Source organism: Buttiauxella massiliensis, assembly GCF_902500225.1.
Taxonomy (GTDB): Bacteria; Pseudomonadota; Gammaproteobacteria; order Enterobacterales; family Enterobacteriaceae; genus Buttiauxella; species Buttiauxella massiliensis.
Genome location: NZ_LR722649.1, coordinates 230,686 through 288,356 on the forward strand (window position 1 = coordinate 230,686; position 57,671 = coordinate 288,356).

At 51.0% G+C, this 57,671-nt stretch carries 51 protein-coding genes and 1 pseudogene (2 of these 52 only partly in view); 27 read left to right on the forward strand and 25 right to left on the reverse strand.

What is annotated here, in order from left to right:
• Positions 1 to 332 carry the 5' end (the start) of a GlxA family transcriptional regulator gene (locus GC128_RS03380; RefSeq protein WP_151993095.1) on the reverse strand. 649 nt of this gene lie to the left of the window's left edge, so 332 of the gene's 981 nt are visible here — the first part of the coding sequence; its start codon is at positions 330 to 332; its stop codon lies off the left edge, out of view.
• Positions 333 to 548: 216 nt separating this feature from the next.
• Here GC128_RS03380 and GC128_RS03385 point away from each other — a divergent pair, with 216 nt between their 5' ends.
• Entirely contained in the window at positions 549 to 839 is a 291-nt protein-coding gene (locus tag GC128_RS03385) for a DUF2502 domain-containing protein (protein ID WP_151993096.1), read from the forward strand.
• 32 nt (positions 840 to 871) lie between these two features.
• On the opposite strand, the gene yaaA is transcribed toward GC128_RS03385, so the two are convergent.
• Together yaaA and GC128_RS03395 are read right to left on the reverse strand one after the other, a co-directional pair.
• A complete protein-coding gene (yaaA, locus tag GC128_RS03390) occupies positions 872 to 1,645 on the reverse strand; it encodes a peroxide stress protein YaaA (RefSeq protein WP_151993097.1) in 774 nt (257 codons plus the stop codon).
• A 69-nt stretch (positions 1,646 to 1,714) separates the two neighbouring features.
• Positions 1,715 to 3,160 (reverse strand): alanine/glycine:cation symporter family protein, encoded by a 1,446-nt coding sequence (locus GC128_RS03395; protein ID WP_151993098.1) that lies wholly within the window; start codon positions 3,158 to 3,160, stop codon positions 1,715 to 1,717.
• 216 nt (positions 3,161 to 3,376) lie between these two features.
• Here GC128_RS03395 and tal point away from each other — a divergent pair, with 216 nt between their 5' ends.
• The 3 genes from tal to GC128_RS03410 all read left to right on the forward strand — a co-directional run bounded on the left by tal (position 3,377) and on the right by GC128_RS03410 (position 6,478).
• On the forward strand, positions 3,377 to 4,330 hold the full coding sequence (gene tal / locus GC128_RS03400; protein ID WP_151993099.1) for a transaldolase: 954 nt from the start codon (positions 3,377 to 3,379) through the stop codon (positions 4,328 to 4,330).
• Between the two features lie 110 nt (positions 4,331 to 4,440).
• Positions 4,441 to 5,028, forward strand: a complete 588-nt coding sequence (mog, locus tag GC128_RS03405; protein ID WP_151993100.1) for a molybdopterin adenylyltransferase — start codon at positions 4,441 to 4,443, stop codon at positions 5,026 to 5,028.
• 124 nt (positions 5,029 to 5,152) lie between these two features.
• Entirely contained in the window at positions 5,153 to 6,478 is a 1,326-nt protein-coding gene (locus tag GC128_RS03410; protein ID WP_064513813.1) for an MFS transporter, read from the forward strand.
• A gap of 55 nt (positions 6,479 to 6,533) precedes the next feature.
• On the opposite strand, the gene satP is transcribed toward GC128_RS03410, so the two are convergent.
• Complete coding sequence (satP, locus tag GC128_RS03415) at positions 6,534 to 7,103, reverse strand: acetate uptake transporter (protein ID WP_151993101.1); 570 nt, start codon at positions 7,101 to 7,103, stop codon at positions 6,534 to 6,536.
• A 123-nt stretch (positions 7,104 to 7,226) separates the two neighbouring features.
• Between satP and GC128_RS22950 the strand changes: the two genes are divergently transcribed.
• The 5 genes from GC128_RS22950 to nhaR all read left to right on the forward strand — a co-directional run bounded on the left by GC128_RS22950 (position 7,227) and on the right by nhaR (position 12,920).
• Positions 7,227 to 7,400, forward strand: coding sequence for a hypothetical protein (locus tag GC128_RS22950; protein ID WP_154150710.1), 174 nt, complete (start codon positions 7,227 to 7,229; stop codon positions 7,398 to 7,400).
• Positions 7,401 to 9,320, forward strand: a complete 1,920-nt coding sequence (dnaK, locus tag GC128_RS03420; protein WP_151993102.1) for a molecular chaperone DnaK — start codon at positions 7,401 to 7,403, stop codon at positions 9,318 to 9,320.
• Positions 9,321 to 9,417: 97 nt separating this feature from the next.
• Entirely contained in the window at positions 9,418 to 10,557 is a 1,140-nt protein-coding gene (gene dnaJ / locus GC128_RS03425; RefSeq protein ID WP_151993103.1) for a molecular chaperone DnaJ, read from the forward strand.
• Between the two features lie 222 nt (positions 10,558 to 10,779).
• Positions 10,780 to 11,958 carry a Na+/H+ antiporter NhaA gene (nhaA, locus tag GC128_RS03430; protein ID WP_151993104.1) on the forward strand — a complete coding sequence of 393 codons (1,179 nt, stop codon included), beginning with the start codon at positions 10,780 to 10,782 and terminating at the stop codon, positions 11,956 to 11,958.
• Positions 11,959 to 12,026: 68 nt separating this feature from the next.
• Positions 12,027 to 12,920 (forward strand): transcriptional activator NhaR, encoded by an 894-nt coding sequence (gene nhaR, locus GC128_RS03435; RefSeq protein WP_151993285.1) that lies wholly within the window; start codon positions 12,027 to 12,029, stop codon positions 12,918 to 12,920.
• A 74-nt stretch (positions 12,921 to 12,994) separates the two neighbouring features.
• On the opposite strand, the gene rpsT is transcribed toward nhaR, so the two are convergent.
• A complete protein-coding gene (rpsT, locus tag GC128_RS03440; protein ID WP_064513803.1) occupies positions 12,995 to 13,258 on the reverse strand; it encodes a 30S ribosomal protein S20 in 264 nt (87 codons plus the stop codon).
• 326 nt (positions 13,259 to 13,584) lie between these two features.
• Here rpsT and ribF point away from each other — a divergent pair, with 326 nt between their 5' ends.
• The 8 genes from ribF to GC128_RS03480 all read left to right on the forward strand — a co-directional run bounded on the left by ribF (position 13,585) and on the right by GC128_RS03480 (position 21,706).
• Complete coding sequence (gene ribF, locus GC128_RS03445) at positions 13,585 to 14,517, forward strand: bifunctional riboflavin kinase/FAD synthetase (protein WP_151993105.1); 933 nt, start codon at positions 13,585 to 13,587, stop codon at positions 14,515 to 14,517.
• Between the two features lie 28 nt (positions 14,518 to 14,545).
• Positions 14,546 to 17,362, forward strand: a complete 2,817-nt coding sequence (ileS, locus tag GC128_RS03450) for an isoleucine--tRNA ligase (protein WP_151993106.1) — start codon at positions 14,546 to 14,548, stop codon at positions 17,360 to 17,362.
• The gene (gene lspA, locus GC128_RS03455; RefSeq protein ID WP_151993107.1) at positions 17,362 to 17,868 is read left to right on the forward strand and encodes a signal peptidase II; all 507 of its coding nucleotides are present in this window, start codon (positions 17,362 to 17,364) and stop codon (positions 17,866 to 17,868) included. The genes ileS and lspA overlap by 1 nt, the downstream gene beginning before the upstream one ends.
• A gap of 3 nt (positions 17,869 to 17,871) precedes the next feature.
• A complete protein-coding gene (gene fkpB / locus GC128_RS03460) occupies positions 17,872 to 18,342 on the forward strand; it encodes an FKBP-type peptidyl-prolyl cis-trans isomerase (RefSeq protein WP_034459386.1) in 471 nt (156 codons plus the stop codon).
• Positions 18,323 to 19,273 carry a 4-hydroxy-3-methylbut-2-enyl diphosphate reductase gene (ispH, locus tag GC128_RS03465; protein WP_151993108.1) on the forward strand — a complete coding sequence of 317 codons (951 nt, stop codon included), beginning with the start codon at positions 18,323 to 18,325 and terminating at the stop codon, positions 19,271 to 19,273. Before fkpB ends, ispH begins: the two co-directional genes overlap by 20 nt.
• A 72-nt stretch (positions 19,274 to 19,345) precedes the next feature.
• Positions 19,346 to 20,263 (forward strand): ribonucleoside hydrolase RihC, encoded by a 918-nt coding sequence (gene rihC, locus GC128_RS03470; RefSeq protein ID WP_151993109.1) that lies wholly within the window; start codon positions 19,346 to 19,348, stop codon positions 20,261 to 20,263.
• Positions 20,264 to 20,367: 104 nt separating this feature from the next.
• Entirely contained in the window at positions 20,368 to 20,931 is a 564-nt protein-coding gene (locus tag GC128_RS03475; protein WP_151993110.1) for a glucose-6-phosphate isomerase family protein, read from the forward strand.
• The gene (locus GC128_RS03480) at positions 20,924 to 21,706 is read left to right on the forward strand and encodes a glucose-6-phosphate isomerase family protein (RefSeq protein WP_151993111.1); all 783 of its coding nucleotides are present in this window, start codon (positions 20,924 to 20,926) and stop codon (positions 21,704 to 21,706) included. Before GC128_RS03475 ends, GC128_RS03480 begins: the two co-directional genes overlap by 8 nt.
• An 84-nt stretch (positions 21,707 to 21,790) precedes the next feature.
• Here GC128_RS03480 and GC128_RS03485 read toward each other — a convergent pair whose 3' ends face one another.
• From GC128_RS03485 to GC128_RS03505, 5 genes are read right to left on the reverse strand one after another with little or no spacing between them, the layout of a single operon-like run.
• Entirely contained in the window at positions 21,791 to 22,606 is an 816-nt protein-coding gene (locus GC128_RS03485) for a PTS system mannose/fructose/sorbose family transporter subunit IID (protein WP_151993112.1), read from the reverse strand.
• Positions 22,606 to 23,403 carry a PTS mannose/fructose/sorbose/N-acetylgalactosamine transporter subunit IIC gene (locus GC128_RS03490; protein ID WP_151993113.1) on the reverse strand — a complete coding sequence of 266 codons (798 nt, stop codon included), beginning with the start codon at positions 23,401 to 23,403 and terminating at the stop codon, positions 22,606 to 22,608. Before GC128_RS03490 ends, GC128_RS03485 begins: the two co-directional genes overlap by 1 nt.
• An 11-nt stretch (positions 23,404 to 23,414) precedes the next feature.
• Positions 23,415 to 23,909 carry a PTS system mannose/fructose/N-acetylgalactosamine-transporter subunit IIB gene (locus GC128_RS03495; protein ID WP_151993114.1) on the reverse strand — a complete coding sequence of 165 codons (495 nt, stop codon included), beginning with the start codon at positions 23,907 to 23,909 and terminating at the stop codon, positions 23,415 to 23,417.
• A gap of 9 nt (positions 23,910 to 23,918) precedes the next feature.
• Positions 23,919 to 24,347, reverse strand: coding sequence for a PTS sugar transporter subunit IIA (locus GC128_RS03500; RefSeq protein ID WP_151993115.1), 429 nt, complete (start codon positions 24,345 to 24,347; stop codon positions 23,919 to 23,921).
• 4 nt (positions 24,348 to 24,351) lie between these two features.
• Positions 24,352 to 26,100, reverse strand: a complete 1,749-nt coding sequence (locus GC128_RS03505) for a class I mannose-6-phosphate isomerase (protein ID WP_151993116.1) — start codon at positions 26,098 to 26,100, stop codon at positions 24,352 to 24,354.
• A 198-nt stretch (positions 26,101 to 26,298) separates the two neighbouring features.
• On the opposite strand from GC128_RS03505, the gene GC128_RS03510 reads away from it, so the two are divergent.
• Positions 26,299 to 27,315 carry a LacI family DNA-binding transcriptional regulator gene (locus tag GC128_RS03510; RefSeq protein WP_151993117.1) on the forward strand — a complete coding sequence of 339 codons (1,017 nt, stop codon included), beginning with the start codon at positions 26,299 to 26,301 and terminating at the stop codon, positions 27,313 to 27,315.
• Here GC128_RS03510 and GC128_RS03515 read toward each other — a convergent pair.
• The 4 genes and pseudogenes from GC128_RS03515 to GC128_RS03530 all read right to left on the reverse strand — a co-directional run bounded on the left by GC128_RS03515 (position 27,307) and on the right by GC128_RS03530 (position 32,131).
• A pseudogene (locus GC128_RS03515) lies at positions 27,307 to 28,849 on the reverse strand (MFS transporter). The gene GC128_RS03510 and the pseudogene GC128_RS03515 overlap by 9 nt on opposite strands.
• A 47-nt stretch (positions 28,850 to 28,896) precedes the next feature.
• Positions 28,897 to 29,913: a Gfo/Idh/MocA family protein gene (locus GC128_RS03520; RefSeq protein WP_151993118.1), complete on the reverse strand. Its 1,017-nt coding sequence runs from the start codon at positions 29,911 to 29,913 to the stop codon at positions 28,897 to 28,899.
• A gap of 2 nt (positions 29,914 to 29,915) precedes the next feature.
• Positions 29,916 to 30,983 (reverse strand): Gfo/Idh/MocA family protein, encoded by a 1,068-nt coding sequence (locus GC128_RS03525; RefSeq protein ID WP_151993119.1) that lies wholly within the window; start codon positions 30,981 to 30,983, stop codon positions 29,916 to 29,918.
• 2 nt (positions 30,984 to 30,985) lie between these two features.
• On the reverse strand, positions 30,986 to 32,131 hold the full coding sequence (locus GC128_RS03530) for a Gfo/Idh/MocA family protein (RefSeq protein WP_151993120.1): 1,146 nt from the start codon (positions 32,129 to 32,131) through the stop codon (positions 30,986 to 30,988).
• Between the two features lie 202 nt (positions 32,132 to 32,333).
• Between GC128_RS03530 and GC128_RS03535 the strand changes: the two genes are divergently transcribed.
• From GC128_RS03535 to kefC, 7 genes are all read left to right on the forward strand, one after another.
• Complete coding sequence (locus GC128_RS03535; protein ID WP_151993121.1) at positions 32,334 to 33,401, forward strand: LacI family DNA-binding transcriptional regulator; 1,068 nt, start codon at positions 32,334 to 32,336, stop codon at positions 33,399 to 33,401.
• A 149-nt stretch (positions 33,402 to 33,550) separates the two neighbouring features.
• On the forward strand, positions 33,551 to 34,372 hold the full coding sequence (gene dapB, locus GC128_RS03540; protein WP_151993122.1) for a 4-hydroxy-tetrahydrodipicolinate reductase: 822 nt from the start codon (positions 33,551 to 33,553) through the stop codon (positions 34,370 to 34,372).
• A gap of 466 nt (positions 34,373 to 34,838) precedes the next feature.
• On the forward strand, positions 34,839 to 35,999 hold the full coding sequence (gene carA / locus GC128_RS03545; RefSeq protein WP_151993123.1) for a glutamine-hydrolyzing carbamoyl-phosphate synthase small subunit: 1,161 nt from the start codon (positions 34,839 to 34,841) through the stop codon (positions 35,997 to 35,999).
• 18 nt (positions 36,000 to 36,017) lie between these two features.
• Positions 36,018 to 39,242 carry a carbamoyl-phosphate synthase large subunit gene (gene carB / locus GC128_RS03550; protein WP_151993124.1) on the forward strand — a complete coding sequence of 1,075 codons (3,225 nt, stop codon included), beginning with the start codon at positions 36,018 to 36,020 and terminating at the stop codon, positions 39,240 to 39,242.
• A gap of 163 nt (positions 39,243 to 39,405) precedes the next feature.
• On the forward strand, positions 39,406 to 39,639 hold the full coding sequence (locus GC128_RS03555; protein WP_120064827.1) for a YgdI/YgdR family lipoprotein: 234 nt from the start codon (positions 39,406 to 39,408) through the stop codon (positions 39,637 to 39,639).
• Positions 39,640 to 39,743: 104 nt separating this feature from the next.
• Entirely contained in the window at positions 39,744 to 40,274 is a 531-nt protein-coding gene (gene kefF / locus GC128_RS03560) for a glutathione-regulated potassium-efflux system oxidoreductase KefF (RefSeq protein ID WP_151993125.1), read from the forward strand.
• On the forward strand, positions 40,267 to 42,123 hold the full coding sequence (kefC, locus tag GC128_RS03565) for a glutathione-regulated potassium-efflux system protein KefC (protein ID WP_151993126.1): 1,857 nt from the start codon (positions 40,267 to 40,269) through the stop codon (positions 42,121 to 42,123). Before kefF ends, kefC begins: the two co-directional genes overlap by 8 nt.
• A 54-nt stretch (positions 42,124 to 42,177) precedes the next feature.
• Here the strand turns inward: kefC and GC128_RS03570 are convergent, their stop codons facing one another.
• Entirely contained in the window at positions 42,178 to 42,792 is a 615-nt protein-coding gene (locus GC128_RS03570; RefSeq protein WP_151993127.1) for a LysE family transporter, read from the reverse strand.
• A gap of 283 nt (positions 42,793 to 43,075) precedes the next feature.
• On the opposite strand from GC128_RS03570, the gene folA reads away from it, so the two are divergent.
• Positions 43,076 to 43,555, forward strand: a complete 480-nt coding sequence (gene folA, locus GC128_RS03575) for a type 3 dihydrofolate reductase (protein WP_120064831.1) — start codon at positions 43,076 to 43,078, stop codon at positions 43,553 to 43,555.
• Between the two features lie 44 nt (positions 43,556 to 43,599).
• On the opposite strand, the gene apaH is transcribed toward folA, so the two are convergent.
• Genes apaH through lptD form a run of 6 tightly spaced genes read right to left on the reverse strand, consistent with a single transcriptional unit; the run spans position 43,600 to position 50,351 of the window.
• Complete coding sequence (gene apaH / locus GC128_RS03580; protein WP_151993128.1) at positions 43,600 to 44,451, reverse strand: bis(5'-nucleosyl)-tetraphosphatase (symmetrical) ApaH; 852 nt, start codon at positions 44,449 to 44,451, stop codon at positions 43,600 to 43,602.
• Between the two features lie 4 nt (positions 44,452 to 44,455).
• Entirely contained in the window at positions 44,456 to 44,833 is a 378-nt protein-coding gene (gene apaG, locus GC128_RS03585) for a Co2+/Mg2+ efflux protein ApaG (protein ID WP_034459334.1), read from the reverse strand.
• A gap of 2 nt (positions 44,834 to 44,835) precedes the next feature.
• Positions 44,836 to 45,663, reverse strand: a complete 828-nt coding sequence (gene rsmA, locus GC128_RS03590; protein ID WP_034498450.1) for a 16S rRNA (adenine(1518)-N(6)/adenine(1519)-N(6))-dimethyltransferase RsmA — start codon at positions 45,661 to 45,663, stop codon at positions 44,836 to 44,838.
• A complete protein-coding gene (pdxA, locus tag GC128_RS03595; RefSeq protein WP_151993129.1) occupies positions 45,660 to 46,649 on the reverse strand; it encodes a 4-hydroxythreonine-4-phosphate dehydrogenase PdxA in 990 nt (329 codons plus the stop codon). The genes rsmA and pdxA overlap by 4 nt, the downstream gene beginning before the upstream one ends.
• A complete protein-coding gene (surA, locus tag GC128_RS03600) occupies positions 46,642 to 47,934 on the reverse strand; it encodes a peptidylprolyl isomerase SurA (protein ID WP_064513744.1) in 1,293 nt (430 codons plus the stop codon). The genes pdxA and surA overlap by 8 nt, the downstream gene beginning before the upstream one ends.
• A 53-nt stretch (positions 47,935 to 47,987) precedes the next feature.
• Positions 47,988 to 50,351, reverse strand: a complete 2,364-nt coding sequence (gene lptD / locus GC128_RS03605; protein ID WP_151993130.1) for an LPS assembly protein LptD — start codon at positions 50,349 to 50,351, stop codon at positions 47,988 to 47,990.
• A gap of 183 nt (positions 50,352 to 50,534) precedes the next feature.
• Between lptD and djlA the strand changes: the two genes are divergently transcribed.
• Positions 50,535 to 51,344, forward strand: coding sequence for a co-chaperone DjlA (djlA, locus tag GC128_RS03610; RefSeq protein WP_151993131.1), 810 nt, complete (start codon positions 50,535 to 50,537; stop codon positions 51,342 to 51,344).
• Between the two features lie 32 nt (positions 51,345 to 51,376).
• On the opposite strand, the gene rluA is transcribed toward djlA, so the two are convergent.
• The 4 genes from rluA to araD all read right to left on the reverse strand — a co-directional run.
• Positions 51,377 to 52,036, reverse strand: coding sequence for a bifunctional tRNA pseudouridine(32) synthase/23S rRNA pseudouridine(746) synthase RluA (rluA, locus tag GC128_RS03615; RefSeq protein ID WP_151993132.1), 660 nt, complete (start codon positions 52,034 to 52,036; stop codon positions 51,377 to 51,379).
• Complete coding sequence (rapA, locus tag GC128_RS03620) at positions 52,036 to 54,942, reverse strand: RNA polymerase-associated protein RapA (protein ID WP_151993133.1); 2,907 nt, start codon at positions 54,940 to 54,942, stop codon at positions 52,036 to 52,038. Before rapA ends, rluA begins: the two co-directional genes overlap by 1 nt.
• 266 nt (positions 54,943 to 55,208) lie before the next feature.
• Positions 55,209 to 57,569 (reverse strand): DNA polymerase II, encoded by a 2,361-nt coding sequence (gene polB / locus GC128_RS03625; protein WP_151993134.1) that lies wholly within the window; start codon positions 57,567 to 57,569, stop codon positions 55,209 to 55,211.
• Between the two features lie 76 nt (positions 57,570 to 57,645).
• On the reverse strand, positions 57,646 to 57,671 hold the 3' portion of the coding sequence (gene araD / locus GC128_RS03630; protein WP_151993135.1) for an L-ribulose-5-phosphate 4-epimerase. The gene runs 670 nt beyond the window's last position; the window shows 26 of its 696 coding nt (coding positions 671–696); its start codon lies off the right edge, out of view; the stop codon is at positions 57,646 to 57,648.

Below are 57,671 nucleotides of genomic sequence, written 5' to 3' on the forward strand. Positions count from 1 at the left end.
ATAGAAACAATGCGCTGAGCGTGAGGTGCGGCAAGCTTTAACCAATCGACCACCGCGGTACCTTCTAACTCATCTGATCCTCTCCCCGTGATCATAATGGTATCCCGAGGTTCATAAGGATCAAGTTCGTGCAGGCGATAGTCGGCCAGCAAGTTCAGCCCGGATTGACCGTGGATCACCTGATGAGGCTGAGTGGTCGCAAGTCTTATTTGGTAGCAAGGTTGGGACAAGCCTTCCGTCCGTAAGCGAGTGGCTTGCATCAGTATGTCGGCAATCCCGGCGGCTTCGAACAGTACCCCGCCATCAGGAACAATAATCAGAAAGGTTTTCATGTCCTAAAAAGTACGCTTTTGACAAAATAAGTCAATGTGGGGTTTACGTCTGAATCATGGAGGAAATGTGCAGGAAACAAGGAGGGAAAATGTAGGAATTCCCATTAAATGCGGGCAATCTGAGATTAGGATTGCGGAGAATAACAACCACATGCTGTCAGGCATATGCTCTCTTCAACGACCTATAATGGGCATGAATGCAGTAAGGAGTAGCTTATGTTGAAATCAATTGTTCTCGCATTATCGATTCTGGTAGTCGCTCCGCTGGCTGCGCAGGCTTCAGAAATTACGCTAATTCCAGCGGTGAAACTGCAAATTGGCGACCAGGATCGGGGCGGTAATTACTGGGACGGTGGCCACTGGCGGGACCGTGGCTGGTGGAACGACCACTATGAATGGCGTGATAACAGATGGCATCCGCATGACCATCATGACGAGCGCCATGACCACCATGATAAGGACCACCATGATAACGGCAATCACTATGGCCAATACAAACATCACTAAGCAAAACGCCAGCATTGTGCTGGCGTTTTGTTTTACTGTTCGTGACGCTTGAATACCAATTCATGTTTACCGGAAGCAGCTGCATCAAAGAAGTAGCCATCAGTGTTAAAGCCCGTTAACTGCTCAGGTTTAGTCAGGCGATTTTGAATGATGTAGCGGCTCATCAGGCCACGGGCTTTCTTGGCATAGAAACTAATGACTTTAAATTTGCCATTTTTCTCATCAAGGAACACCGGCTTGAAGATTTCTGCGTTGAGCTTTTTCGGTTTAACCGATTTGTAGTATTCATCTGAAGCCAGGTTAATCACAACATTGTCACCCTGAGCTTCCAGCGCCTGGTTCAGTTTTTCGGTGATGGTGTCACCCCAGAAATGATACAGATCTTTACCCTGCGGGTTCTCAAGCTTAATGCCCATCTCCAGGCGATATGGCTGCATTAGATCAAGTGGGCGCAATACGCCGTACAACCCGGAAAGCATCCGTAAATGCTGCTGGGCGAAATCGAAATCTGCATCGCTAAACTCTTCAGCCTGCAACCCTGTATACACATCACCTTTAAACGCCAGAATCGCCTGACGCGCATTTTGTGGGGTGAATTCCGGGTGCCATTCGTGAAAACGGGTTTCGTTTAGCGAAGCCAGTTTGTCGCTGATATGCATCAGGGATGAGATTTGCGGGGCGCTAAGTTTACGCGCCACGGCAATCAGCTGTTGGGAATAGTCCAGCAGCTCGGGCTGTGTAAAGCGATCGGTAGGAAGATCGCTTTGATAATCCAGTGTTTTTGCAGGTGAAATTAGAATTAGCATATCTGTTCCTTGCCGATTAATGCCCACTACTGTAGCAAATTTACTGAAAGTATTAGCCGATGGTTGCGATTAGCGCCTGGTTTCAGGTGGTTCCGGATTGTCCCAGATGCCCGGTGCCAGCTGGCTTTTAATTTCCGGAAAGCGATTCGGGTCGAATACGGGGGTTTCACCTAACTTTAACTGCCGCAGGTAATCGATACTCAGATCGCGGGCGATAGGCGAAAGCAGCAGAATTGCCGTGAGGTTAGTGACAGCCATAAACGCCATTGCTACGTCTGCCATTTGCCAGACTAATGGCAATGGGGAAAGGGTGCCAAACATCACCATTACCAGTGCCAGGCAACGGAATAACACAGTAGCAAAAGGGCTCTTTTGTTGTAAAAACAGAAGGTTGTTTTCTGCGTAAGCGTAGTTGGCGACAATCGATGTAAATGCAAATAGCATAACAATGAGAGCGATGAATCCCGTTCCCCACGACCCCACTACACTACTAAGTGCTTGTTGTACCAGCGTTATGCCGTTCATGTCAGGGCTTGCCGTATCCAGAATGCCCGAAAAAAGGATAATCCCGGCGGTGGCTGAGCAGATGATTATTGTATCAATCAACACACCAAACATTTGCACCAACCCTTGTGATGCGGGATGTGGTGGCCATGTCGCGGCAGCCGCTGCAGCGTTAGGTGAAGAACCCATGCCAGCTTCGTTAGAAAACATGCCGCGCTGAAAACCGGTGGTGATTGCCTGACTAATTGTGAATCCCAGGGCTCCTGATGCCGCTTCTTGCCAGCCGAACGCGCTTTTGAACACCAGCGAAACCACTTCAGGTAAACGCTCGATATTCATTGCCATGACGACCAGGCTCATCAACACCCAGATAAGCGCCATAAACGGAACCAACCATTGGGCAATGCGCGCGGTGCCACGCATTCCACCCCAAATAACACCGGCTGTTAAGACAACAAGCCCGATGCCAACCCAGGTTTTGGGAATTCCGAAAGCGTTATTCACGGCATTGGCGATGGAGTTCGCTTGCACCGCATTGAAGATCAAACCAAAGGCTATCATCAGGAAGATGGAGAACATCACCCCCATCCAGCGCATTCCCAGCCCACGTTCCATATACCACGCCGGACCACCGCGATAATTGCCTTCGCTATCACGTGTTTTATAAAGCTGGGCGAGGGTGCATTCGGCAAAAGAAGTCGCCATTCCGAGCATGGCTACGACCCACATCCAGAAAATAGCACCAGGTCCACCGAGTGTAAGAGCAAGCGCCACGCCAGAAAGATTACCGCTACCTACACGTGCAGCGAGACTAGTGCAGAGCGCCTGAAATGAGGATATTCCGGAAGGATCTTTATTTTTATTCGCCAGAATTATGCTTCGAAGCTGGGTCAAATAGCGGAATTGTACAAAACCACAGCGCCAGGTGAACCAAAGGCCTGCGCCGACTAACAAATAAATGAGGATGGAACCCCATAGTATCTCATTGATAAACAGAAAAAAATCTGCCATTAACATCCCTCTTTTGCATGCGTTGCGAGCACAGCTAATGCGCGGTGGTCGCGCATGATCCTTTAGATTGCAGGCAAATAATACACGGTATTTATCAGTTTCGCGTTCAGTTCCTGCCGATGTGTTGCTGCGGTTGCACCTGAATTGCGTCGTGATATCATCAAGCCAGACCGGTTACATCCCCCTAACAAGTTACATCTAATGAGAAACACTATCATGACGGATAAATTGACCTCCCTGCGTCAGCTAACCACAGTAGTTGCGGACACCGGGGATATTGCGGCAATGAAGCTGTATCAACCGCAAGATGCCACCACTAACCCATCTCTGATCCTGAACGCTGCGCAAATTCCTGAATATCGCAAACTGATTGATGATGCGATTGCATGGGCGCGTGAGCAGAGCAGTGATCATGCACAACAGGTTGTGGATGCGACTGACAAGCTGGCGGTGAATATTGGTCTGGAAATCCTGAAACTGATCCCAGGTCGTATTTCTACTGAAGTTGATGCGCGTCTGTCTTATGACACTGATGCCAGCATCACTAAAGCAAAACGTCTGATCAAAATGTACAACGATGCGGGTATCAGCAACGACCGTATCCTGATCAAACTGGCTTCTACCTGGCAGGGCATCCGTGCTGCTGAGCAGCTGGAAAAAGAAGGCATCAACTGTAACCTGACTCTGCTGTTCTCCTTCGCTCAGGCTCGCGCTTGTGCTGAAGCAGGCGTGTTCCTGATTTCTCCATTCGTAGGTCGTATCCTCGACTGGTACAAAACAAACACCGATAAGAAAGAGTACGCACCGCATGAAGATCCAGGTGTGGTTTCTGTTTCTGAAATCTACCAGTACTACAAACAGCACGGTTACGAGACCGTCGTTATGGGCGCAAGCTTCCGTAACCTGGGCGAAATCATCGAGCTGGCTGGTTGTGACCGCCTGACCATCGCACCTGCTCTGCTGAAAGAGCTGGCTGAGAGCGAAGGCGCGGTTGAGCGTAAGCTGTCTTACACGGGTGACGTGAAAGCACGCCCAGAGCGTATGACTGAATCCCAGTTCCTGTGGAGCCACAACCAGGATCCAATGGCAGTTGATAAACTGGCTGACGGCATCCGTAAGTTTGCTATCGACCAGGAAAAACTGGAAAAAATGATCGGCGACCTGCTGTAATCATGACGTGTGGCAGGCTCTGCCCTGCCACACTTTTTAGTGTTTCACCTCTGTCTGCTACTCCCTCCACCGTGTATCATTCCGTTAAGTTTTGACTGTCCGGGAATGATATGAATACCTTACGCATTGGCTTAGTTTCCATCTCCGACCGCGCTTCGAGCGGCGTATATCAAGATAAAGGCATTCCGGCGCTTGTTGACTGGCTGGAGCGCACCATAACGACTCCTTTCCAAATTGAAACGCGCTTAATCCCTGATGAACAACCGCTTATTGAACAGGCGCTGTGTGAGCTGGTGGATGAAATGGCGTGTCATTTGGTGTTAACCACCGGTGGCACTGGCCCCGCGCGTCGTGATGTGACCCCTGATGCTACGCTTGCGATTGCTGACCGCGTGATGCCTGGCTTTGGCGAGCAGATGCGCCAGATAAGTCTACAGTTTGTGCCGACGGCGATTCTTTCGCGCCAGGTGGGCGTCATTCGCAAGCAGGCACTCATTCTGAATTTACCTGGGCAGCCGAAGTCCATCCAGGAAACCCTGGAAGGCGTAAAAGACGCGGACAACAAGGTGGTAGTGCCGGGGATTTTCGCAAGTGTACCGTATTGTATACAGTTATTAGATGGTCCTTACATTGAGACGGATAGCTCTGTGGTAGCAGCTTTTCGCCCTAAAAGTGCCATTCGCGATACAAACTCCTAAAACCAAGTTGTTTGCGGTATAAGATGTAGTCACTCTGGCATGTGGAGTGTGGTTCGTTATAGTGAATTTGCTTTACAGCAAAATGGAAGCTAATAACCACACTCTACTCTGGAAGCAGGCTCTTATGGCACAACAACTCAATTCAACACATCGCACCAGACCCCTGAATCGTCAGGATTACAAAACCCTGACCCTTGCCGCTTTGGGCGGTGCGCTCGAATTCTACGACTTCATCATTTTCGTCTTTTTTGCCACCGTTGTTGGGGCGCTTTTCTTCCCGGCCGATATTCCCGAGTGGCTTCGTCAGCTACAAACATTTGGTATCTTTGCCGCAGGCTATCTGGCTCGTCCGCTGGGTGGGATCATCATGGCGCACTTCGGCGACTTGGTTGGTCGTAAAAAAATGTTCACCTTGAGCATTTTACTGATGGCGCTGCCAACGCTTGCGATCGGGATGTTGCCAACCTATGAAACGTTGGGTATCGCGGCACCTGTATTATTGCTGCTGATGCGCGTTCTTCAGGGGGCGGCAATCGGTGGTGAAGTGCCCGGAGCATGGGTATTTGTCGCAGAACACGTTCCCTATAAACGTATTGGTATTGCATGTGGCACCTTAACTGCTGGTTTAACTGCCGGTATTTTGTTGGGTTCCGTGGTTGCTACCATCATTAATACCTCTATGACCCAGCAAGCGATTCACGATGGCGGCTGGCGTATACCGTTCTTCCTCGGTGGGATTTTCGGCCTGGTGGCGATGTATTTGCGCCGCTGGTTGCAAGAAACCCCAATCTTCCTTGAGATGCAGCAACGCAAAGCGCTGGCAGAAGAGTTGCCGTTGAAATCGGTCATCGCAAACCATAAAAAAGCGGTCGTGATTTCGATGCTGCTAACCTGGTTGTTGTCGGCGGGGATTGTAGTGGTCATTTTGATGGCGCCAACCTGGCTGCAAAAGCAGTTGGGTATTGCGCCCGCACTGACGCTTCAGGCGAACAGTATCGCCATCGTCATGTTGTGCATTGGTTGTATTCTAGCTGGGCTGATTATTGACCGTATCGGTGCCAGCAAAACCTTTACTTTCGGCAGCTTGTTATTGGCCGTGTGCAGTTGGATGTTCTATCACCTGACGGCAATTTATCCTGAATATCTTTTCTTATTCTATGGGCTTGCTGGTTTGAGCGTTGGTGTTGTGGGGGCAGTGCCGTTTGTGATGGTGCGTGCGTTCCCGGCGGAAGTGCGTTTTAGCGGCATCTCTTTCTCTTACAATATGTCGTATGCCATTTTTGGTGGCCTGACGCCAATCTTTGTCACTATGTTGTCTGCCATATCACCAATGGGACCTGCCTGGTATGTACTGGCGCTGGCAATGGTTGGGCTGGGATTGGGGATTTGGTTGCGCAAAGATTTAACGCATGAAGATAAGGTGGTTGAAAGGCCGCTGCAACATTCATAAAAAAACGCGGAGGCTAGCCTCCGCGTTTTTGTTTTCTTACACGTGAGTGCAGGAATTAGTGTTTTTCACCAATTGGCAGCACGGTACGGCCAAACTGCTCATTGAGCACTTCGCCCATTGCCAGATAAATGGCGCTTGCACCACAAACTAGGCCAATCCAACCCGCAACGCGAACGATGCTTTCGTTATCTACCAGGTGGCCAATAGCCAGCAGGGCAAACAGGACGGTCAGGCTACCAAACACGAACTGCAGCATACGTGGCGCTGAAGCCAGGGTGCCGAAGAACATGAACAGTGTGAATACGCCCCACAGACCGAGGTATGCACCGAGGAAGTGTGCGTTCGCAGCATCTGCAAGACCCATCTTAGGCATGATCAGAATGGCGACCAGAGTCAGCCAGAAAGAGCCATAAGAAGTGAAAGCTGTCAGGCCGAAAGTATTACCTTTCTTAAATTCCAACAGGCCGGCAAAAATTTGTGCGATACCACCGTAGAAAATGCCCATTGCAAGGATGTTGACATCAAAAGGGAAGATGCCGGTGTTATGCAGGTTGAGCAGAATGGTGGTCATGCCGAAGCCCATCAAGCCCAGGGGAGCTGGATTAGCCAACTTAGTGTTGCCCATAGTTCCTCTAAAATTCGTCTGAAAATGATTGTATGTAGTCGCCACACAACTGCCAAAGGGCAGCGGGGCGCGGCATCATAATCAGGTCGAGAGCCTGAGTCCATGATCTAAACAGGTGTGAAGATGAAAATTTTTTTTGCCTTGCCCCTTGATGGCGAGCCGAGTGACCCCATCTTGTATGCAACCGCAGTTGATGGACCTGTAAAAAATCATGTTTGGGCAGTTGAAAGACTCTTGTTTGCCCGCATAACAGGTTCACGACCATATGACGAACAAATTTTAAGTGGAGACGTTTAGATGGGTAAAATAATTGGCATCGACCTGGGTACTACCAACTCTTGTGTAGCGATTATGGATGGTACTACTGCTCGCGTTCTGGAAAACGCTGAGGGCGACCGCACCACTCCTTCTATCATTGCTTATACGCAAGATGGTGAAATTCTGGTTGGTCAGCCGGCTAAACGTCAGGCAGTGACTAACCCGCAGAACACATTGTTCGCGATCAAACGCCTGATTGGCCGTCGCTTCCAGGATGAAGAAGTGCAGCGTGATGAAGCTATCATGCCGTACAAAATTATTGGCGCTGATAACGGTGATGCATGGATCGACGTTAAAGGCCAAAAAATGGCACCTCCGCAGATCTCTGCTGAAGTGCTGAAGAAAATGAAGAAAACTGCTGAAGATTACCTGGGCGAACCAGTAACTGAAGCTGTTATCACCGTTCCTGCATACTTCAACGATGCTCAGCGTCAGGCAACTAAAGATGCTGGCCGTATCGCAGGTCTGGAAGTAAAACGTATCATCAACGAACCAACCGCAGCGGCTCTGGCCTACGGTCTGGATAAAGAAGTTGGCAACCGTACTATCGCGGTATACGACTTGGGTGGTGGTACTTTCGATATCTCTATTATCGAAATCGACGAAGTTGATGGCGAGAAAACCTTCGAAGTTCTGGCAACCAATGGTGATACCCACCTGGGTGGTGAAGACTTCGATAGCCGTCTGATCAACTACTTAGTGGAAGAGTTCAAGAAAGATCAAGGTATCGATCTGCGTAACGATCCACTGGCTATGCAGCGTCTGAAAGAAGCTGCTGAAAAAGCGAAAATTGAGCTGTCTTCTGCTCAACAGACCGACGTGAACCTGCCGTACATCACAGCAGACGCGACTGGTCCAAAACACATGAACATCAAAGTGACTCGTGCGAAACTGGAATCCCTGGTCGAAGACCTGGTAAACCGTTCTATCGAGCCGCTGAAAGTTGCACTGCAAGATGCTGGCCTGTCTGTATCCGATATCCAGGACGTAATCCTGGTTGGTGGTCAGACTCGTATGCCAATGGTGCAGAAGAAAGTTACTGAGTTCTTTGGTAAAGAACCACGTAAAGACGTTAACCCGGACGAAGCTGTTGCAATCGGTGCAGCTGTTCAGGGTGGTGTGCTTGCTGGTGACGTGACTGACGTACTGCTGCTGGACGTTACCCCGCTGTCTCTGGGTATCGAAACCATGGGCGGTGTGATGACTTCACTGATCAACAAAAACACCACTATCCCGACTAAGCACAGCCAGGTGTTCTCCACAGCTGAAGATAACCAGTCTGCGGTGACCATCCATGTGATTCAGGGTGAACGTAAACGTGCTGCTGATAACAAATCTCTGGGTCAGTTCAACCTGGATGGTATCAGCCCAGCACCACGTGGCATGCCACAAATCGAAGTAACTTTCGATATCGATGCTGATGGTATCCTGCACGTTTCCGCTAAAGACAAAAACAGCGGTAAAGAGCAGAAGATCACCATCAAGGCTTCTTCTGGTCTGAATGAAGAAGAAATCCAGAAAATGGTGCGCGATGCGGAAGCTAACGCCGAGGCTGACCGTAAGTTCGAAGAACTGGTACAGACTCGCAACCAGGGTGATCACCTGATGCACAGCACTCGTAAGCAGGTTGAAGAAGCCGGCGATAAACTGCCAGCTGACGACAAAACTGCAATCGAGTCTGCATTGAGTGCGCTGGAAACTTCTCTGAAAGGCGAAGATAAAGCTGACATCGAAGCGAAAATGCAGGCGCTGGCAGAAGTTTCTCAGAAACTGATGGAGCTGGCTCAGGCACAGCATGCAGAACAGCAAGCAGGTAACGCTACCGACGCTGGTAACTCTGCAAGCAAAGACGACGATGTTGTTGATGCTGAGTTCGAAGAAGTTAAAGACAAAAAATAATCGCCCTTTTGTAAGTTAAAGTGTGATGTGAATAGAAGCACGGGCGTTGAGGTTTTCCTCTGCGCCCGTGCCCGCATGTTAGGGGCAGACAAAAAAGATGGCGAAGAGAGACTATTACGAGGTTTTAGGCGTTCCGAAAAACGCGGAAGAGCGTGAAATCAAGAAAGCCTATAAACGCCTGGCAATGAAGTTCCACCCGGATCGTAATCAGGGTGACAAAGAGTCCGAAGGCAAATTTAAAGAAATCAAAGAAGCCTACGAAATCCTGACCGATGAGCAAAAACGTGCAGCCTATGACCAGTATGGTCATGCGGCGTTTGAGCAAGGCGGTATGGGCGGTGGTGGTCACGGCGGGTTTGGCGGTGGCGGTGCTGACTTTGGCGATATCTTTGGCGACGTATTCGGTGACATCTTCGGTGGTGGCCGCCGTCAGCGTGCTTCCCGCGGGTCCGATTTGCGTTACAACATGGACTTAACGCTGGAAGAAGCGGTTCGTGGCGTCACCAAAGAGATCCGTATCCCAACACTTGAAGAGTGTGGTGTTTGTCACGGTAGCGGCGCGAAAGCAGGCTCCAAGCCACAAACTTGCCCGACTTGTCATGGACAGGGCCAGGTGCAAATGCGTCAGGGCTTCTTTACCGTGCAGCAAAGCTGTCCGCACTGTCAGGGTCGCGGTTCAATTATTAAAGATCCGTGCAATACCTGTCATGGGCATGGCCGTGTAGAGAAAACTAAGACTCTGTCGGTGAAAATCCCGGCAGGCGTTGATACCGGTGACCGTATTCGTCTGGCAGGTGAAGGCGAAGCGGGCGAGCATGGTGCGCCGTCAGGTGATCTGTACGTCCAGGTTCAGGTTAAACAGCACCCAATCTTTGAGCGTGAAGGTAACAACCTGTATTGCGAAGTGCCAATTAACTTTGCAATGGCCGCATTGGGTGGCGAGATTGAAGTCCCAACACTGGATGGTCGTGTAAACCTGAAAGTGCCTGGTGAAACGCAAACTGGCAAATTGTTCAGAATGCGTGGTAAAGGGGTGAAATCCGTACGTGGCGGGGCTCAGGGTGACCTGTTATGCCGCGTTGTTGTAGAAACCCCGGTTAGCCTGAATGAAAAGCAGAAACAATTGCTGCGCGATTTGGCGGAAAGTTTTGGTGGGCCAAGTGGTGAAAAGAACAGTCCGCGTTCAAAGAGCTTCTTTGATGGCGTGAAGAAGTTCTTTGACGATCTAACCCGCTAAACCTAACTTCCTTATTGGTAGTGAAAAAGCCTGAATCGAATATTTTTGATTCAGGCTTTTTTTATGCGCCAGGTATTCATTAGTTTTTTATGTAGTTTCATTCGTTTTTTTCGAGTCTTTAATGCAATATAATCTACTTTTCTCGAAGTGTTAGACAGGCTATGCTTAATACATATTAATGCCCTAAATGATTTAAGGCAGTCTGAAAACCGGGATGAAAAGATGACAAAAAAACTAAAATACTTTTTCAATAATGATGCCTCCAGCGGCATCTTTTTAATCCTTGCCGCTGTGCTGGCAATGGTTCTTGCCAACTTGAGTTCCACTAGTGACCTGTACCAGTCGTTTTTAAATACGCCGGTAGAGGTGCGTATTGGTTCGCTGGATATCAGTAAAAATCTACTGTTGTGGGTCAATGATGCATTGATGGCAATCTTCTTCCTGATGATTGGCCTAGAAGTAAAACGCGAAATGGTGAGTGGCTCGCTTGCCAGCATGCGCCAGGCATCGTTCCCGGTTATCGCGGCATTGGGCGGTATGGTCGTCCCAGCAGCAATCTATTTGCTGTTCAACTTCCAGGACCCGATTACCCGTGAAGGGTGGGCGATTCCGGCGGCAACTGATATCGCTTTCGCACTGGGTATTCTGGCATTGCTGGGCAATCGTGTACCGGTCGCACTTAAAGTGTTCCTGATGGCTTTGGCCATTATTGATGACCTGGGCGCGATCGTGATTATCGCTCTGTTCTACACCAGCGATCTTTCAATCCTTTCACTGGCCGTTGCTGCAGGTGCTATCGCTGTGCTGGCACTGCTGAATATCTGTAATGTGCGCCGTACTGGTTTGTATATTCTGGTTGGTGTGGTGTTGTGGACCGCAGTATTGAAATCGGGCGTTCACGCAACGCTTGCTGGGGTAATCATTGGTTTCCTTATCCCACTTAAAGAAAAAGATGGGCGCTCTCCGGCGAAAGAGCTGGAGCATGTGCTGCATCCTTGGGTCGCATTCTTGATTCTGCCGTTGTTTGCTTTTGCCAATGCGGGCGTTTCATTAAGCGGTGTGACTTTTGCCGGGTTAACCTCGTTGTTACCGATGGGGATTATGGCGGGTCTGTTTATCGGCAAGCCACTGGGTATTAGCCTGTTCTGCTGGGCAGCACTGAAGCTGAAGCTGGCAACGTTGCCTGAAGGGACGACCTGCAAGGAAATCATGGCGGTCGGTGTGCTTTGCGGGATTGGCTTCACAATGTCTATCTTCATTGCATCGCTGGCATTTGACGGTGCAGACCCGGCACTGATAACCTGGGCCAAACTGGGTATTCTGTTGGGATCACTGTTCTCAGCCGTCGTCGGTTACTGCATGTTGAGAAGCCGCTTTAGCTCGCAGTTACAGCATAATTAATGTTACTACTAACGGCTCCTCTCAGGAGCCGTTAGCTCATGGACTGTTTATCAGGGAGTGAAAAACGTATGTCACACATCAATTACAACCATCTCTACTACTTCTGGCAAGTCTGCAAAGAAGGGTCGGTTGTGGGTGCCGCAGAAGCGCTTTATTTAACGCCGCAAACCATCACCGGTCAGATCAAAGCGTTGGAAGAACGCCTGCAGGGTAAACTGTTCCGTCGCCAGGGACGCGGTCTGGTGCCTTCTGAATTGGGCCAGCTTGTTTTCCGCTATGCGGACCGTATGTTTACTTTAAGCCAGGAAATGTTGGATATCGTGAACTACCGCAAAGAGTCGAGCCTGTTGTTTGATGTCGGTATTGCGGATGCGCTGTCAAAACGCCTGGTGAGCGGCGTGCTTGATGCGGCTGTCGTTGAAGATGAGCAAATCCACCTGCGCTGTTTCGAATCGACCCACGAAATGCTGCTTGAGCAACTCAGCCAGCATAAACTCGATATGATCATCTCTGACTGCCCGATTGATTCAACTCAGCAGGAAGGGCTGTTTTCGGTGAAAATCGGCGAATGTGGCATTAGCTTCTGGAGCCAGAACCCGGTGCCTGATTTGCCTTTCCCTGCCTGTCTTGAAACCCGGCGTTTATTGATTCCAGGCCGTCGCTCGATGTTAGGGCGTAAGATTTTGAACTGGATTAACACTCAAGGGTTGAAGGTTGAAATTCTCGGTGAGTTTGATGATGCGGCGCTGATGAAAGCCTTTGGTGCGGCACACAATGCGATTTTTGTCGCGCCGACCCTGTACGGGCAGGACATCTATAACGACGAGAACATTGTTGAGATTGGGCGAATCGAGAATGTGATGGAAGAGTATCACGCCATATTTGCTGAACGAATGATTCAACACCCGGCGGTGCAGCGTGTGTGCAATCGGGATTACTCGGCTTTGTTTAAAGAGATTTAAATCAGGACTCAAATTTCAGATATAAAAAAACCGGCATAAGCCGGTTTTTTTTCAAGCTAACAACAAGTTGGCGATTAAGCCAGTTTGTTGATGTGCGCTACAAGGTTAGCCTTATGACGCGCAGCTTTGTTTTTGTGGATCAGACCTTTGCTAGCCTGACGATCCACGATTGGTTGCATTTCGTTAAATGCTTTCTGTGCAGCAGCTTTGTCGCCAGTTTCAATCGCTGCGTATACTTTCTTGATGAAAGTACGCATCATAGAGCGACGGCTTGCGTTGTGCTTACGAGCCTTTTCAGACTGTACAGCACGTTTCTTAGCTGATTTGATATTAGCCAAGGTCCAACTCCCAAATATGATCTATGTAGACAATTCAAAGGCCGAGGAATATGCCCTCTTAGCCTTCTTTTGTCAATGGATTTGTGCAAATAAGCGCCGTTAAATTTCCGGAGCCTCTTACGTTGTGATGGCGCGGATTCTACCAGCATAACGGTCATGAATACAGCTTTAAGCAACAAAAATCGTCCAGTGATGCGCATCCATGTAGAAACCAGGCGCCAGTTCGATGAAAACCTTAATGCTTTATGCCAAAGGGGACAATCGCCGGTTAACCTTCACCGTGGTAATTGATATAATCCGCCGATTTCCACTGTTTTGAGCCAGCCATGAAGCTGATACGCGGCATACATAATTTACGCCAGAACCACCACGGGTGTGTCCTCACCATTGGGAATTTCGATGGCGTGCATCGAGGCCACAAGTCCCTGCTAAAAGGGCTGTGCGCGGAAGGGCGTGCGCGAAATCTGCCGGTGATGGTCATGATCTTTGAACCGCAACCGCTTGAGCTGTTCGCAGGCGATAAAGCCCCAGCGCGTCTCACACGCCTGCGCGAAAAGCTGCGTTATCTGGCTGAGTGTGGTGTGGATTACGTGCTGTGTGTGCGATTCGATCGCCGCTTTGCTGCGCTGACTGCGCAAAACTTTGTCAGCGATCTTCTGGTTGACCGCCTCGGGGTAAAATTCCTCGCGGTAGGTGATGATTTCCGCTTTGGTGCTGGTCGCCAGGGGGATTTCTTGTTATTACAGAAGGCTGGCCTCGAGTATGGTTTTGACGTCACCAGTACGCAAACTTTCTGTGAAGGTAGAGTGCGAATCAGTAGCACGGCTGTTCGCCAGGCACTGGCTGATGACGACTTAACGCTTGCCGAAAGTCTATTGGGTCATCCGTTTATTATCTCCGGACGTGTCGTCCATGGTGATGAACTGGGAAGAACCATTGGTTTCCCCACGGCGAATTTACTGCTGCGTCGTCAGGTTTCCCCTGTTAAAGGGGTGTTTGCGGTAGAAGTCGCAGGCCTTGGCGATAAACTGCTGCCGGGCGTTGCCAACATTGGCACACGGCCAACGGTGGCGGGTCTGCGCCAACAGCTAGAAGTCCATTTGCTGGACGTTGCAATGGACTTATATGGGCACCATATTGATGTGGTGCTACGAAAAAAAATACGCAATGAACAACGGTTTGCTTCGCTTGATGAACTGAAAGCGCAAATCGCCAAAGATGTGGTAACCGCCCGCGAATTTTTTGGGCCTAATACCTGAGCAAGCTAACTACGGAACCGAGAATCTAATGAGTGACTTTAAATCTACCCTGAATTTACCGGAAACAGGGTTCCCGATGCGTGGCGACCTCGCCAAACGCGAACCGGGCATGCTGGCTCGCTGGAATGATGATGACCTGTACGGCATCATCCGTAATGCAAAGAAAGGCAAAAAATCCTTCATTCTGCATGATGGCCCTCCATACGCGAACGGCAGCATTCACATTGGTCACTCAGTTAACAAGATTCTGAAAGACATTATCGTGAAGTCCAAAGGTCTTTCCGGTTTTGACTCTCCGTATGTTCCAGGTTGGGACTGCCACGGTTTGCCAATCGAACTGAAAGTAGAACAGCTGATCGGCAAGCCTGGCGAGAAAGTTTCTGCGGCTGAATTCCGTGCTGCATGCCGTAAATATGCGGCAGAGCAGGTTGACGGGCAGCGTGCCGACTTCATCCGTCTGGGTGTGTTGGGCGACTGGTCACGTCCGTACCTGACTATGGATTTCAACACCGAAGCGAATATCATTCGTGCGCTGGGTAAAATCGTCGGTAACGGCCACCTGCTTAAAGGGGCTAAACCTGTGCACTGGTGCGTTGACTGCCGTTCAGCCCTGGCTGAAGCGGAAGTTGAGTATTATGACAAAACCTCTCCATCTATCTTCGTTAGCTTCCAGGCTGTTGATGCTGACGCGGTAAAAGAGAAATTTGGCGCAACTCAGGTTGATGGCCCGGTTTCCATGGTTATCTGGACTACCACTCCGTGGACTCTGCCAGCTAACCGTGCGGTTTCTCTGAATGCAGAATTCGAATATGCGCTGGTGCAGGTTGATGGCCAGGCGTTGATCGTTGCTAAAGATTTGCTCGAAAGTGTAATGAAGAGCGCGGCTATCACCGAGTGGACTGTTCTGGGCACCGCTAAAGGCGCCGATCTGGAACTGACTCGCTACAAGCACCCGTTCTTAGATTTCGATGTGCCGGCGATTCTTGGCGAGCACGTTACGCTGGAAGCCGGTACCGGCGCAGTGCATACCGCTGGCGGCCACGGCCCTGACGACTATGTGATCAGCCAGAAATACAATCTGGAAATCGCTAACCCGGTTGGCCCGGATGGTTGCTACCTGCCAGGTACTTATGAAGGTCTGGATGGCGTTCAAGTGTTCAAAGCTAACGACCTGATCGTTAACATCCTGCGTGATAAAGGAGCTCTGCTGCACGTTGAGAAACTGCTGCACAGCTACCCGCACTGCTGGCGTCACAAAACGCCAATCATCTTCCGTGCCACTCCTCAGTGGTTCATCAGCATGGATCAAAAAGGTCTGCGCGAGCAGTCTCTGAAAGAGATCAAAGGTGTGCAGTGGATCCCAGATTGGGGCCAGGCACGTATTGAGTCCATGGTTGCGAACCGCCCGGACTGGTGTATTTCCCGCCAGCGCACCTGGGGCGTGCCAATGTCGATGTTCGTACACAAAGACACTGAAGAGCTGCACCCGCGTACTCTGGAATTGATGGAAGAAGTTGCTAAGCGTGTTGAGCAAGACGGCATCCAGGCGTGGTGGGATCTCGACCCGCGCGACATTCTGGGTGACGACGCTGACAACTACACCAAAGTGCCAGACACCCTGGACGTGTGGTTCGACTCCGGTTCAACGCATTCATCTGTTGTTGATGTGCGCCCTGAATTCAACGGCCACGCGGCAGATATGTACCTGGAAGGTTCGGATCAGCATCGCGGTTGGTTCATGTCTTCACTGATGATTTCGACGGCGATGAAAGGCAAAGCGCCTTACCGTCAGGTACTGACTCACGGCTTCACCGTTGATGGTCAGGGCCGCAAAATGTCCAAATCTATCGGTAATACCGTTTCTCCGCAGGATGTGATGAATAAACTGGGCGCGGATATTCTGCGTCTGTGGGTGGCATCAACGGATTACACCGGTGAAATTGCGGTGTCCGATGAGATCCTGAAACGCGCTGCTGACTCTTATCGTCGTATCCGTAACACCGCTCGTTTCCTGTTGGCGAACCTTAACGGCTTCAATCCAGAAACCGATATGGTGAAACCGGAAGAGATGGTTGTTCTGGATCGTTGGGCTGTCAGCTGTGCGCAGGATGCACAAACCGATATCCTGGCCGCTTATGAAAACTACGATTTCCACGAAGTGGTGCAACGCCTGATGCGTTTCTGCTCCATCGAAATGGGCTCGTTCTATCTCGACATCATCAAAGACCGTCAGTACACCGCGAAGCCTGACAGCATAGCGCGTCGTAGCTGCCAGACCGCGCTGTTCCACATTGCAGAAGCGCTGGTTCGCTGGATGGCACCAATCATGTCCTTCACCTCTGACGAAATCTGGGCGTTCCTGCCTGGCAATCGTGAGAAATACGTCTTCACCGGCGAGTGGTACGAAGGTCTGTTCGGTCTGGCTGACAGCGAAACGATGAACAATGAATACTGGGACACCCTGTTAACCGTGCGTGGCGAAGTGAACAAAGTCATCGAACAAGCGCGTGCTGACAAGCGTGTGGGCGGTTCACTGGAAGCGGCAGTCACTCTGTACGCCGACAGCGATCTGGCTTCTAAGCTCAATAGCCTGGGCGAGGAATTACGATTTGTCCTGTTGACCTCCGGTGCTGAAGTTGCCGATTATGCGCAGGCTGGCGAAGACGCTCAACAGAGCGAAATCCTGAAAGGATTGAAAGTCGCCTTGCGTAAAGCCGACGGTGAGAAGTGCCCGCGTTGCTGGCATTACACAACCGACGTCGGTCAGGTAGCGGAACACGCAGAAATCTGCGGCCGCTGTGTCACCAACGTAGCCGGTGACGGCGAAAAGCGTAAATTTGCCTGATGAGTAAATCGATAAGTTCGACCGGCTTGCGCTGGCTGTGGCTTGTAGTGGTGGTTCTGATTGTCGATCTGGGCAGCAAATACCTGATCCTCCAGCATTTCATGCTGGGGGACACCGTATCGCTGTTCCCGTCGCTGAATCTGCACTATGCCCGCAATTACGGTGCCGCGTTTAGTTTCCTGGCGGATAAAGGGGGCTGGCAGCGCTGGTTCTTCGCGGGTATCGCTATCGGTATCTGCGTGATTTTGGCTGTGTTGATGTATCGCGCCAAAGCAAGCCAGAAGCTGCATAACATCGCCTATGCTTTAATCATTGGCGGTGCACTCGGCAACCTGTTTGACCGTTTATGGCACGGCTTTGTGGTCGACATGATTGATTTCTATGTCGGCGACTGGCACTTCGCCACGTTTAACTTGGCTGATACGGCAATCTGTATCGGCGCGGCGCTGATTGTGCTGGAGGGGTTCTTTGTCTCCTCCGACAAGCCCGCAAAAGAAAAAGGGTAACCCATGGCTGAGTCTATCCAGGCCAATAGCAGAGTTTTGGTGCATTTCACGCTGAAACTTGAAGATGGCTCCACTGCCGAGTCGACCCGCAATAACGGCAAACCGGCACTCTTCACGCTGGGTGACGAAACACTGTCGCCAGGCATGGAAGACCAGCTAGTCGGCTTAAAAGCAGGGGACAAAAAAGCGTTCTCTCTGGCACCGGAATCCGCGTTTGGTATTCCAAGCCCGGACATGATCCAGTATTTCTCGCGTCGTGAATTTATCGACGCGGGCGAGCCGGTTCCGGGTGCCATTATGCTGTTCACTGCAATGGATGGCAGCGAGATGCCAGGCGTTGTGCGTGAAGTCAACGGTGATTCCATCACCGTTGACTTTAACCACCCACTCGCCGGGCAAACCATTCATTTTGATATCGAAGTACTGGAAATTGACCCGGTACTGGAGGCGTTGAATGCAGATCCTGTTGGCTAACCCACGCGGCTTTTGTGCCGGGGTCGACCGCGCTATCAGCATTGTTGAAAACGCGCTGGCGATTTACGGCGCACCGATTTACGTCCGTCACGAAGTGGTGCATAACCGCTACGTGGTCGATAGCCTGCGCGAACGCGGGGCGATTTTCATCGAGCAAATCAGCGAAGTGCCAGACGGCGCAATCCTGATTTTCTCCGCACACGGGGTTTCCCAGGCGGTGCGTAACGAAGCCAAAGGGCGTGATTTAACGGTGTTTGACGCAACGTGCCCGCTGGTTACCAAAGTGCATATGGAAGTGGCTCGCGCCAGCCGCCGTGGTGAAGAATCCATTCTGATTGGCCACGCAGGCCACCCGGAAGTGGAAGGCACCATGGGCCAGTACAGCAACCCGAAAGGCGGCATGTATCTGGTTGAATCACCGGAAGATGTCAGCAAGCTGGATGTGAAAAACGAAGCCAAACTGTCGTTTATGACGCAGACCACGCTCTCTGTTGATGACACTTCTGACGTGATAGATGCGCTGCGTAAACGCTTCCCGAAAATCATTGGCCCGCGTAAAGACGACATTTGCTACGCCACTACCAACCGTCAGGAAGCCGTGCGAGCACTGGCTGACGAAGCGGATGTGGTGCTGGTCGTTGGCTCGAAAAACTCGTCTAACTCCAACCGCCTGGCAGAACTCGCACAGCGCATGGGCAAATCCGCATATCTAATTGATGATGCGGCGGATATTCAGGAATCCTGGGTTAAAGATGCGGTTTGTGTTGGCGTTACGGCAGGGGCGTCCGCACCAGATATTCTGGTGCAAAACGTTCTGGCTCGCCTGCGTGAACTCGGCGGCAGCGAAGCCCGCGAGCTAGTCGGGCGCGAAGAAAACATTGTTTTCGAAGTGCCGCGTGAGCTGCGAGTGGATGTTCGTGAAGTAGAGTAACGTAAGCCATTCTCGAAAATGAGAAAATGCCAGCTGGATTAAACCACCTGGCATTTTTTTATGGAGGAAAATATGAGTAGCACTCCAATCATTCTCGACACCGATCCTGGCATCGACGACGCCGTGGCGATTGCCGCTGCACTTTTTGCCCCACAGCTTGATTTAAAACTGGTGACGACGGTCGCCGGAAACGTCAGCGTGGAGAAAACCACGCGCAACGCATTGCAGCTCATGCACTTCTGGCAGCGGGATATTCCGGTAGCGCAAGGTGCCGCCACACCGCTGGTACGCAAACTGCGCGATGCCGCGTATGTTCACGGTGAATCGGGCATGGAAGGTTATGCCTTTGTTGAACACCAACGCCAGCCGCTGGATAAACCCGCGTTTCAGGCGATTTATGAATGTTTAAATGCCAGCGCAGAACCCGTCACGCTGGTGGCTATCGGCCCCCTGACTAACATCGCGCTGCTGCTTACCCAATACCCGGATTGCAAAGCGAAGATCAAACGCCTGGTGATCATGGGCGGATCGGCAGGGCGGGGTAACTTCACGCCAAATGCGGAATTTAATCTCGCCATCGATCCGGAAGCGGGCGCTCGCGTATTTGAAAGCGGGCTGGAGATCGTGATGTGCGGCCTTGATGTGACTAACCAGGCGGTACTTAGCCCGGAATATCTGGCAACGCTTTCTGAGCTCAACCAAACCGGGAAAATGCTGCATGCGTTGTTCAGCCACTACCGCAGCGGCAGCATGGCGACGGGCTTGAGAATGCACGATCTGTGCGCCATCGCGTGGCTGGTGAAACCTGAATTATTCCAGACTAAACACTGTTTTGTGGCGGTAGAAACCCACGGTGAATTTACCGCAGGCACTACGGTTGTTGACATCGAAGGGCGTTATCAGCGCGAGCCAAACGCGCATGTGGCGCTGGATCTCGACGTTGCGGGTTTCCAGAAATGGGTGGCGGAAGTCCTGGAGTTAGCCCCTTAAATATTAAACGCGACGCAGATCGACTTTCTTCGGCCTGATAATGAGGTTAATCGATTAACCTTGCTATGCTGATTAGGCAGTTCTCCTTGGGCCGGAGAAATAAAATGAATGTACCTGTCATCGTGCCACCGGGTATGGCATTCCTTAACGGCCATTTCACGGCTGAAAATATCATTACCAAAACTACACGCAGCGGCGATCTGGTCGGCGTGTTCCAGGACGACGCCGCATGGCGAGCATTACCCGCCGACACGCCAATTTATCAGGTTGAAATGCTGCAATCTCCACAGGGAGAAGGCGAGCTTTTTGTCGGCACTACGCATCTCAATCCGGGGCGCGTGGGTGATGAGTTTTATATGACTCGCGGCCATTTCCATCAGCGGCGCGAGCAGGGAGAAGTCTATTTTGGCCTGCGCGGCAGCGGATTGTTGCTGCTGCAAAGCGAACAGGGCGAAGCGCGGCTTGAGCAAGTGTCGCCAGGTTCAGTGCATATTATTCCCGGCAATACCGCGCACCGCTTGATCAACACCGGTTCGGAGGTGCTTTCAGCACTTGCCGTCTGGCCGACGATCGCCGGGCATGATTACGCTTCTCTGGCGCAAGGTTTTAAACGACGCGTCTTTTTGCTGGAAGGGAAAATTCAGGCGAAGGAGGTGCAAAATGGCTGAGCCACTCCTCAATTATGGGTTGGATATGCAGGTCCATCACCAGCCAATGGGCTTTAGCTACGGCGAAGAGGTAATTGGGCCGGTGCCGGAGATCCGTAAACTCGAACAGATCCGTGCTTCATTGCGTGATCCTTTGTGCCAGGGGCCGGAAGATGTTTACGCGATCGTCATGGATGTTGCTCGATTGCAGGACAGGGAAGAACTTAAAAAACGGATGTTACTGTTTGGCGTGGTGACTTACGCTTCCGGGCGGTTGGGCGATGAACCTGTCCGCAGCCAGGGGCATATTCATCGAATTAGTGCGCATAGTGGCTGGTCGCCGCCAGAGCTATATGAAATCTGGCAGGGCAAAGCGATTATTTACATGCAGGAATATGTTGCCGACGATCCCGGCCACTGCTTTGCAATCGTGGCCGGGCCTGGCGAAAAAGTGCTGGTGCCGCCGGGTTGGGCGCATGCCACTATCTCTGCATCACCTGATGAACCACTGACGTTTGGTGCCTGGTGCGACCGGGAATATGGATTTGAATACGAAGCTGTGCGGGCATACAAAGGGCTGGCGTGGTATCCACTATTGCAGGATGAGCATATTGCCTGGCAGCATAACCGTCGCTATATGCCGGGGCGTTTGCAGGTGACTTCACCGCGCAGCTATACCGAATTTGGAATTACCGATGAGCCGCTATATCAACAATTTATTGATGATCCCGCGCGTTTTCAGTTTATTTCAAAACCAGGAATGGTGGGGCCGAAGTGGGTGGGTTTCCACCCTTAAAAGGGTCGGATGACGCTCACGTTAATCCGACCTACGGGCTTGGTGTTGTACGGTGGATAAGCGTTAGCGTCATCCACCGTTTTTTTAAGAGAACAACCCCACCGCTACGCCTACTGCCGCTAACACTAATAACAGCAACATCGCTTTCACCGGTGACACGCCGCGTTTTGCCATCAAATACCAGGTACCAATCACCACTAACAGCGGCAACAGGTTCGGGAAAATTCCATCCAACATTTGTTGCACATGGATATTCACACCATCTTTGGTGACAAACTCCAGTCCGGTGCCAAGCTTCACGTAACTTGCCGCCACGCCGCCCATCACAAATACGCCGAGCAACGATAGCGCTTCACGCAGGCGAGTCGATTTGCTGCTCACCAGCATCTCAACGGACGTCGACCCCATGCGGTAGCCTTTCAGGAACAGGAACCACGAGCCAGGAATGATAATTGCCAGCCATGCTACACAGTAAAATAGCGGCCCTAGAACATTCCCTCCCGCCGCCAGCGCCATACCGATACTCAGCAGAATCGGGATTAACATCCCCGGAATCATTGAATCGCCAATCCCAGCCACCGGCCCCATCAGTCCCACTTTCAGCGTGTTGATAGTTTCGCCGTCGATGGGCTCACCGTTGGCGCGTTTCTCCTCAAGACCCAGCACCATGCCATTGACTATCGCACCCAACTGCGGCTCGGTGTTATAGAATGACGCGTGGCGTTTGAGCATCTCTTTGCGTTGTTCATCATCGGGATAGAGCTTTTTCGCCACCGGCAACATACTCAAACAAAAGCCGAATGACTCCAGGCGCTCAAAGCTCATTGAGGAGAGGTTGTACATCATCCAACTACGCCAGCAACGGCGCAGATCCTGGCGAGTGAGTTTACGTTCTTCCATCAGAATTCATCCTCATCATCAGCGGGCGTGGAGGCTGCACGTTCAGCCTGTGGCTCAGGTTTGTAGTTGTAGTGAATCAGTGCCAGTAACGCGCCGACAATCACCAGCGCCACCATATTTAGCTTCAGGAAAACAATGCAGATAAACCCCACCAGGAAGTAAATCAACATGCTGTAATTCTTGATGATTTGTTTAAGCAGAATGGCGATACCGACAGCTGGCAGAATCCCGCCCAGCACGTTCATGGTGGAAAGAACGATGTGTGGCAGGCTGTCCATAAAGGCATTGATGTACTGCGCGCCGAAATAGACTGCGATAAACGTCGGAATAAAACGCATCAGGAAGTTGGTGGCTTGCGGCCAGATTGCGCTGTTGAGATACACGCCGCGCTCGTCGCCCTTTTCCAGCGCGATATCCGCACGGTGGTTCCACCAGGAATTGAGCACCATCATGGCGTTGAATAACACGGTGCCGGCAATGCCGATAGTGGCAGCTAACGCTACAGCCACTTCCGGGCCTTTATTGGAAAGAATGCCCAATGCAATGGCCGGGAAGGCCACAAAGTTGAGATCCGCAGGCATAGAACCACCGGGGGTTACCATGGCGATATACACGGCTTGAACCGCCACGCCGATGATAATCCCGGTTTGCACATCGCCGAGAATAAAACCTACCAGCATCCCTGAAACCAGTGGGCGGGTAATCAGATACCAGCCGCCGGTCAACCCCAGCAGCCATGGGCTACTAAGCGCACCGAGGTAACAGAGAATGCCGATTAGAGCTGCTTCGAAAGCCATAATGCACTCCTTTATTTGAGTTTTTGTCGAGCATCTTGCCAGCTGTAACTGCTGGCATCGGGTACCAGTCGAAATTCAATCTGGTGCCCGCGCAGCGAGAGATAGTCGAACGCCGCTATCTCTTCCGGATTCACAGACTGATTCGGGCCAATGGTGGTGGTAGTGGCTCGTGCGCTCATCGGGCCAACGTTGATTTTCTTATTGCTGTTTTGCAGGCTGATTCCCGCTTCTTCAATGCGTTTTAGCGTCACCGGAGATTTACCAATCACGAAATAATGCTTCTCACTGGCGATGATCTTCGGCAGTTTTTCAATCGCGGTGGCGGTATCAAATAACCAGACTTTGGTATCCTGCACCGCACCTTTCATCACCGAAGACAACAACGGATCGGCGGCGACAGCGTCATCAATGGCGATGATCCCATCGCACGGCAACTCTTTTGCCCAGCGGGTGATCAACTGGCCGTGGATCACCCGATCGTCAATGCGTACAAAAGAAATACTCATCGTTGCCCCTTAGAAATCATCAGATTGTGTGGTTTCAGCCAGTTGGGCCTGAACCAGTGAGTCACGCGATTCTTCCAGTAAAACCGCTGCCGCTTGGGCTACATCGGTCAGATCTTTTATTTCATCGCTCAGCAATAGCATCGGGAAATTAACACCTCCCAACACTGCCATTGGCGGCTGCGTTTGCGGATCGAACGCATGGTGGCAGGCAATATTCCAAGGCGTGCCGCTTTGCAAATCGCACAGCACCAGCACGCCATCAGCATCTTTGGCGGCCTGTTTCAGCACCGCAGCAAACTCATCACCAAAACTATTGATGCCCTTGTTCTCCGTTAGCATCACCGGGAATACATGCGGTAATTCGCCATAAACCATTTTGCTACCGGCCAGTAGTGCTTCGGCAAGCAAGCCATGTGTTGCCAGAATTACGTTGATCATCTTGTTATCCTCTTACCCAGGCTTTCATGGTGGCGAGCTGTTGACCTACACCGCTACCGTATGGGGAAATGCGATATTCGCCGACCGCCGCCGGAACAATGAAGGTTTCGGCGTAATGCACCACAAAGGGTTCGAATGCGCCGCTCGGGCTTTCAACCAGCGCTTCACTGCCTTCCACCAGATTCAGTACGTTTACGCCACCATGAGTGTGGTGCGTGACAGGTTGCGTAAACCAATGGCGGCGGGTTTCGATAAACTCACGTTCATGTAGACCCGTACGTTCTTCGCACCAGCCATCACCTTCCGCGATAGGCTCGAAATGATTCACCAGATGCTCGGTGACCCATTGCGTATCACGTTTCCAGTCAATCACTTGTGCACCGTGTTCAAGATGCACCGGACGTGGCAGACCATCCAGACCGAGGCGGCCCCAGTCCCACAATTTGAAGGTGAAAATAAACGGCGTGGCGCTGATCTCCAGTACCATTGCACCGGATCCAGAGCAGTGAACAGTGCCTGCCGGGATCAGGAAGTGATCGTGTTTACGTGCCGGGAAACGGTTAACGAATTTCTCATCATCAAACGCTTTTTCGCCCCGCTGCGCACACGCAAGATCGTCGAGCATTTCCTGTGGATTGATGCCTGTTTTGGTCCCCAGATACACTTGCGCACCAGGCTCGGCTTCCAGCATGTAATAGCTCTCATCCTGGGTGTAATGCATGCCGAAATGCTGCTGGATGTATTCGGTAATCGGGTGAACCTGGAAGCTTAAATTCTGCCCGCCGATGGTATCGAGGAAGTCGAAGCGGATCGGGAATTCCGCACCAAAACGGGCATGAACACGCTCGCCAAGCAGCGGGCGAGGGTAGAGCAACACCAGATCCTGAGAGGGGATCTCGATCCGCTCATCACCAAAACGCAGTAACAGGCTGTTCTCCTCGGGCACACAGTCAAAACACCATGCGTAATTTGGCTTTGAGGGATCGAGATCGAATTTGTCTTTCATCCATTGCCCGCCCCAGACTCCTGGGTCGAAGAATGGCACTACGCGGAACGGTTGTTGCGTGGTTTGTTGGAGCGCATGGCGCAGCGCATCGCCGCTCACCATCGCCGGTTGTTCAGGGTTATTGGTGTCGAGCAAGAAATCCGCACGCTTGAGAAGCGGCGTTTTATGGCGGTCAAACACGCGCCATTCAATGAAGAAAGCGCGTTTGTAGCGGCGCAGAATATCTTCGCTCTCGTTGTTCGCACCCCAGTTACCCAGTTCGCCACGGCGAAAACGCTGCTGGATTTCCCAACGGGCGAGGTCGGCATAAACCAGCACATCACCTTCGTGAACCAGCGCCGCGCCTGGGCCGTAAACCACCACCAGGCCGTGCGTGGTTTCAGCGACTTCTTGTTGCAACGCCGCCAGTTTTACCGCGCAGAAGAACTCGTTTAACTCATGACAGGAAAGCACGCCAAACACGCGGTCGTCCGTCAGGTTGTGGGCCAGCAAATCATGCAGATGTTGCTCGCTCAACCGCGCAGATTCGGCGTTAATCACCCGTGCGGGATTGAGATGGCTAATGAGTTGCGAATGCAGTTCGTCGAGCTGAACGCCGGGGTAGCAATCAATCACCAGCACGGTTTTACCCGCGTGCGATAGCTTCTCGCTGACAGCCTGTTTTATGGCAGGCCATCCACGCCATGCCTGATGGTCAAACCCCGCGACTTTGACTTCGGGATACTTGTCGTAAGATGCCGGATGCATAGTATTCTCCCTGTTTTCGATAAATTAAGATTAATCGATTAACCCATTTTGAACAGAGTGGTAAACGCGATTAACCCGCAATTTTTGGCAAGGAGTTGCCATAAGTTGAGTTATCTGTGATGGGTTTCACATGGGAGTATGCAATTTTTTGGTTATTCGATTAATCTGTATGAAATCGCTAAATTTTGAGGAGTGCCAATGAGCACTGTTACCCTGGCCCAGGTTGCAAAACAGGCCGAAGTTTCAACGGCTACCGTTTCCATGGTATTGCGCAATCGAGGGCGAATTTCTGATGCCACCCGCCAGCGAGTGCTGAAAGCGCTGGACGATCTCGGCTACGTTTATAATCAGACGGCGGCCAATTTACGCAACCGCACCAGCAACCAGGTGGGCTTGTTGCTTCACGATATTACCAACCCGTTTTACGGTGAAATGACCGCCGGATTGAGCCAGGAAATGGAGCGCCACGACTTGCTGTTGTTCCTGGCAAACAGTGAAGAATCCGGCGAGCGTCAGCAAAAATTCGTTGATTCGCTGATGCGCAATAACGCCTGCGGCATGGTGCTGTGCGCGGCGCGGGAAACGCCGCCGCTGTTTTTTGAAACCCTCAAGCGGCGCAATATCCCGGCGATTATGGTGGTGCGCCCGATGGACGATGTGGATTTTGATTTCGTCGGCACCGATAACTTCCTCGGTACGCAACTGGCGACGCAACACTTGCTGCGCCTGGGCCATAAGCACATCGCATTTATTGGCGGCAGTGAAAATTCGATCAGCCGCGCCCAGCGCATCGGCGGCTACAGCAGTAAATTGCTTGAGCATCGTATTCAGCCGAACAGCGAATGGGTGGTTTCCTCCCTCGCCAGCCAGAGTGATGGCGCGCGCGTGGCGGAAGAGTTGTTCAGGCAGTATCCGGAAATCACCGCTGCGGTTTGTTATCAGGATATTGTGGCGTTGGGCGTGATGCAGACGCTGCGTAAAATGGGACGCCAGCCGGGCGTGGATTTTGCGCTGGTGGGGTTTGACGATATTACTGAAGCGTCGTTGGTGCAGCCCGCGCTGACCACCGTTTCGGTGGCCGCGAAAGAGATTGGCCGCAAGGCCGGGGAGTTATTGTTTAGCCGCATTCAGGGCAATGACGAACCGCCAAAACGCATTATTCTCCCGCCAACTTTAGTCGTGCGGGAGTCATGCGGTTTTGGTTTGTTACGGTGATTCTGGCGTTAGGCTAGCCGGGGTTTTGCGCCCTGGCGTGTTGCCCCAGACTTTGTCGTATTCGTAGCCTGTCAGGTCTTTAATCACTTTGCGGGTTTCCATATCGCAGTCTGCGAGATCCCCGCCCAGTTTCAGACGTGCCACTTCTTTAATCAGCGTTTTGTGGGATTCGCGGGTCAGTTTGAATTTGAACGTCATCCAGAAGCTGATGGACAGCAAAGCCGCAGTGGCAAAGACCATCAGCCCAACAATGGCGTGTAACGCTTCGATAGGTTGCTCGCCCTGGCCTTTAACAAAGCCGCTTTCTTCCAGCACCACGCCAATCAACATAATCGCCAGTGCCACGGTGCTTTTCCGGGTTAATACCATCACGCCAGCAAAGATTCCTTCACGACGTTTTTTGGTGACGATTTCGTCAACATCAGGAATAAAGCTGTAAATATTCCATGGGATAAAATAGAGCCCGGCACGTGAAAAACCCAATACCACAAAGACGGCGGAGAATAATACGACCGAGACATTGATATTGTTGATATAAGCATAAAACAAGAAAGCTAATACGGCGAAAATACAACTATAAGATAACCGCAGCGCCCCCGATGGCGTGAAGTTTAATTTGCTCAGTAACATCATGAATACGAATGTTCCCGGAACAGAAACAAAAGCCGCCACGATTAAATAACCTGAAACGGCAGCTGCATCCTGATGTAAACCGTAAACCACATAATAGGTAAATACCGAGCCGAAAACGTCCATCGCGGTAAACGACGCAATATAGATAATAATATGCTGACGGAACATTTTAATTTTAAATGAGGACAGCAGATCTAATACCAGGCTTTTTAAGTGGTGCCAAAGATTGCCACTATTGGCACCTTCCGGTTCGGGTTCAAACTCTTCGCGCACATCTTTCGCCTCCCAGGTACACATCCAGGTGGTGAACACCGCAATGCAAAAAATAGCCGAGAACAACAGGCCGGTGTAGGTGTACGTCATCGGGTTATCTTTGCCGGTGAACTGCATAATCACGCCCGGCACCGACACCGCAAGAAAGCCGCCAAGCTGCGAACAAATCATGCGCACGCCAGATAATTTGGCGCGTTCGCTGTAGCGGTTGGTCATTTCGGCGGCCAGTGTTTCCCAGGGAACCAGCACCATTGCCGAGAGCAATTCGATAGAAAGATAGGTGCCGAGATAATACCAGTAGCCCATATCCGTGACCCACAACATGGCGTACAAAAACATCAGTGGGGCGCTGAGTAATAAGAAGAAACGACGGCGGCCGAAACGTCTGCCCAGCCAGGTGTTGGCGAAGTTATCGGTGATATAACCCATAATCGGGCTTAATACCGCATCAATAACTCGTGCAATAGCAAATATCGAACCGGCTTCTAATACCGATAATCCGCAAGAAGTGGTGTAGAAAAATAACAGCCAGGTGCCAATAATGGCAAATTCCCCACCGCCAAATAAATCGGTGACACCATAATCCTATGGCTGTTCCGTAGCCAACTCTGCGTTCAGTAGGTTTCATATTATTCCTTTCTTTTTATATGTAGGATGAAAAGGAAATCGATTATTTTAAATATCTATCCAGTCTCTGGTAATAGAAGATTGATAAATGGCCTCAACCATACGCAATGAAATTTCAGCCTGATGAATATCGACGTAATGACGGTTATTGGGGCTTTCTAAAGAATGATAAAAATTATGAATCGCCTGCTGGTGGCTGCTTCCCCAATAACACTTTTGAGCTGCGTCCGGTAATTCGTCACTGGCGAGTAACTCTTTATGTTCTCCGGCAATTACCCACAAATGATTGTGATGCAGTTGTAGCAGGCCACGTTCACAATGGATTTCCAGCAGTAGCGGTGAGTCCGTGGTATTGCAGTTGGTGGCGTAGAAAATCCCCCGCGCGCCGTTGGCTAATTCCATATTGGCGATAGCGGTGTCTTCAGCTTCCGTTGCAGCACTTAAAAAGCTGCTTTCCACTACGCCTTTGAGCGCGTTCACGCCACCGGCAAACCACTGCATTAAATCCAGCGTATGAATCGCCTGATTGATTAACAGGCTGCCGCCTTCGGTGGCAAAACGCCCGCGCCACGGGCTTTGCGCGTAATAGTCGTGAGGGCGGTTCCAGGTTAGTACCGCTTTGATGCTCAACACTTTTCCGTATGCGTTCGACTCCAGCAGAGCTTTAATCTTCTGGCTGCTCGGGTTCAGGCGGTTTTGATAACAGACGCCGAGCTGAGTGGTTGCGCTCGCCAGCGCGTTTTTAATCTCCTTCACTTCACCGGGATTGAGCGCCACTGGCTTTTCCGTAAACACGTGTTTCCCGGCGGCGAGGGCGGCAATAATCATCTCTTTGTGGGCGAAATGCGGGGTGCAAATATGCACCACATCAATCTCGGCATCGCATAACATTTCCCGGTAATCGGCGTAATAACGGCAGCCGTACCGTTCGGCAAGTGCGTGGCCTTTTACTGAATCTGTATCGACAATGGCCCATAGCTGGCAGGCTGGATTCGCTTGAATGGCCTCGACGTGCAAGGTGTGGATCGCTCCACACCCGACGACCGCGGCCTGTGTCGTCTTCATCGTTATTGCACCCCGTTTGCCAGCATTTGCGCCCGCACGCACAGCTCGGCGGCTTTGAATGCGTGCGCCTGGGTCATCGCATTTTCGGTGCGGTTCAGGCAATCCAGAATCAGCTCGCCAAAGAACGGGAAGCCCACTTTCCCGGCAACCGGATAGCGGAATTCGCCTTCTTTATTTACCAGATACACCACGTCCTGTTCGCCACGAGTGATATCAACATATTTACGGATTTCGATATAACCGTCGGTGCCGAGCAGCGTCAGACGCCCGTCGCCCCAACTACTCAGCCCGGTTGGTGTGAACCAGTCGCAGCGGAAATAGCCGCTGGCACCGTTCTCGCCTTTGAGCATCGCATCGCCGAAATCTTCAAATTCTGGATATTGCAGATGGGCGAAGTTATTGGTTTGCGCCGCGACAACGTGCGCTTCGCTGTTGCCGGTGTAATACAGGAATTGTTCAATTTGATGGCTGCCGATATCACACAGGATGCCGCCAAAGCGCTTCTTAAAATAGAACCAGTCCGGGCGGCCTGTTCCTTCGCGGTGTGGCCCCATCCCCAGCGTTTGAATCACTCGCCCGATTGCGCCGTCACGCACCAGTTGCCCGGCAAAAACTGCACTTTCTACATGCAATCTTTCGCTGTAATAGACCGCATATTTGCGCCCGGTTACGGCGACTTTTGCTTTGGCCGCAGCCAGTTGTTCCAGTGTGGTCAGCGGCGCTTTATCGGTGAAATAGTCTTTCCCCGCATCCATGACTTTCAGGCCAAGTGCGCAACGTTCATCAGGAATCGCCGCTCCGGCAACCAGTTTGACGCTCTCATCTTGTAGAATCGCGTCAAGCGATGGTGCGACTTTTGCCTGCGGGTATTGCTTAAGAAATTGTTCGATTTTCTGCGGATCGGGGTCGTAAACCCATTTCAGCGTCGCACCCGCTTCAATCAGGCCGTTGCACATGCCATAGATATGACCGTGATCGAGTGCGGCGGCGGCAAACACAAAATCACCCGGCTGCACCACCGGCTGTGGTTTGCCTTTTGGCGCGTAATTCATCCCGTCTTTGATGCTCATGTTTATGCCCCTTTATCCATATCTTTGCCTAATGGGATTGCGTCTTCGTTGGCGAAGTTTTCCACCGAGGCCGATTTTTCAAAGAAATGCGGTGCCATTTTCACTAAGCCGCCGGTCTGGTAATACGGGTCGCTTGCGCTAATTGGCAGCGAAACAATGCTGCGGGTGATGGCTGATTTATAGATTGCGGTGATGAGTTCCAGCGAACGTTTACCTTGCGGGCCATCAACTAACGGCGCGGTGCCGGTTTGCAGCGCGTGCAGGAAGTTGTCGATTTGCCCGGTGTGCAGCGTCCAGTTCAGGCGCGGGATAGTCTGGTAGCTATCTTCAAGCTGGTTTTCCAGCGAGGTATCGCGGGCTTCTATCGGGAAACCATTGGGTGCGGCGATGCTGGCGAATTTATCCCACGGTGCAGAAATACGGGCTTTCTCTCCCTGAATAACAATCTTCTGATCTTCACCGTGGTGCACGACGGAGGCGGTCAGTTGCGTCAATGCGCCTGTGTCATATTTGAAAATCGCGGCGCTGAGATCTTCGACTTCGGCGTTGTCATGGGAAACGTTGGTGGTGATGGCGACCACTTCTGTCGGGAAGCCGAGCATCCACTGAATGGCGTCGATATGGTGCACCGCATGGTTGAGCGTGCAGCCGCCGCCTTCTTTTTCCCAGGTACCGCGCCACCAGAATGAATCCACCTGCGCGTGGCAAATTTTGCCTATTTGGTTGCTTTCGAGCACTTTTTTCAAACGCCAGAAAGCATCGGTAAAGCGGTTCTGGGCGATGATCGACAGCGTTTTTCCGCTTGATTTAGCGGCGTTAATCATCGCATCGCATTCCTGGAGTGAAGCCGCCATGGGCTTTTCACACAGCACATGTTTACCCGCATTGAGCGCATCAATAGAAATAGCCGCGTGAACATATGGCGGAGTGCAGATATCAAATACATCAATGGATGGGTCGTTAAGAATATCCTGATGGTTGCTGTAGATTTTGGCATTCACCAGCCCGTAATGCTTTTTCTTTTCTTCGGCTTTTTCAGGGTAGATATCAACAAGGGCGACAATCTGGCTGCGGTCAGGAAATTCAAGATAGCCCTGAATGTGATTGTGGGAAATATTACCGGTTCCGATAATAGCGATTCTTTGCATTGGGCTCTCACTTATAGTGAAAATATTCAGTAATAATCATTTTTTGAGAGCATAGTTATGGTTTTTTTTGCACGCAACCGCTATTTATGACAGGAATTGCACGGCATAAATAATGCCGTGGTGATGAAACGAAAATGCTTGTGACGAGAAATAGTTAGTCATGAAAATAATCTCAAAACGCTAATGAGGCATCGAACACAAAATGACGGGGAAGCTGAAAATCAAAGAGATAGCCGGGCTGACAGGGCTTTCGCCAAGCACGGTGTCCAGAGTGCTGGCAGGTAAAAATAATGTCAGCCCGCAAGCAAAAGAAAAGGTTTTTTACCACGCACGTTATATGGGTATTTTACGCGATATCCCCGCCAGCCGTTTGCTGATGAATACATTATTAGTTTGTGCTCCGGTGGCTGCTTTTACGTCTAATGGCGACCTCTATTATTACGAAGTGATTCAGGGAATTATTTCCGAAGTTTCACATTACGATATTCACGTAAAAAAATGTGCGCTGGATATTAACGAAGCGGATACCGCTTTATTTATGAAACACGTTAATCAGGAAGAGGTCGATGGCGTAATAATCATTGGCATTGATGATGAGTCTTTGTATCGCCTGGCCGCAGAAAGTAATAAACCCGTCGTGACAATTAATGGTCGGGATAAAAAGATGCGCCTTGATTGTGTTTCACCCGATCATGCCTCCATTGGTTATAGCGCGGCAAAGCACCTGTTAGAAAAAGGCCATCGTCAGGTACTTTTATTTACCGATTTGCGCCGGGAAACCATGATCCAACGGCTCGAAGGCTTTAAACGAGCCTGCCAGGATCACCATCTTGCTTTTGATGAGTCCGAACATTTGCTGGTGACGAAAGGCTACGGCGAGACTGAAGCGCGGGTTAATTTTATAAAATATCTCGAGCAGCGTTCCAGAGAACAGCTGCCGTCGGCCATTTTATGCGGCGGCGGAGCGATTGCACGCGCCGTGCTCAGCGAACTGAAAAACCGCCAGCTTCTGATGCCAGAAGATATTTCCGTAATGAGTTGTGCTTATTCCCATGAAATGGACGAAATAAAATCGATGGGATTAACCGCCGCTTTTCAGCCGTGCCGCGAGTTGGGTATCGAAGCCGTTTGTATCCTGCAAAGCCGCTTAACGCGCAACATCAGCTCCCGGTTTAATTTATTGCTCCAGGGTTCCATTGAGTTGGGAAATTCGGTGGCAGATGTGAACTGGCGGCGCAGGGAGTTGTATCAGACGCATTCAATCCCATAAAAGAATCATGGGATTAATGGCTTCTACTGATAATTCCGCCGTTTTGTCATAAATTTCTAATTATCGGTGTTTTCAAGTGGCGAGCCTGAGCAGGGCTGGTTAACCTGAGAACGTTATAGTTACAGATTAAATAATAAAAGAGAGTGAATATGGATGAGTCACAAGTCCGCGTAGCAATCGCGGGTGCGGGTGGTCGCATGGGGCGACAACTGATTCAGGCTGCATTACAGCTTGATGGCATCAAACTCGGTGCAGCACTTGAACGTACAGGGTCATCCCTGGTTGGTAGTGATGCAGGTGAATTAGCCGGTGTAGCGAAAACGGGCGTTATCGTGAGCGATAGTCTGGATGCCGTGGTCAACGACTTCGATGTCTTTATCGATTTCACTCGTCCTGAAGGCACGCTGAACCATCTGGCTTTCTGCCGCCAACATGGCAAGGGCATGGTGATTGGCACCACCGGTTTTGACGATGCGGGCAAGCAGGCAATTACTGACGCATCGCGTGAAGTGCCGATTGTTTTTGCCGCCAACTTTAGCGTTGGTGTCAACGTGATGCTCAAGCTGTTGGAAAAAGCCGCCAAAGTTATGGGCGACTATACCGATATCGAAATCATTGAAGCACATCATCGTCACAAAGTTGATGCTCCATCCGGCACCGCTCTGGCGATGGGTGAAGCTATTGCTCATGCGATGGATAAAGACTTAAAAGAGTGTGCGGTTTATTCCCGTGAAGGGTACACCGGCGAGCGCGTTCCAGGCACTATTGGTTTTGCCACAGTGCGTGCAGGCGACATTATTGGTGAACATACGGCGATGTTTGCGGACATCGGCGAGCGTATTGAAATCAGCCATAAAGCATCCAGTCGTATGACTTTTGCAAATGGTGCAGTTAAGTCTGCATTATGGCTGAGCGCAATGAAAAGTGGTCTCTATGACATGCGTGATGTCCTTGAACTTAATAGTTTGTAGCCGTTATTACCCATCGTGATGTGGTTATTACAATCATAATTACTTGATTGATAGGGCAATATTTTATTGCCCTTTTTATTTATGGTTATTTTGGTTGTTTGTTTCAATTATTTGTTTGAAATTCTTATAATTATATCTTTATAACCCTTTTATCGTTGTTTTTTTATCATTTTTGACCATTTGGTCCACTTTTTACCTTCTTGTAATCAGATTCCCATTCATCCTGGCCCGCAACCGATTACGCACTGTAAGTTAGCTGTTGATTTCACCGGTCAATTCCTCTTTTTTACATCAGAACGCTAAAAAACACATAAAAAGTTACGCTTATGGTAGACTTTTTCCCGGCCTCTCACTAGAATGCCGCCGTTTGTCAAAAATCCAAATGACAGGCTGTTTTGCATTGATTCCTGAATTCGTTTTGAATTAATATGCAAATAAATTGACTGTTTATTCCCTGGAGGGCGTTTTGATTAAGTCAGCAATATTGGTTCTGGAAGACGGAACCCAATTCCACGGTCGGGCCATTGGGGCATCGGGTTCGGCCATTGGGGAAGTCGTTTTCAACACCTCTTTGACCGGTTATCAAGAAATCCTCACTGATCCTTCCTACTCCCGCCAGATTGTCACTCTTACTTATCCTCATATCGGAAATGTCGGCACCAATGCTGCTGACGAAGAATCCTCCCAGGTACATGCGCAAGGCCTCGTTATCCGTGACCTACCACTGATTGCCAGCAACTACCGCAATACCGAAGACCTTTCTTCCTACCTTAAGCGCCATAACATTGTGGCCATCGCCGATATCGATACCCGTAAGCTGACCCGAATCCTGCGTGAGAAAGGTGCACAGAACGGCTGCATTATTGCCGGTGAAAACCTGGACGCGGCACTGGCGCTGGAAAAAGCGAAAGCCTTCCCTGGCCTTAACGGCATGGATCTGGCGAAAGAAGTGACCACTCAGGAAGCTTATGCCTGGCAGCAAGGTAGCTGGACGCTGGAAGGCGAATTACCTGAAGCGGCGAAAGAAGAAGACTTACCATTCCATGTCGTGGCTTACGATTACGGCGTGAAGCGCAACATTCTGCGCATGTTGGTTGACCGCGGTTGCCGCCTGACAGTGGTTCCAGCACAAACGCCAGCAGAAGAAGTGCTGAAGATGAACCCAGACGGCATCTTCCTTTCTAACGGCCCAGGTGACCCGGCACCGTGTGATTACGCTATCAGCGCAATCAAATCCTTCCTGAAAACCGACGTGCCGGTATTCGGTATCTGCTTAGGCCACCAGTTGCTGGCTCTGGCAAGCGGCGCGAAAACCGTGAAGATGAAGTTTGGTCACCACGGTGGTAACCACCCGGTTAAAGATTTGGATCGCGATTGCGTGATGATTACTGCCCAGAACCACGGTTTTGCGGTAGAGGAATCAACACTTCCGGCGAACCTGCGCGTGACCCATAAGTCATTGTTTGATGGCACGCTGCAAGGCATCCATCGTACCGATAAAGCGGCATTTAGTTTCCAGGGCCACCCTGAAGCAAGCCCGGGTCCACACGATGCGGCACCGCTTTTTGACCACTTTGTCGAATTGATTAAGCACTACCGTTCTACCGCCACTCTTAATAGCAAGTAAGTATCAGGAGCTAAGAAAATGCCAAAACGTACAGATATAAAAAGCATCCTGATCCTCGGCGCAGGCCCGATTGTTATCGGCCAGGCGTGTGAGTTCGACTACTCCGGTGCGCAGGCGTGTAAAGCGCTGCGTGAAGAGGGTTACCGTGTCATTCTGGTGAACTCCAACCCGGCAACAATTATGACCGACCCGGAAATGGCCGATGCGACTTACATCGAGCCGATTCACTGGGAAGTGGTTCGCAAAATCATTGAGAAAGAGCGCCCGGATGCGGTTCTGCCAACCATGGGCGGCCAGACTGCGCTGAACTGCGCGCTGGAACTGGAACGCGAAGGCGTGCTGGCAGAATTTGGCGTCACCATGATTGGTGCTACCGCTGATGCGATTGATAAAGCCGAAGACCGCCGCCGTTTCGACGTGGCGATGAAAAAAATCGGCCTTGATACTGCGCGTTCTGGTATTGCTCACAACATGGAAGAAGCGCTGGCGGTTGCGGCTGACGTGGGTTATCCGTGCATCATCCGCCCTTCATTCACCATGGGTGGCACCGGCGGAGGTATCGCTTACAACCGTGAAGAGTTCGAAGAAATCTGCGAGCGTGGTCTGGATCTTTCGCCAACCAAAGAGCTGCTGATTGACGAATCATTGATCGGTTGGAAAGAGTACGAAATGGAAGTTGTGCGTGATAAAAACGACAACTGCATCATCGTTTGCTCTATCGAAAACCTTGACCCGATGGGTATTCACACTGGTGACTCCATCACTGTTGCGCCAGCGCAAACGCTGACCGACAAAGAATACCAAATCATGCGTAACGCCTCGATGGCGGTTCTGCGTGAAATCGGCGTAGAAACTGGCGGTTCCAACGTGCAGTTCTCGGTTAACCCGAAAACTGGCCGTTTGATTGTTATCGAGATGAACCCGCGCGTGTCGCGCTCTTCTGCGCTGGCATCCAAAGCGACTGGTTTCCCGATTGCGAAAGTGGCGGCGAAACTGGCAGTTGGCTACACTCTTGATGAACTGATGAACGACATCACCGGCGGCAAAACGCCAGCCTCGTTCGAGCCGTCTATCGACTACGTTGTCACCAAAATCCCTCGCTTTAACTTCGAAAAATTCGTTGGCGCGAACGACCGCCTGACCACGCAGATGAAATCTGTTGGTGAAGTGATGGCGATTGGCCGCACGCAGCAGGAATCCCTGCAAAAAGCGCTGCGCGGCCTGGAAGTGGGCGCGACTGGTTTTGACCCGAAAGTGAATCTGGATGACCCGGAAGCGCTGACCAAAATTCGCCGCGAGCTGAAAGATGCTGGTGCTGAGCGTATCTGGTACGTGGCTGACGCATTCCGTGCGGGCATGTCTGTGGATGGTGTGTTCAACTTGACCAACATCGACCGCTGGTTCCTGGTGCAGATTGAAGAGCTGGTGCGTCTGGAAGAGAAAGTTGAAGAGATCGGTATCACTGGCCTGGACTACGACTTCCTACGCATGCTCAAACGCAAAGGTTTTGCGGATGCGCGCCTGGCGAAACTGGCTGGCGTTCGCGAGTCTGAAATTCGCAAACTGCGTGAACAATATAAGCTGCACCCGGTTTATAAGCGCGTTGATACCTGTGCGGCGGAGTTCTCAACCGACACCGCGTACATGTACTCCACGTATGAAGACGAGTGCGAAGCTAACCCGAACAACGACCGTGACAAAATCATGGTACTGGGCGGTGGCCCGAACCGTATCGGCCAGGGTATCGAGTTTGACTACTGCTGCGTACACGCATCCCTTGCGCTGCGTGAAGATGGTTACGAAACCATCATGGTTAACTGTAACCCTGAAACGGTTTCTACCGACTACGACACTTCAGACCGCCTGTACTTCGAGCCAGTAACCTTCGAAGACGTACTGGAAATCGTCCGCGTTGAGAAACCTAAAGGCGTTATCGTGCAGTACGGCGGCCAGACTCCGCTGAAACTGGCACGTGAACTGGAAGCAGCAGGTGTTCCGATTATCGGCACCAGCCCGGACGCGATTGATCGTGCAGAAGACCGTGAGCGTTTCCAGCACGCAGTTGACCGCCTGAAGTTGAAACAGCCAGCCAACGCCACTGTGACTACCATCGAAATGGCGGTAGAGAAAGCGGCACACATCGGCTACCCGCTGGTGGTTCGCCCATCCTACGTTCTGGGCGGTCGCGCGATGGAAATCGTTTATGACGAAATCGACCTGCGCCGTTACTTCCAGACAGCGGTAAGTGTCTCTAACGATGCACCAGTGCTGCTCGACCGCTTCCTTGACGATGCGGTAGAAGTGGATGTCGATGCGATTTGCGACGGTGAAACCGTGCTGATTGGCGGCATTATGGAGCACATCGAACAGGCAGGCGTTCACTCCGGTGACTCTGCATGTTCTCTGCCAGCTTACACGCTGAGCCAGGAAATCCAGGACGTGATGCGCCAGCAGGTGCAGAAACTGGCTTTCGAACTGCAAGTTCGCGGTTTGATGAACGTGCAGTTTGCGGTGAAAGATAACGAAGTCTACTTGATTGAAGTTAACCCACGTGCTGCGCGTACCGTACCGTTTGTCTCTAAAGCAACCGGCATGGCACTGGCTAAAGTGGCGGCGCGAGTGATGGTTGGGCAAACCCTTGTACAGCAGGGCATGACCAAAGAAATCATTCCACCGTACTACTCGGTGAAAGAAGTGGTACTGCCGTTCAACAAGTTCCCAGGCGTTGACCCACTGTTAGGGCCAGAAATGCGCTCTACCGGTGAAGTGATGGGCGTAGGCCGTACCTTTGCAGAAGCTTTCTCCAAAGCGATGCTGGGCAGCCAGTCCACCATGCGTAAACCAGGCCGCGCACTGCTGTCTGTTCGCGAAGGCGACAAAAAACGTGTTGTAGACCTGGCGGCTAAATTGTTGAAGCAGGGCTTCGAACTGGATGCGACTCACGGTACTGCGGTTGTGTTGGGTGAAGCTGGCATTAACCCGCGTCTGGTGAACAAGGTGCATGAAGGTCGTCCGCACATTCAGGACCGTATCAAGAATGGCGAATATACCTACATCATCAACACCACAGCTGGCCGTCAGGCGATTGAGGATTCCAAGCTGATTCGCCGTAGCGCACTGCAATACAAAGTGCACTACGACACCACGCTGAACGGTGGTTTTGCTACAGCGATGGCGCTGAACTCTGACGCGACTGAAAAAGTGATTTCAGTGCAGGAAATGCACGCGCAAATCACTAAGTAATCGCTTCTCGATACTTTTGAAACCCGCTTCGCGCGGGTTTTTTTTCGCTTATTGTTGTGGAGAGCGACACTTCAGAGTGTTCTGTATTTGCCCGCGAGGCCGGAAAGTTCTGCTAAAGTTTTTAGTCTGAAGATGAGAAATGACTACAAACAGGGAGAACTACATGCAAAACAAAATTCTGCTGGCGTCCATATTCGCTGCTGCAACGCTGATGACTGTTGCAGGCTGTTCGTCTAATCAGGCGGTAAAAACCAGCGATGGCAAAACTATTGTGACCGACGGCAAGCCGCAGGTTGACGACGACACAGGCCTGGTTTCTTACAAAAATGCTGAAACGGGCAAGACCGAGCAGATCAACCGCGATCAGGTCAAATCTATGGGCGAGCTGGATAACTAATTCAGGTTTTCCCACTTAGCCCGTCAAGAATTATGACTATTAGCCTGTTGAATTACTGACTACACTCTTTGAGAAAAGAGAGCAGTAAAACAACAGGCTAATTGATGATCTTAATTATTTATGCGCACCCCTATCCGCAACACTCCCATGCCAACAAGAAAATGCTCGAACAAGCATCACTTCTACCCGATGTAGAAGTGCGCTCCCTCTATGAGCTTTACCCCGATTTCAATATTGATATTGCCACTGAACAGCAGGCATTAAACCGCGCTGATTTGGTTATCTGGCAGCATCCTATGCAGTGGTACAGCATGCCGCCATTGATGAAACTGTGGATCGATAAGGTACTGGCTCACGGCTGGGCGTACGGTCACGGCGGAACGGCGCTGCGCGGAAAAAACGTCATGTGGGCGGTTACTACTGGTGGTGGCGATAACCACTTTAATCTGGGGGACCACCCAGGCTTTGATGTGCTTGGACAACCATTGCAGGCGACTGCCCTTTACTGCGGTATGAACTGGCTACCGCATTTCACCGTTCATTTCACTTTCGTTTGCGATGAGAACACGCTCGAAGTACAGGCCGAGCAATATAAACAACGGTTGCTCGACTGGCGGGAGGCGAACCATGGATAGTCACAGCATGATTCAGGCGCTGATTTATCTCGGCTCCGCCGCGATCATTGTGCCCATTGCCGTGCGGCTTGGATTAGGTTCGGTGCTTGGCTACCTGATTGCCGGGTGCATTATCGGCCCGTGGGGATTCAGGCTGGTGACCGATGCCGAAACTATTCTGCATTTTGCGGAAATCGGCGTGGTGCTGATGCTGTTCGTCATTGGCCTTGAACTTGACCCACGCCGCTTGTGGACGCTACGTGCGTCGGTGTTTGGTGGCGGTGCGCTGCAAATGGTGGCGTGCGGTTTGCTGCTTGGTTTGTTCTGCATGTTCTTAGGGCTGCGTTGGCAGGTAGCCGTTTTGATCGGCCTTACGCTGGCGCTCTCTTCTACCGCCATCGCTATGCAAGCCATGAACGAGCGCAACCTGACGGTTTCGCAAATGGGGCGCAGCGCGTTCGCCGTGCTGTTATTCCAGGATATCGCTGCGATCCCGCTGGTAGCAATGATCCCGTTATTAGCCAGTAGCGGTGCGACTACTACCCTGGCTGCGTTTTCCATTTCAGCTCTGAAAGTGGTTGGTGCATTGGCCATCGTTGTATTGCTTGGCCGCTATGTGACTCGCCCGCTGCTGCGATTTGTAGCCCGTTCCGGCCTGCGTGAAGTGTTCAGCGCCATGGCCTTATTTATGGTATTTGGTTTTGGTTTATTGCTCGAAGAGGCCGGGCTTTCGATGGCGATGGGAGCGTTTCTTGCCGGTGTGTTACTGGCAAGTTCTGAGTATCGCCATGCGCTGGAAAGTGATATCGAACCGTTCAAAGGTTTGCTGCTCGGGCTGTTCTTTATCGGTGTGGGCATGTCGATAGACTTCGGCACGCTGCTTGAGAATCCACTGCGGATTATTGCGCTGCTGTTCGGATTCCTGGCGATCAAAATCATTACGCTCTGGATTGTGGCAAAACCGCTGAATGTGCCGCGCAAGCAACGGCGCTGGTTTGCTGTTTTGCTGGGGCAAGGTAGTGAATTTGCTTTCGTGATTTTTGGTACAGCAAGAATGGCTGAGGTGTTAGATGACAGTTGGGCGAAATCGCTGACCCTTGCTGTTGCGCTATCAATGGCGGCAACGCCGCTACTGCTGGTATTACTCAACCGTCTGGAGAAATCGGGTAAAGAGCAGGCGCGAGAAGCGGATGAAATCGATGAAGAACAGCCGCGAGTGATTATCGCAGGCTTCGGTCGTTTCGGGCAGATTGCCGGCCGTTTGTTACTCACCAGTGGGGTAAAAATGGTGGTTCTTGACCACGACCCAGACCACATTGAAACGTTGCGTAAGTTCGGCACCAAAGTCTTTTATGGTGATGCAACACGCGTGGATTTACTGGAGTCCGCCGGGGCTGCAAAAGCTGAAGTGCTGATCAATGCTATCGACGATCCTGATGCCAACATGCAGTTAGCAGAGTTGGTGCAGGAGCACTTCCCACATTTGAAAGTGATTGCGCGAGCACGCGATCTTGACCACTTCATTCGCCTGCGCCAGTTGGGTGTTGAACAACCAGAGCGTGAAACATTTGAAGGTGCACTAAAAGTGGGGCGTCGGGCACTGGAAGGTCTGGGCGTTGGCAGCTACGAAGCACGTGAGCGAGCCGATCACTTCCGACGTTTTAATACGCAGATGGTTGAAGAGATGGTTCCGGCTCCAGACTGGTCAGCGCGAGCCGATGTGCTCAAGCGCACCAGTGCCATGCTGACTGAGGTGATTAACGAAGATCGTACTCATCTGAATGTGATTCAGCGCCACGGCTGGCAGGGGACGGAAGAAGGGCTTCATTCGGGGAAACTGGCTGATGAGCCGCCAGTGAAACCGGAATAACGAAAAAGCTCCCGAATTTGGGAGCTTTTTAAAATCTATTGGTTTGAGTAAAAGTCAGCTCAAAGCCACTTTAATCCCCAGCGCAATCAACATGCCGCCCAGCAGTTTATCGACAATTTTCTGTGCTTTAGCCAGGCCGCGACGCACCGGTTCGCTCTGAATCAGCACCACTAATACCGGCCACCAGACCATGGACAACATCAGGATCACGCCTGCGTACCAGAGCTTTTCCATGGTGCCGGAATTCACGTTTAAAACTTGTGTGAAAACAGAAAGGAAAAAGAGTGTCGCTTTCGGGTTCAGCAGGTTGCAAAGATAGCCTTGTAAGAAGGCCTTTTTGAGCGTGGTTTGTTGGTGTTCAACCTGGCTGACATCCATTTTGCTGCCGCCGCGAGCAAACAGCGCGTGCAAACCAATCCAAATCAGATAAGCCGCACCGGCGTATTTGAGCACATCAAACAACCATGGGGTCGTGGTAATCACCACCGCTAAACCCGCGACACAATAAGTCATGTGCGTGGCGACGCCGCTGATAACACCTAATGACGTCATCATCGCCGCAGCGCGTGGATAACGGGCCGCATTTTTAATAACCAGGAAGAAATCAGGCCCGGGAGATAGCATTCCCAAAGTGGCAATGGTGGCGACGAAAAGCGTGGTTTCTAACATGGTTTAATCCGGTGCAGTCAAAGAAACGTGAACTATACCGCAGCTATTGCATAAACTTATAGAGGGTGACGGAGAGCGGTTAAGTATTTTTTACGTCATCTTTTACAATGCTTCTGACACTTTTACGCTAACTCGTTGTTCCTGCTATAACAGGAAGTAATGCGTTACGCCTTTACAGTCGCAGAACAAAAATATTCTCACCGACAAGCTTGCGGACAGTCGACGAAAGAATGCGCTTTCCGTATAGTGGCGGCAATTTTTTCACCACCCTTGGGTTAATAGAATGATCAGTCTGATTGCTGCATTAGCGGTAGATCGTGTAATTGGCATGGAAAACGCCATGCCCTGGGAAATACCTGCCGATCTGGCCTGGTTTAAACGTAATACGTTGAATAAACCTGTCGTGATGGGGCGTTTGACCTGGGAATCCATCGGTCGTCCGCTGCCAGGTCGCAAGAACATCGTTATTAGCAGCAAGCCCGGCACCGATGACCGCGTCGAGTGGGTATCATCCATCGAAGACGCGATTAAAGCCTGTGGCGATGCGGAAGAGATTATGGTGATTGGTGGCGGTCGTATTTACGAACAATTCCTGCCAAAAGCTCAGCGCCTGTATCTGACGCACATTGATGCGGAAGTGGAAGGCGACACGCACTTCCCGGATTACGATCCGGACGAGTGGCAGTCAACGTTTAGTGAATTCCATGATGCCGATGAGAATAACTCACACGGTTATTGTTTTGAGGTTCTGGAGCGTCGTTAAGACGGGCTGGAAAATAAAAAACCCGGTAATGACCGGGTTTTTTCTTACGAAGCAATAGCCGTTTCACCCTCGCCCATATCTTTCTGGCGATTGGAGGGCTGAACGAAATAGGTTTTGTCTTCCCAGCGTAGGCAAGTTAGATCGCCACCCCAGCAGCAGCCGGTATCAAGCCCGTATATGCCCTCTGGTGTGCCTTTGCCTTCCAGCGATGCCCAGTGCCCGAAGATAACGGAATACTCAGCGGTCACAGGCCCAGGGATGGCAAACCACGGTTTCAGTGGTGCAGGAGCACTTTCTGGCGTGTCTTTGCAGTACATATCCAGCTGCCCATTCGGGAAGCAATAACGCATGCGGGTCAGCGAATTGGTAATAAAGCGCAGACGAGCGAGCCCTGAAAGTTCAGGCGACCAGTTGTTAGGCATATCGCCATACATCGCATCGAGGAATAACGGATAGCTGTCGCTTGAAAGCACGGCTTCAACATCACGCGCACAGGCCATTGCAGTATTCAAATCCCACTGCGGCGTAATCCCGGCATGTGCCATCACCAGTTTTTTCTCTTCATCAACCTGTATCAGAGGTTGGCGACGTAACCAGTTCAGCAGTTCGTCGGCATCTGGCGCTTCCAGCAATTGGGAAACGCGATCTTTGGGTTTATTGCGGCTAATGCCTGCATAAACTGCCAGAAGATGCAGATCATGATTACCGAGAACGATGCGAGCACTTTCACCAAGCCCGCGCACAAAACGCAGCACTTCAAGCGAGCCTGGTCCACGCGCGACGAGATCGCCCGTAAGCCATAAAATATCTTTGCCAGGTGTAAACTCAACCTGTTGCAGCAGGGCTACCAGTTCATCGTAACAACCATGAACATCGCCAATCAGGTATGTAGACATCGTATCAGTGAATAAAGGCTGGGATAGCCAGACGGAATACGGGAATAGCGACACGGAAAGCATCGCCCTGAGAGTCGACCATTTCGTAATGGCCTTGCATGGTGCCAAGCGGTGTTTCAAGTACTGCACCGCTTGTGTAGCTATATTCGTTGCCCGGTTCAATATGCGGCTGGACGCCAATCACGCCCTCACCCTGAACTTCAGTTTCATGGCCGTTTCCATTGGTGATAAGCCAGTAACGACCAAGCAATTGAACCGGTGTTCGCCCCAGGTTGCGGATGGTTACAGTGTAAGCAAAGACGAAACGTTCGTTCTCCGGAGAGGACTGCGCTTCGATATAAACGCTTTGTACCTGAATGCATACGCGGGGCGAATTCAACATCGTTAACTCTCCTTTGGCTGCTGCTGTGGGTGCTCAGCCAAATAGTTTGCCAGTTGGCAATACTGCGCGACTGAGATGTTCTCAGCGCGTAGGGTTGCGTCGATTCCCAGCTCCGCCATCACCTCTGGGCTAAACAGATGGCCAAGGCTGTTACGAATCGTTTTACGACGCTTGTTAAAGGCTTCAGTGGTGATGCGGCTTAACACACGCAGCTCTTTAACTGGGTTCGGTATTACTGCATGTGGTACCAGGCGCACAACGGCAGAGTCAACTTTCGGTGCCGGTGTGAAGGCCGTTGGTGGCACTTCAAGTACTGGGATCACATTGCAATAATACTGAGCCATGACTGATAAACGACCATACGCTTTACAGTTAGGGCCAGCAACTAAACGGTTTACCACCTCTTTTTGCAGCATAAAGTGCATGTCAGCAATGGCATCAGTATAGCTAAAGAGATGGAACATCAATGGCGTGGAGATGTTATACGGCAGGTTGCCAAAAACGCGCAACGGCTGACCGATTTTTTGCGACAGCTCTCCAAAATCCATTGTCATGGCATCTTGCTGATAAATCGTCAGCTTCGGTGCCAGGAATGGATGCGTTTGCAGGCGAGCTGCAAGATCGCGGTCCAGTTCAATGACGGTCATTTCATCCAGGCGTTCACCCACGGGCTCGGTTAATGCGCCAAGGCCGGGGCCGATTTCAACCATCGCCTGGCCTTTCAGTGGATTAATAGCAGAGACAATACTGTCGATAACGAACTGGTCATTAAGGAAGTTTTGTCCAAAACGTTTACGGGCTAAATGGCCCTGGTGGACACGAGTATTCATTGAGTATTAGCAATCATCTTGATGGCGAGATTAAGCGCCGTAATAAAACTGCCGACCTCGGCTTTCCCCTGACCGGCTAGATCTAGCGCGGTGCCATGGTCAACCGAAGTGCGGATAAAAGGTAAGCCTAGCGTGATATTTACCGCCCGACCAAAGCCCTGATATTTGAGTACCGGCAAGCCCTGGTCGTGGTACATCGCCAGCACTGCATCGGCGTTATCGAGATACTTAGGCTGAAACAGCGTATCTGCCGGTAGCGGGCCAGAAAGCTTCATTCCAAGACTGCGCATTTCATTCAGTACTGGAATGATGGTATCAATTTCTTCAGTACCCATGTGGCCACCTTCCCCGGCATGGGGGTTGAGGCCACAAACCAGTACATGCGGCTGCGCGATACCAAACTTGGTTTGCAGGTCATGATACAGGATGGTGATTATCTGGCGTAATAAATCTGGCGTTATCGCATCACTAATGGCTTTAAGCGGCAGATGTGTCGTCACCAGCGCAACGCGAAGTTCTTCGGTCGCCAGCATCATCACAACTTTTTCGCTGTGCGATCGCTCTTCGAAAAACTCGGTATGCCCGATAAAGGGAATACCAGCATCGTTAATAATGCCTTTATGTACCGGCCCGGTGATCAGTGCTGCAAATTCACCCTTGATACAACCATCACATGCCCGAGCCAGCATATCCACCACATACTCACCGTTCTTCACATCAAGCAACCCCGGTTTGACTGGTGCTCGTAGTGCTATGGGCAGTATGGTGAGTGTTCCGGCAGTTTGCGGGCTTGCAGGAGCGTCAGGCGAGTAAGGAATGAGCTGAAGAGGAAGACCGAGAAGAGCTGCACGTTCCAGGAGTAATTCGGGAGACGCTGCGACAACCACTTCGACAGGCCAGTCGCGCTGTGCCAGCGCGATGACCAGATCAGGACCAATCCCGGCTGGTTCGCCGGGAGTGATGACTACACGTTGGATATTAGCCATTGCTACCTATGACTTTCACATAAGCAGATGCGCGTTGTTCTTGCATCCAGGTCTGTGCTTCTTCAGAGAACTTACGGTTGAACAGCATGCGATACGCACGGTCTTTCTGCGCAGCATCAGTCTTATCAACGCTACGAGTATCCATAAGTTCGATCAAGTGCCAGCCGAAAGAGGAGTGAACCGGTGCACTCAACTCACCTTTATGCATTTTCGACAGTGCATCACGGAAGGCAGGATCGTAGATATCGGTAGCAGCCCAACCCAGGTCACCGCCCTGGTTTGCTGAACCTGGATCTTCAGAGAACGATTTTGCTGCCGCAGCGAAGGTCGTTTTTCCACTCTTAATATCAGCTGCAATCTGGTTTAACTTAGCTCGTGCTTGGTCGTCACTCATGATTGGCGATGATTTCAGTAAGATATGACGTGCATGAACTTCAGTCACAGAAATGCTCTGGCTCTGGCCACGCAGATCGTTCACTTTCAGGATATGGAAACCAACACCTGAACGAATCGGACCGATTACGTCACCTTTTTTCGCCGTGCCTAATGCCTGAGCGAAAATAGTTGGCAGTTCCTGGATACGCCCCCAACCCATTTGACCACCTTTCAGTGCTTGCTGGTCAGCAGAGTAGGTGATTGCCAGTTTGCCGAAATCACCACCATTTTGCGCTTGTGAAACAATGTCACGCGCTTGCTTTTCCGCATCGTCTACCTGAGTAGAAGTAGGGTTTTCCGGCAATGGAATCAGGATGTGGCTCAGGTTAAGTTCGGTGCTGCTGTCGTTTTGGCTACCAACCTGCTGCGCAAGGGAATCAACTTCCTGCGGTAGAATAGATACGCGACGACGAACTTCACTATTACGCACTTCCGAAATGGTCATCTCTTTGCGGATCTGAGCACGGTAAGAATTGTAATTAACGCCGTCATACGCCAGACGACTACGCATCTGATCCATGTTCATTTTGTTCTGAGCGGCGATATCAGCAATGGCTTTATCAAGCTGCTCATCCGTCACTTTAACGCCCATTTTCTGACCCATCTGCAGCATGATCTGGTCCATGATCAGACGTTCCAGAATTTGATGACGCAGAGTGTTGTCGTCAGGAAGCTGTTGCCCGGCCTGTTGGGCGCCGCTCTTCACTGACTGCATCATGCCGTCAACGTCACTTTCCAGTACCACACCGTTATTCACTACGGCTGCAACTTTATCGACCACTTGTGGGGCCGCGAAAGAGGTGTTCGCCACAAGGACGACACCGAGAAGCAGCGTTCTCCAATTCTTCATACTTTTTCCATTTCTTAGCCGCAAAGCGGACTGCTAATTCAAGTCAAAGTGAATTACATCGAGCTCTGATACGGCAGAATGTTTGAACGCAACATCTGCTGTGTGCCCAGGCCGTAGTTGGAACTCAGGCCACGTAACTCGATGTTAAAGCCAATTACGTTGTCGTATTTGCTTTGGTTATCTTCCCAACCGTTAATTTTGCGCTCATAACCTAAACGAATCGCATAACAGCAAGAGTTGTACTGCACGGCTAACATGGAGTCAGCCGCTTGTTGTGCATTGGTATCGTAGTAATACGCTCCAACAACAGACCAGCGATCAACGATAGGCCAGCTCGCTGTCATACCAACTTGTGAGATGCCATCTTTGTACTGGTCTTTATTGATGTCGATTTTAGAAACAGTAGCACCGATGTATTCAGGGCTTGCGTAACGGTAGTTAAATTGTACCAGGCGATCGTTATCTTTACGATATTCGATAACGCCGTTACCGGTCGCAATATTATCAAGGCGTGTATCGTACTGTACGCCACCGCGTAAACCCCAGCGGTCAGTCATGCGCCAATAGGTATCGCCAGCCCATACCACAGAGCCTGTTTCGTCACCTTTTTCACTGTTAATCGTTTCATCACCAGTACGAGACTCGGTGAAGTAGTAGATTTGACCAACAGAAACATTAAAACGTTCAATCGCTGCGTCATCATAAACACGAGTTGTAACCCCCGTGGTGACCTGGTTGGCTGAAGCTATACGGTCAAGGCCGCCGTAAGTACGATCACGGAATAAGCCTGAGTAGTCAGATTGCAACAGCGCAGAATCGTAGTTGTTGATGTTACTTTGGTCACGATACGGCACATACAGATACTGTACGCGTGGTTCAAGGGTTTGCGCCCAGCCTGCAGCAGAGTCCATATCACGGTCGAAAATCAGTTTTCCGTCCATTTTGAACTGGGGTAGGGTACGGTTTACCGTCGATTCTAACTTGCTGTTGCTATTGACATTTTTTTCGTATTTTTCGAGATTATCCTGCTGATAGTGTGTTGCCATCAGCTTGGCTTCGGTATTAAGGCTCGCCCAACCATTGGATAACGGTAGGCTAATGGTTGGCTCAACATGCAGGCGTGTAGCTTCCGGCATGTTTTTATTAAAGTTAGTAAACTTAACTGCCTGACCATAGATACGCGTATCAAACGGTCCAACGTCATTTTTATAGTAGTTCATATCCAACTGCGGCTGAGCGCTGTATGAATTTGCACCACTATTTTGTTGAGACTCAAATATCTGGAACTGTTTTGTCGCAAGTGTGGCGTCGAAGTTTTCGACGGCATAACCAATACTAAATTTCTGCGTGGCATAACCGTCAGTACTGGAACCATATTGCGAAGTAAAGTCGTTGAAGTAGCTAGGATCGCTGACTTTGGTGTAGTCGATATTAAAACGCCACACCTGATCCATCACACCACTGTGTCTCCAGTAGAATAACCAGCGACGCTCATCCCCTTCTGGGTTCTTAGCTGTATCGTCTTTGTATTCGTCATCAGACAGCAGGTAGTCGAATTCCATCAAGCCCGCACCCGCTTCGGTCAGGTAGCGGAATTCGTTCTGCCATTGAGTACCACGTTGCTCCATATAGTGCGGAGTGATTGTGGCATCAAAGTTTGGTGCGATGTTCCAGTAATACGGCAGAGAAAACTCAAGGCCATTATTGGTACTGTACTTCGCATTTGGGATGAGGAAACCGGAACGACGTTTATCACCAATTGGCAACTGCAAATAAGGGCTATAGAAGACAGGAACCGGGCCCAGTTTAAAACGGGCATTCCAGATTTCCGCGACTTCTTCTTCACGATCCTGAATCACTTCACTTCCCACAACGCTCCAGGTATTAGAACCCGGCAAACAGGAAGTAAATGTGCCATTTTCCAGAATGGTGTAGCGATTATTGCCGCGCTGCTTCATCAGATCGGCAGTACCCCGGCCCTGGCGGTCTACCATTTGGTAGTCACCTTCCCAGACGTTGGTATCTTTGGTGTTCAGGTTTGACCAGGCTTTTGGCCCTTTAAGAATAACCTGATTATCATCGTAATGTACGTTGCCGACAGCATCGACGGTGCGGACAGGGTCCGTCTGACCTTCAACCTGTTTTTGGTGTAGCAGCACTTCATCAGACTGTAGGCGGCTATTGCCTTGCTGAATATCAACATTGCCAGTAAACACCGCATCATCAGGATAATTTCCTTTTGCGTGATCGGCATTTATAGTAACGGGTAGGTTGTTGGTATCTCCCTGAATTAAAGGGCGATTGTAACTTGGGATACCAAGCATACACTGCGACGCAAGATCGGCAGCCATACCTTGTTGACTATACAGCGCTGCGCCAATCAAGGTGGCCAGCAAGGTGGGAATACGTTTTTTCATACGTGTTATTCGTTGTTCCATCATCAATGGCTTAGCGTCGGCAAACGGTCAGAGACTAACTTACTCATCACCACAGCGCTAGTGTTAATCCTTCCCGTTCAGCAGAGTGCCGTTAGGCACCGCTATCAATGACGGGTATGATAAAGCAAATTCTAGCCGACGGCATGACGATTTGGGGAGTATATGCAGTATTGGGGAAAAGTACTCGGTGTCGCAATAGCACTAATTATGGGTGGTGGCTTCTGGGGTGTGGTTTTAGGATTGCTGATTGGCCATGCCATCGATAAGGTGCGTAGCCGTCGTCAGTCCTGGTTTTCTAACCAACAACAGCGTCAGTCACTGTTTTTTAGCACCACATTTGAAGTGATGGGCCACCTGACTAAGTCAAAAGGGCGCGTCACAGAAGCAGACATCCAAATAGCCTCGCTATTAATGGATCGCATGCAATTACATGGTGATGCGCGTAGTGCAGCACAACATGCGTTTCGTGTTGGCAAAGAAAATGGCTACCCGCTACGTGAAAAAATGCGTCAGTTACGCAGTGTGTGCTTTGGCCGTTTTGACCTGATTCGGATGTTTCTTGAAATTCAAATTCAGGCGGCGTTTGCTGATGGCTCTTTGCACCCTAACGAACGGGAAGTGTTGTACGTTATTGCGGAAGAACTCGGCATTTCACGCATCCAGTTCGATCAGTTCTTACGCATGATGGAAGGCGGGCAGCAATTTGGTGGTGGATACAATCAGTCGCAAGGCGGTGGTTTCCAGCAACAGCGTGGTCCGACACTCGAAGATGCATGCAATGTACTCGGCGTTAAAAGCACTGACGATGCAACGGCCATTAAGCGTGCATATCGCAAATTAATGAGCGAGCATCACCCTGATAAGCTGGTTGCTAAAGGTTTACCGCCAGAGATGATGGAGATGGCCAAGCAGAAAGCGCAGGAAATCCAGAAAGCGTACGATCTGATTAAGACGGCGAAAGGATTTAAGTAATAGAAAAGCCTCTCAAGTTGAGAGGCTCTTTTTTAGAAGTCTGCCGGAGCGCGGAACGTCATGGGGGTTCCATACTCTGGGTGGGTAATGGTCAGCATTTCAGCATGAAGCTGTAAACGCGGAGCCATTGCCAGGGCTTCCGGTGTTGCGTAGAAGCGATCGCCAAGAATGGGATGACCCAGTGCCAGCATATGAACGCGTAACTGATGTGAGCGTCCGGTAATCGGTTTTAACAATATGCGAGCTGTGTTATCCGCCGCATACTCAAGAACCTGATATTCCGTCTGCGCCGCTTTGCCGGTTTCATAACACACTTTCTGCTTTGGCCGGTTCGGCCAATCACAAATCAGCGGTAAATCCACCAGACCCTCTTCCGGCTGAGGATGGCCCCAAACCCGCGCCACATACTGCTTTTTCGGCTCACGTTCACGAAACTGACGCTTCAGCTCGCGCTCTGCCGCTTTAGTCAGCGCCACGGCGATTACGCCGCTGGTCGCCATGTCCAGGCGATGCACTGATTCTGCCTGCGGGAAGTCGCGCTGAATGCGGGTCATCACGCTGTCTTTGTGCTCATCCAGACGGCCCGGTACAGACAACAAGCCCGAAGGCTTGTTGACGACCATGATGTGGTCATCTTGATAAAGGATGACCAGCCAGGGATCGGTAGGCGGGTTATAGGGTTCCATTAACATTATTGGTGTGTCACCACGATCAGACGCAATGCATCCAGGCGCCAGTTGGCTTGCGCAAGGCTTTCCAACACTTGTTGACGGTTGCTTTCGATTGCTTCGAGTTCATCATCACGAATGTTTGGGTTCACCGCTTTCAGCGCTTCCAGACGGGAAAGCTCAGAGCTTAACTTCTCATCAGCTTCTTCGCGCGCCGCTTTAATCAGCACTTGTGCCGCAGCTTCCACTTTCTCTTCTGCCAGTTGCAAAATTGCGTGGACATCTTGCTGCACCGCATTCACCAGTTTACTGCCGGTATGGCGATTCACTGTGCTGAGCTGGCGGTTAAAGCTTTCGAATTCCACCTGAGCGGCAAGGTTGGTGCCGTTTTTGTCCACCAGCATGCGCACAGGCGTTGGCGGCAGGAAGCGGTTGAGCTGCAATTGCTTCGGCGCTTTTGCCTCAACAACATAAATCAGCTCCAGCAATAATGTCCCCACAGGCAGTGCTTTGTTTTTCAACAAAGAGAGTGCACAGCTACCAGTATCGCCTGAGAGAATCAGATCCAGACCATTACGGATGATCGGGTGTTCCCATGTCACAAACTGCGCATCTTCACGCGACAGGGCCACTTCACGTTCGAAGGTGATAGTACAACCATCTTCTGGAAGCCCCGGGAAATCAGGCACCAGCATGTGATCGCCAGGGGTCAGCACCACCATGTTGTCGCCACGGTCGTCCTGATTAATACCGACGATGTCGAACAAGTTGAGAGCAAAACTCACCAGATTGGTGTCGTTATCCTGCTCGGAAATAGACGCTGCTAACGTTTGTGATTTCTCACCGCCGTTAGAGTGAATTTCCAGCAGGCGGTCACGGCCCTGTTCCAACTGAATCTTCAGCGCATCATGCTGTTCACGGCATTGCTTGATAAGCGCATCGAAACCGTCGGTATTTTCAGGAGTTGCTAAATACTCAATCAGTTGCGGATAAACGCTGTCGTAAATTGTGCGGCCGGTAGGGCAAGTGTGTTCGAATGCATCCAGACCTTCGTGGAACCACTTCACCAGTACCGATTGCGCAGTTTTCTCAAGGTAAGGAACGTGAACCTGGATATCGTGCGCCTGTCCGATACGGTCCAGACGGCCAATACGCTGCTCCAGCAGATCTGGGTTAAACGGCAGATCGAACATCACCAGTTGGCTGGCGAACTGGAAGTTACGGCCTTCGGAACCAATCTCGGAACACAGCAGTACTTGAGCGCCGGTGTCTTCTTCGGCAAACCATGCGGCTGCACGGTCACGCTCGATGATGGACATGCCTTCATGGAATACTGCGGCACGAATACCTTCGCGCTCACGCAGAACTTGTTCGAGCTGTAATGCTGTCGCGGCTTTGGCACAAATCACCAGCACCTTCTGAGAGCGGTGGCTTGTCAGGTAACCCATCAGCCATTCGACACGCGGGTCGAAGTTCCACCACGTGCCGCTATCACCTTCAAATTCCTGATAAATCTGCTCTGGGTAGAGCATGTCGCGTGCACGCTCTTCCACGGATTTACGTGCGGCCATAATGCCGGACACTTTAATCGCGGTTTGATACTGCAGCGGCAGTGGCAAACGAATGGTATGCAGTTCGCGTTTCGGGAAACCTTTAACGCCATTACGGGTATTACGGAACAACACACGGCTGGTGCCATGGCGGTCCATCAGCATGGAAATCAGCTCCTGGCGCGCCGCATCACTACCTTCACGATCGCTGTTCGCGGTTTGCAACAGAGGCTCGATATCCTGCTCGCCAATCAATTCACTCAGCATATTGAGCTGATCGTTGGTCAAGTGATTGCCTGCCAGCAGCAGCGCAACGGCATCGGCCACCGGGCGGTAGTGTTGCTGTTCTTCAACAAATTGCTCGAAATCGTGGAAGCGGCTCGGGTCCAGTAAACGCAGACGGGCGAAGTGGCTTTCCAGGCCCAACTGCTCAGGCGTTGCGGTTAATAGCAAAATACCTGGAATATGTTCTGCCAGTTGTTCAATGGCCTGGTATTCACGGCTTGGGGCATTTTCGCTCCACACCAAATGGTGGGCTTCATCGACTACCATCAAATCCCACTCGGCTTCACAAAGATGCTCAAGGCGTTGCTTACTGCGGCGCACGAAATCAAGCGAGCAGATAACCAGTTGTTCTGTTTCGAATGGGTTATCGCTGTCGTGCTGGGCTTCGGCATAACGCTCGTCATCAAAGAGAGCAAAACGCAGGTTAAAGCGGCGGAGCATTTCAACCAGCCACTGGTGTTGCAGGGTTTCCGGCACCACGATCAATACGCGTTCAGCGCTGCCAGCCAGCAGTTGCTGGTGCAAAATCATCCCGGCTTCAATGGTTTTACCTAAACCTACTTCGTCAGCGAGCAATACGCGTGGCGCATGACGACGACCCACATCGTGGGCAATGTTTAGCTGGTGTGGAATCAGGCTGGTGCGCATGCCGCGCAGGCCGCTCCACGGTTGGCGATACTGCTCGCTTTGGTAAACGCGGGAACGGTAACGCAGGGCGAAGCGATCCATCCTGTCAATTTGCCCGGCAAAAAGACGGTCTTGCGGCTTGCTGAACACCAGTTTGCTGTCGAGGAACACTTCGCGCAGCATGGTACCGGCTTCTTCTGTATCCAGGCGCGTACCGATGTAGGCAAGTAAGCCGTTTTCTTCTTTAACTTCATCAACTTTGAGTTGCCAACCTTCATGGCTGGTGACGGTATCACCCGGGTTAAACATCACGCGTGTGATAGGTGAGTCATTTCTGGCGTACAGTCGATTTTCACCGGTGGCAGGGTAGAGCAGGGTCACCATACGTGTGTCTAAAGCGACCACGGTTCCCAGTCCCAGTTCGCTTTCGGTATCGCTGATCCAACGTTGACCAAGTGTAAAAGGCATAAGATTTCGGCTCTATTATCAGTGACTAAGATTTGCAGGCAATAGTAAAACGACCGCGCGCAAAGGGGCGGTAGTTCAAAAGTAGATTTAAGGATGATTCAGGAGGGCGCTATGGTACTGGAAGCAAACGCATTCGTCACCAACTCGTCATACTTCAAATTGCAACTGCGTTGACTGCACTCACTCACCCCAGTCACTTACTCTAGTAAGCTCCAGGGGATTCGTTCCCTTGCCGCCTGGTTGCACTTTGAATTATTTAGAGTTTCTCAAAATAACCCTAACTGCCCTGTCATCAGTGTAGCAAAGTCATCCTCAAGGAAGGGTAAAATTCCTTCAGCCACGGGTTGGAGCTGGCGGGTCAGGTAGTGATCGTAGTCCAGCGGCGACTCCTGATAATCCACAGGCTCAGGACCGTTGGTTGTGATCACATACTTAATTGTCCCACGGTTCTGATATTGCGGCGCACGGCCAAGCCGTTGATTATGCTCATCTGCAAGGCGTGCGGCACGGACATGCGGTGGCACATTTTTTTGATATTCGCTTAGCGGTCGGCGCAGACGTTTGCGGTAAATCAACTGCGCATCTAGCTCACCGGCCATCAAACTGGCGATAGTTTCGCGGATATAATCCTGATATGGCTCGTTACGGAACACGCGCAAATAAAGTGTTTTCTGGAACTCCTGCGCCAGCGGCGTCCAGTCAGTACGCACGGTTTCCAGTCCTTTGAACACCATGCGCTGCTTGTCATTTTCCTGAATCATTCCGGCGTAGCGTTTTTTGGAACCTTCAGCGGTGCCACGAATAGTTGGCATCAGGAAGCGGCAAAAGTGGGACTCGTATTGCAGTTCAAGCTTACTGTCTAGCTGCTGGGTTTCTTGCAGATGCGCTTTCCACCACGCATTAACGTGATTCACTAATTGCTGGCCAATACGCGCCGCATCTTCTTCTGAGTGGGCTTTTTTCAGCCAGACAAACGTGGAATCCGTATCGCCGTAAATCACGTCGTAGCCCTGAGATTCAATCAGCTCCCTGGTTTGTAGCATGATCTGATGCCCGCGCATGGTGATCGACGAGGCAAGGCGAGGATCAAAGAAGCGGCAGGCACTGGTGCCCAACACCCCGTAAAACGCATTCATAATGATCTTCAGCGCCTGGGACAATGGCTTGTTGCCATGACGTTTGGCTTCATCGCGACCAGACCAGATTTGCCCGACGATTTCGGGCAGGCAATGCGTATTCCTGGAAAAATGCGCGCCAAGAAAACCATCAACGGAATGCTCAGCTTCCGGGTGCGCCATCCCCTCAACCAGGCCAACCGGGTCGATAAGAAATGTGCGAATAATCGACGGATAAAGACTTTTGTAATCGAGTACTAACACTGAGTCGTAAAGGCCTGGGCGCGAGTCCATGACATACCCGCCAGGGCTCGCCTGCGGAGGCACATCTCCAAGATTTGGAGCAACATAACCGGCACGGTGCATGCGTGGAATATACAGATGACCAAATGCCGCAACAGAGCCGCCGTGGCGGTCAAGCGGCAAACCGTTAACTGTTGCCCGCTCAAGTAAAAATGGCATTAGTTCGGTTTTGTGGAAAATCCGCGTTACAAGCTCGCAGTCTTTAAGATTGTACTTCGCAAGTGCCGGCTTATCTTCGGCAAAACGACGGTCAATTTCGTCCATCCGCTGCCACGGGTTATCAATCGCTTTACCTTCGCCGAGTAGTTCCTGAGATACAGTTTCGAGAGAAAATGAGGAGAAATTCCAGAAGGCAGATCGCAGTGCTTCGATACCATCGATAATCACGCGCCCTGCGGCCTGTGCGAAAAATACACCTTGCTTGAAACCATGTTCGCGCCATTCCAGCAGACTGTTTTCACGCCCAAGGCGCAGTGGCACCTGATAGCGCTCGGCCATTTTTTGCAGCACGCGCAAATCGAACTGCACCACGTTCCAGCCAATCAACACATCGGGATCGTGCTCGGCAAACCAGCTATTGAGTTTTTCGATTAATAGTGGCCGGCTGGCGACATATTCCAGCGTAAAATCCAGCCCGCTGGCGTCGCCATTTTCCGGGCCAAGCATATAAACGATACGCTGCCCGCAACCTTCCAGGCCGATGCAATACAGTTCGCCGTGGCGAGTAGTTTCGATGTCCAGCGACACCCATTTCAGCGGTGGGCGGTAATCCGGCGCGGGTTTTAGCTTAGTTTCAACCAACACGTTATTTTGCGACTCGCTGCTAAACCAGACGGGTGCAGTAATAAAACGTTCCATCAAGAAACGTTCTGGCGGGCGAATATCGGCTTCATAAACTCTGATGCCGCCATCGCGCAACAGTTTTTCGATACGCATAAGCTGGCGATGCTGGCGGCAATAAAGGCCACAAACGGGCTGACGATGGAAATCTTTGAGGGGCAGCGGTGTGAGCCGATACTGGCTTTCGCGCTCAAGTAAACGTGCGGCTTCGGCTTGTTGTGACTGTGGGATAAATGCGACCGATTCCTGGCGCGGCAGGCGCACTTTTACCGGGCCATCATCTGTTGCCAGCCAAAATTCAACGTCAGTACCGAGTGGGGTATCTCGCCAGTGACGCGTAAGTAGAAACCCCTGACGAGCTTGCGACACGCTGCATTCTCATAAAGGAAAAAGTGGTCTGATTATAGACCACTTTGTCAGGGGTTACTGCTTTTATATACAGTGTTTACTGCCCGTAATAAGCTTTCGCAC

What these genes read in the sequence shown, in the direction of transcription:
- GC128_RS03385 (WP_151993096.1), top strand. Translation starts at nt 549, where the DNA reads ATGTTGAAATCAATTGTTCTCGCATTATCGATTCTGGTAGTCGCTCCG.
- yaaA (WP_151993097.1), bottom strand. Translation starts at nt 1,645, where the DNA reads ATGCTAATTCTAATTTCACCTGCAAAAACACTGGATTATCAAAGCGAT.
- GC128_RS03395 (WP_151993098.1), bottom strand. Translation starts at nt 3,160, where the DNA reads ATGGCAGATTTTTTTCTGTTTATCAATGAGATACTATGGGGTTCCATC.
- tal (WP_151993099.1), top strand. Translation starts at nt 3,377, where the DNA reads ATGACGGATAAATTGACCTCCCTGCGTCAGCTAACCACAGTAGTTGCG.
- mog (WP_151993100.1), top strand. Translation starts at nt 4,441, where the DNA reads ATGAATACCTTACGCATTGGCTTAGTTTCCATCTCCGACCGCGCTTCG.
- GC128_RS03410 (WP_064513813.1), top strand. Translation starts at nt 5,153, where the DNA reads ATGGCACAACAACTCAATTCAACACATCGCACCAGACCCCTGAATCGT.
- satP (WP_151993101.1), bottom strand. Translation starts at nt 7,103, where the DNA reads ATGGGCAACACTAAGTTGGCTAATCCAGCTCCCCTGGGCTTGATGGGC.
- GC128_RS22950 (WP_154150710.1), top strand. Translation starts at nt 7,227, where the DNA reads ATGAAAATTTTTTTTGCCTTGCCCCTTGATGGCGAGCCGAGTGACCCC.
- dnaK (WP_151993102.1), top strand. Translation starts at nt 7,401, where the DNA reads ATGGGTAAAATAATTGGCATCGACCTGGGTACTACCAACTCTTGTGTA.
- dnaJ (WP_151993103.1), top strand. Translation starts at nt 9,418, where the DNA reads ATGGCGAAGAGAGACTATTACGAGGTTTTAGGCGTTCCGAAAAACGCG.
- nhaA (WP_151993104.1), top strand. Translation starts at nt 10,780, where the DNA reads ATGACAAAAAAACTAAAATACTTTTTCAATAATGATGCCTCCAGCGGC.
- nhaR (WP_151993285.1), top strand. Translation starts at nt 12,027, where the DNA reads ATGTCACACATCAATTACAACCATCTCTACTACTTCTGGCAAGTCTGC.
- ribF (WP_151993105.1), top strand. Translation starts at nt 13,585, where the DNA reads ATGAAGCTGATACGCGGCATACATAATTTACGCCAGAACCACCACGGG.
- ileS (WP_151993106.1), top strand. Translation starts at nt 14,546, where the DNA reads ATGAGTGACTTTAAATCTACCCTGAATTTACCGGAAACAGGGTTCCCG.
- lspA (WP_151993107.1), top strand. Translation starts at nt 17,362, where the DNA reads ATGAGTAAATCGATAAGTTCGACCGGCTTGCGCTGGCTGTGGCTTGTA.
- fkpB (WP_034459386.1), top strand. Translation starts at nt 17,872, where the DNA reads ATGGCTGAGTCTATCCAGGCCAATAGCAGAGTTTTGGTGCATTTCACG.
- ispH (WP_151993108.1), top strand. Translation starts at nt 18,323, where the DNA reads ATGCAGATCCTGTTGGCTAACCCACGCGGCTTTTGTGCCGGGGTCGAC.
- rihC (WP_151993109.1), top strand. Translation starts at nt 19,346, where the DNA reads ATGAGTAGCACTCCAATCATTCTCGACACCGATCCTGGCATCGACGAC.
- GC128_RS03475 (WP_151993110.1), top strand. Translation starts at nt 20,368, where the DNA reads ATGAATGTACCTGTCATCGTGCCACCGGGTATGGCATTCCTTAACGGC.
- GC128_RS03480 (WP_151993111.1), top strand. Translation starts at nt 20,924, where the DNA reads ATGGCTGAGCCACTCCTCAATTATGGGTTGGATATGCAGGTCCATCAC.
- GC128_RS03485 (WP_151993112.1), bottom strand. Translation starts at nt 22,606, where the DNA reads ATGGAAGAACGTAAACTCACTCGCCAGGATCTGCGCCGTTGCTGGCGT.
- GC128_RS03490 (WP_151993113.1), bottom strand. Translation starts at nt 23,403, where the DNA reads ATGGCTTTCGAAGCAGCTCTAATCGGCATTCTCTGTTACCTCGGTGCG.
- GC128_RS03495 (WP_151993114.1), bottom strand. Translation starts at nt 23,909, where the DNA reads ATGAGTATTTCTTTTGTACGCATTGACGATCGGGTGATCCACGGCCAG.
- GC128_RS03500 (WP_151993115.1), bottom strand. Translation starts at nt 24,347, where the DNA reads ATGATCAACGTAATTCTGGCAACACATGGCTTGCTTGCCGAAGCACTA.
- GC128_RS03505 (WP_151993116.1), bottom strand. Translation starts at nt 26,100, where the DNA reads ATGCATCCGGCATCTTACGACAAGTATCCCGAAGTCAAAGTCGCGGGG.
- GC128_RS03510 (WP_151993117.1), top strand. Translation starts at nt 26,299, where the DNA reads ATGAGCACTGTTACCCTGGCCCAGGTTGCAAAACAGGCCGAAGTTTCA.
- GC128_RS03520 (WP_151993118.1), bottom strand. Translation starts at nt 29,913, where the DNA reads ATGAAGACGACACAGGCCGCGGTCGTCGGGTGTGGAGCGATCCACACC.
- GC128_RS03525 (WP_151993119.1), bottom strand. Translation starts at nt 30,983, where the DNA reads ATGAGCATCAAAGACGGGATGAATTACGCGCCAAAAGGCAAACCACAG.
- GC128_RS03530 (WP_151993120.1), bottom strand. Translation starts at nt 32,131, where the DNA reads ATGCAAAGAATCGCTATTATCGGAACCGGTAATATTTCCCACAATCAC.
- GC128_RS03535 (WP_151993121.1), top strand. Translation starts at nt 32,334, where the DNA reads ATGACGGGGAAGCTGAAAATCAAAGAGATAGCCGGGCTGACAGGGCTT.
- dapB (WP_151993122.1), top strand. Translation starts at nt 33,551, where the DNA reads ATGGATGAGTCACAAGTCCGCGTAGCAATCGCGGGTGCGGGTGGTCGC.
- carB (WP_151993124.1), top strand. Translation starts at nt 36,018, where the DNA reads ATGCCAAAACGTACAGATATAAAAAGCATCCTGATCCTCGGCGCAGGC.
- GC128_RS03555 (WP_120064827.1), top strand. Translation starts at nt 39,406, where the DNA reads ATGCAAAACAAAATTCTGCTGGCGTCCATATTCGCTGCTGCAACGCTG.
- kefF (WP_151993125.1), top strand. Translation starts at nt 39,744, where the DNA reads ATGATCTTAATTATTTATGCGCACCCCTATCCGCAACACTCCCATGCC.
- kefC (WP_151993126.1), top strand. Translation starts at nt 40,267, where the DNA reads ATGGATAGTCACAGCATGATTCAGGCGCTGATTTATCTCGGCTCCGCC.
- GC128_RS03570 (WP_151993127.1), bottom strand. Translation starts at nt 42,792, where the DNA reads ATGTTAGAAACCACGCTTTTCGTCGCCACCATTGCCACTTTGGGAATG.
- folA (WP_120064831.1), top strand. Translation starts at nt 43,076, where the DNA reads ATGATCAGTCTGATTGCTGCATTAGCGGTAGATCGTGTAATTGGCATG.
- apaH (WP_151993128.1), bottom strand. Translation starts at nt 44,451, where the DNA reads ATGTCTACATACCTGATTGGCGATGTTCATGGTTGTTACGATGAACTG.
- apaG (WP_034459334.1), bottom strand. Translation starts at nt 44,833, where the DNA reads ATGTTGAATTCGCCCCGCGTATGCATTCAGGTACAAAGCGTTTATATC.
- rsmA (WP_034498450.1), bottom strand. Translation starts at nt 45,663, where the DNA reads ATGAATACTCGTGTCCACCAGGGCCATTTAGCCCGTAAACGTTTTGGA.
- pdxA (WP_151993129.1), bottom strand. Translation starts at nt 46,649, where the DNA reads ATGGCTAATATCCAACGTGTAGTCATCACTCCCGGCGAACCAGCCGGG.
- surA (WP_064513744.1), bottom strand. Translation starts at nt 47,934, where the DNA reads ATGAAGAATTGGAGAACGCTGCTTCTCGGTGTCGTCCTTGTGGCGAAC.
- lptD (WP_151993130.1), bottom strand. Translation starts at nt 50,351, where the DNA reads ATGAAAAAACGTATTCCCACCTTGCTGGCCACCTTGATTGGCGCAGCG.
- djlA (WP_151993131.1), top strand. Translation starts at nt 50,535, where the DNA reads ATGCAGTATTGGGGAAAAGTACTCGGTGTCGCAATAGCACTAATTATG.
- rluA (WP_151993132.1), bottom strand. Translation starts at nt 52,036, where the DNA reads ATGTTAATGGAACCCTATAACCCGCCTACCGATCCCTGGCTGGTCATC.
- rapA (WP_151993133.1), bottom strand. Translation starts at nt 54,942, where the DNA reads ATGCCTTTTACACTTGGTCAACGTTGGATCAGCGATACCGAAAGCGAA.